The organism is Candidimonas sp. SYP-B2681 (genome assembly GCF_003971065.1).
GTDB lineage: Bacteria > Pseudomonadota > Gammaproteobacteria > Burkholderiales > Burkholderiaceae_B > Pollutimonas.
Map to the genome: position 1 here is coordinate 1 of NZ_RYDV01000008.1, position 57,671 is coordinate 57,671.

A 57,671-nucleotide genomic window follows, 5' to 3' on the forward strand; every position below is an offset into this window, starting at 1 on the left:
CGTCGATCACGTCAACAACCTGGGATGGACGGCCTTGCTCGAGGCCATTATCTTGGGTAACGGCGGCGCGCAACACCAGCAAATCGTCGCTCTTTTGCTGAAGGCCGGTGCGAATCCGAATCTGGCCGACCGGGAAGGCATCACGCCGCTGCGCCATGCAAGGTCACATGGCTATCGTGAGATCGAGGAAATGCTGGTCGCCACAGGCGGCTCGCACTGAAGCAGTCCTAATCTGAAGTAATGTGCCATATCTGATGAATAGACTGTCCGTCGAGCTTCTTCACTGAGCCACTGATTAAATCGTCGGATGGCGAGATTGTCACGATGTGCATCGCAATAAGTTCATCATAGCGAAGAGGGGGAAGCGCGCCCAACCGTGTAGAGGCCGCTAAAAGTTCGGTAGGATTTGACCCTACAGCTGCACTTCGGCTAGCCCGATACCATCGAAACTGACTATGACATGGTCGGTGCAGTTCGGTACAGGTAAGATCAGAGTTCCAAACCCGGAGGCAAAAGTTCCAGGCTCAATGGAAATCGCTAACCGTCTCCGTCAATCAATTCTGGAGGTGGACTAAGGATTCATGCAGAGACCCACGTAGTAGTTGTAGCCACATTTATGGCCCGATTGAGTTCCGATATGGTGCAGATAGCCGTTTCTATTCCCGCAGACGCTTTTTGCATAAGCTACCGGATCAGCGCCACAGTATTGGCGCGGCTGGAAAAGCTGCGTTGTCCCAATATCACGTTCGCCAACGCTAAGCTGAAAAATGCTGGGAGGTTTTGATGAGGGTTCGGCAGCGTCTGTCCCTTGAAGTGCGATTGGACCCGTGAAAAGCGTCGGAGTGCCTAAGCCCTGAACTTCGATTGGTTGCCCCGTGACGGGCTCTGCCGGGGCTGTACCCTGCGTCATTGGTGGACTGGTGACGGGCGTCGCTCGGGAGCCGCATCCCCCGAGAAATAACCCACTGAGAATACATAGTGAAACCGGAAGCCATACTGGACGTGTTTTCATTTCGTACTCCGTTTTTAGTGTTTTTTAAACGAAAGTCCATCCTTTTAGGCATGCGAAAGGCCAGATCACTATATCTACGAATACCGAACATTCTGGCCGGAACGCCGGGTATGCGTTGGGCACAGCTATTGAATTACCTTTAATATACCGGTCTCGATAACGCTTGGCTGTAAGCAAGTGATGCGTTTTAAAGTCGCTTTCAAGTAGTCTTCGAATCTACAAGCCTGAGCATCGATGGTTTAAAGTCAGTTTAAATTCGTTATTGCGACCTAGCCTCCCGCGGCCCCGCGTTCTCTAGAGTCGTTCTAAATTAACTTTGAGATGAATTCGAAGGTACATGGCGACTCATGTCGTCGAAAAGGCTTAAGCCCTCATGTTGATTATTAAGGGTTCGACGGCGTAAGAGTTAACGCCCTAATATCAATTGTTTAGGCTAACTATCCTCTAAACCTACAACCCCTCCGACACGCTTCGCTTAACAATCTTCTGATTTCAGTACTTACCAGAGGCGTTTGCCTTCCCATGGCGCTAAACCGTGGGCCGGCGGACTGGAGCAAGGCCGGAACCGGATGCAGTCCGGGCGCGGTGATGGGTTGGTCTACAAAGACATGTTCGAAAACAACGTGCCGTATTACTACGACTGTCCACCCATGAACTTCGCCTGGTACTCACCCGGGGTCCCCCCGGGTTCTCTTCGTTGTCCTGCGGGCTGCGGCTTTCGTTCCCGCCCCTTTCCGTTCGTCCTTCCTTAATCCAGCGCGGCAAGGCGACGAACTCACGGTAACGGTGGCACTCCGGGCCAGACGTAGTACTGCGGATACTGCAAAACCTACAGAAGGTTCGGGATCTTCGGCCCCGGTACCTGTCAGATTTGGTCCTGACTAGAGACTGCTGTGAAGGAACCGCGTTCGGCCAATACTGGCCTTTGGGAACTTACAAACACATTGATAGGGAATGTTACTATCGATACAGCAATTTTTCCCAACGTTGGCGCTGGTCCATAACTACTGATAAGTCTTTGAATGGGTAGTCTTTTCCTTCGAAATTTTTAAGCATGACATTGGACGATTTTTTGGTACTCGTTAAATCAGCCAACCCATTGGAGTTGGCTGAAGAGTCATTGCATCGCAATTTTGTCCATGCAATTCCTGAAGAGGCTACGTACAGCTCTTATTTAGATCAAGTGAGAGGAGACTATCCTTTGGCCGACTGTATAGCGATTATGGGCTCCGGCAATTGGAAATTTAGCTTAAACCCAAAGAATAATTTCAGTGAATACCATATTAAATCAGACATTGACATCGCTGTTGTATGCCGCACAAGCTTCGAACAGACCTGGGCCGAGTTGCGAATTTACCACCGGACAAAATTTTATTCCCTTTCTCATGAGAAAAGAAGCCAACTCAAAAGAAGTGGCGAGAACGTCTACGCTGGGTTCGTGTCTCCGAAATGGATTCCCGATAAACAATCGGGTACAAGATATAAATATATGATTAATACGAACAAATACTCGAACGCAGACGTAGGGTTCCGAGTTGTAAATTTGATGTATTTCAAGAATATCGAAGAGACTTTGGACTATTACGTCCGGGGCTTTCTACATGCACAACAAAGGTAATGAATCATGGAATACGACGTAAGTTTTCAAACGGTCTCTTGGTTCAATGAACGAAAAAATGATGGAACACTCGAGATTAGCCCCAAATTTCAGCGCCGAGCGGTTTGGCTAGAAAAGGAGCGGTCGCAGCTACTTGAGACCATGTTGAATCGGCTCCCATTCCCCGAGATCTATGTGCATGTCGAAACCGACACTAACAGCGGAAAACAAAATTATGCCGTAGTTGACGGGCAACAACGGATTACCTCCATCCTGAAATTTCTAGATAATGAATTTCCCCTTCCGGTGAGTGATTTTTGGGACGGAGAGTATTTTCGAGATTTAAGCGATGAAGTTAAACTAACATTTTGGGATTATAAAATAGTTGTGCGATTTCTTCGGAAAACTAACGATGAAGAAATACGCAGTCTGTTTACAAAGCTCAATACAAACAACATCGCGCTGAACGATCAAGAACTGAGAAACGCTCGCTTCGTTGGCAGATTCAAAGACTTAGCTGAGCGCCTGGCGGACAACCCGTTCTTTCAGGCCTTCGGTCTCTTTACGCCTCGAGATGTTAGGCGGATGCTCGATATTGAATATGTCAGTGAATTACTTACTCGTCAAATTGCTGGTATTAGCAACAAAAAAGATTTATTGGAAAGCCTTTATTATGAATTTGATGAAGAATTTCCGATGGAAGGAGACTATGAAGATGAGTTTAATGTATGCATTAATCTTGTAAGGTCGATAATATCTCCTGATAATCGGGCTATCTTTAAATCAAAAGGGAATTTTTACTCCTTGTTTGGTGTGTGTGTTGAATATTTTCGGGCTACAGCACGCAATCAGTTTTCTCAGAGTGTGAAGATTGAAGAGCAGATTTCAGATCTTGTTCTCCGGGCTAAATCAAATAACTTTGACGATAATATTCCCGACATCGAAGCCTATTCAAGTGTTTCCACGAGATCAACATCTGATAAGTCGCACAGAGCGGAGCGAGAACGAATTTTGCTAGCGATCGTCCGCCAAATTGAAAATTTCTGATAGACATGACGGGTCGCCGTATATTGAGATTCTTTGCTCTTGGGGAGTCGTCGGCTTTTTGGCTTTTTGTTTTGAGTATTCATAAAGGAGCCAGTCACCAACGGAAGCTTCTGGCCGCAAGAAGCGGCTGCAAGCTCAATCCTAACGCATCTGACAGTACATGTCAGATCAAGTCTGAGTTAATACAATTAATCCGTGGCAGTGGGTATTTGACCGATATCATCGGGGGCAGTCCAAGCGTTATGCGGAATAGATGAACGGTAATATGCACTCGGCAATCATATGGTCCCGTCACGCATATGCTTGGCGATTTCGTCGGCAGCCGCTTGGATCTCTTGTGTTTCTTTGAAGCGCCATTCTCGGATGACTTGTAGCGCAGCATTGCACTTCTCGAAGATCTCGATATTCGTCTCGGCCGAATTCAAAGAAAAGCCCGCTCGACCCTTTAATGAGCCTTTCATCCGAACCCAGCGTGTTACCTCCCCGCACTCGACAGCATAGAACGAGTGAACAACTCGATTCCGGAATTCCTCCGCCTTTTCAAGGGCATTGCGCACAACACGCACATTGACCTCTGATAGCTTCGGGGGTTGGGCTCCCCGCTTGGGGAAGAGATCTACGAACAAGTCCACTTTTTGCTTAAAGCTCATCGCGGCTGAAACGAGATACTGATCCTCCTTCTCCCGCATACGAAGCAGTAGAGCTAGTTCTTCTGCGAGCCATTGTTCGATTTGCTGGAACCGAACCACGGTTACGCCAATTGCTCGAAATAAAGCGTCGGTGTGGGCCACTAAGTCACTTTGTCTCATGTAACGCCGCCTCCTAGAGCGATCGATGTTTATTACATCCTGTCGTCTCGCCTGCCCGGGCTTTTTTGATCCAAAGACGGACTATTCTTTAGCCACCACCGTGTCATATAGGCCGTAGGTAACAAGATCCGGATGCGATTCGATACCTGTATAAACAAGCCCTGCATTCTCGTAACGTCGGAACGCAAATACCGCTTGGTTCATTTGCTCAGTGTTGAACACCTTGAGGCTAACCAAAAGATGGAAGTCCTGCACGGTTAGGCCGGTAACGGTGAGGAAAAGCTCTGGCTCCAGCTTGGTTATGACATCCCGTAGTGTGTTCTCTCGGAAGTCGGTCAGGTACATGAACGCAGGGATACGCGTGGCGAACTTGATTAGCTTTTCCTGCACCAGCTTTCGCTTGGATTTGTACTCCTTTTCCTCTTCCGAAAGCTCTATTTTCTCACGCCTCGACAATTCGCCATCCTTGGCCTTGGTTTTCAGGCCCTTGACCTTTTCGCTTTTGTTGATGATGGTTTCAATGATGTTGTCGCCCAGCGAGCGCCAGCCCTCAATGCGCTCCAATGCCGCCATCGCGTCGGAGTTATCGAGGATGCGGCGCAGCGTGCCGTTGTCCACATTCACCAGCAGGGCACTTTCCCACTTGCGGGCCAGCAGCGTGGCCGATGTGCCCGCCATCGCAATGTCCAGAATTCCGCCCGCGTCGATTTGCGTCATGTTGGCGCCGTCAAAAGCCAGCACCGGTAAAAAGGCCACCAAATCCCGCACCGCGTTTTCGGGGTTGGACTCGTTGGGTGACAGGCCAATCCCGTATTCAGATAGCTGCCGCAAGGCCCGCGTGGGCGCAAAGTCAAACACAAAGCACACCGGCTTCAGAATTTCCTCCTCGTTCGGATTGTCACCGTTGGGGTTTTTGATAGACCACGGCGACTGCACCCGAAACGCCGCCTGAAAGTAAGTCTCGGGCGACTTCAGATTGCGCAGCATCAGGATGGATGACCACTGCGCCACTGTCACGCCCGTAGTCAGCTTTCCGCACGACAGCGTGATGGTTTTGGTATCGAACCCGCTGCCAATGGCCCTGCGCACCGGCGGCAGCGCCTCCAAACCAATGCCTGCCGCAGCACCAGCGGCCACAATGACCTGGTAGCCGAGCCAAAAGGTGTTGTGCCGCTCGTTCAGCAAATTCGCCATGGCATGGCAAGCCGCCACATTGGGTAAGAACCAGAGCGAATGCTGTAAATAAGGCAGCAAGCGCACATCTGAATACGGAAATGGTGGTCGCGTGCCTGTTTTGAGCAACTCCGCCGACTGGGCCGCATACGCACCGCGAATGATGTCTAGCCACTTCTGCACGTCGCTCTTGTGCTTGAACTCTGGTTCGGCCCCTGTGCCGGTTGCCTCAAAAAAAGCATTCAGATCAAACTCGTCAAACTCCCCGCCGCTGGCAATCGCAAGTAACTCATCAGGCATTTGGTAGGTCAGCAGCCGCATCTGCGGCAAAGCGGCATAGGGGTTGCGTTGACCTGGTTGATTGGCGGCAAAAGCCTCCTTGGCGCGCTGTTCGTCGGTATAAGTCCAGTTAAAGATTTGCTCCTCAATGAACTCGCCCGTGGCCAGTGCCTTGAAAGGCGTACCTGACAGGTACAAATACGCCCGGGTGGTGATGGGCAAAAACTCGGCTTCCGTGTCCGAGAGCACGTTCAGGTCTTCGTTGATGGCTTCCAACTCGCCCGCATACTCCAGCTTGGCCTCTTTTTTGGCGACGGCGTCGTCTTCACCCTCAAACAACTCCTTGGCCGTGTCGCGCCAGGCACCAAAGTGGTATTCGTCAAACACCACCAAATCCCAATTCAAAGCGTGAAGCCACTCGTTTTTGGGCTTGATGTTGCCTGTTTCTCTTTCGCGCCCCAGTAGATCCTGAAATGAGGCGAAATACACCATTGGTCGGCTGTGATCTATCTGCGTTGGGTCGCTGCCTGCGCTGTGCGACAGGTACTGCCAACCGTTAAAGTCGATATGGTTTTCCAGGTCGGTCTGCCAGGCATCTTCCACTGCCGGTTTGAAGGTCAGCACCAGCACGCGCTTGGTCTGGAGCTTTTTTGCCAACTGGTAGGTGGTAAAGGTTTTGCCAAAGCGCATCTTGGCATTCCACAGAAAGCGCGGGGCAGCGTTGGCATCTTCGGCCCAGATTGATTGGTAGTAGTCTAGTGTTTTGTTGACCGCCTCCAGCTGTTCGTCGCGCAGGCTAAAGGTCTCGTGGTGTGTGCCGTTGAAACGCTGCCCTGTGCGTAATTCGGTCAACACGGTGGTCACATCGGCGAGGGTGCAGCGCACCCATTCCAGCGTGGTGTTCTCAAATCCTTTTTTTACCAGAGCTGAACGCACCTCGTGGTCGGTGAAGATGGAACCGTCGTCGCGCTCGGCGGGCTCGTCCAGCTCGATCGTGAAGTTCTGGATGGCTGCTGTCTTGAGCTGCTCGGCCACGCGCTGCTTCACGTTGCGAGTGGTCTGGCCCACTTTGAGCAGGCCTTGGTGCGCGGGATCGTCAATTGCGTAAGCATAGATGCGCGGGCGGGCGTCGGGTTTGGGAGTGAGGATTTCCTCAATGATGGGTTTATTCATCGTCACTTTCGCCGATGGTGACATCGCCTAACAGGTCCCTTGTCAGCTCCATCGGTCGAACCATCTTTTCGATAAATTCGATCTCACTTGCGGAAATTCCATACTTGGCGTATAGGTCTTCGTCCGTCCATCGCCTTGTCCAGTCTTGCGTAGGCACGAATGTGTAAACCTTGCGCGTGGTGTCCTGGGACGGCTTGTGCAAAAGGATCAGCAGGCGGGTAAAACAACAGGTCAAATAAGACAAGGCGTTTTCGGCTTCGACTTGACTGTTGAACGGACAGATGCAGAGATAGGTTTCGGAGCAGATGCTGCCCGGTTCGCCAATGAAGGGTGTACTGAGAATGCGGTGCGGATAAGTGTCGCGATTGCCGGTGCCCGGTGCGGCGCGGCCTACATAAATCTTCCATTTATCGATGAGTTCGGTGCCAGTGGTTATCGAGTCTTTAGCGATATATGCCGCACCTCCGTTCTGATAAACAACTACGTCACCATCACGTTTGTCAACATTGCCGCGGAAAAAGGTACGTAGCCCGAACGGCCTTAGAGAGCTAACAAGTTGGTCAAATCGCTTGCCTTCCGGCAATCTCAGTGCATTCTCTTGCTGGCCTGCTTGCTCACGCTCGATGGCCATCACTTTTTTCAGAATAGATAGACCTTCATTGAAGCGGATAAAAATGTCTGCCCCGTTTTCCGTAAGTGGACGGGTGGCGGTTGAAACTGGCCAATCCTTGAAATGGGTACTCACGTCGCACAAACCCGGATGGTCACGACTCCAGAGGAAATAGCACACGCCCCCCTTGAGGCCCACGCCAGGAAACACATCTGCCGCGCTGAGATAGTCGTCAATAGAGCGCAGGCGATTGTCGGCGAGCATAGCCTCTCTAAATTCATCCAATCCCTTGCCACCAGAGAACCAGCGCGCAGGAATAACCATCGACAGGTAGCGTGGCTCCAACGCCTTGGCCTGCTCCACGAACAACTGGTATATGGGTGCGCTGCTGGTGCCATAACCACCGTCGGTTAGCTGATACGGTGGGTTGCCAATGATGACGTCGAACTGCATATCGCCTCCAAACAACTCGGTCATACGAGTCTTGATATTATCTGTGTGAATAAATGCGTAAGCGTGAGTTTCTAGCGATTCGCCGCGGTCTAGCGCAGCTTGACTTGCTCCGCAAAAAGTGCATTTATCATTGCTCCAGCTGTGCTCGGTACGATCAAACCAAATGTTGCCCGCATCGCTGGCAAAGCCCTTGGCAATGGAATGCGCGCCATTGGCGTACTTGGAGCAATACACGCTGCGCCGCGCCAGCAAACTGGTCAGGCGTGTGATGCCAATGCCAAACACCTGTCGGCTGAGGATATGGTCTACACGCTCTTGTAGGTCGGGTATCTGCGGCGCTAAGCCTTTGGTGAGCCGACTGGTGATTTCGCGGAGAAAGACGCCTGATTTGGTGAACGGGTCCAGGAACCGCAAAGTTTTGTCCGCCCACGGGCTGGCACCACTGTGGTCTGCGGCCCAGGCATCGGCCAGCATGTCCAACATGCGGTTGGCCAGCTCGGGGGGGGTGAATACCTCATCGTTTGACAGATTGGCGATACAGGTCAGTACGTCAGGGTTGCGGCTGCGGAAGGCGATGGAGGCTTTGGGCTGGCTAGTATTCTGGTTCACTCGGCATCCTTCGGTAGTTGTGCCACATCCTTTTGCATAGATTCGGCGGCCAACTCCACTACCGTCGTTGGTGGGTAGGTCTTGGTCGGGGTGAAGATTTCATGTTTGCCCAAGTGGGCAAAGAGAGAGCCTTCCGTGCTGAAAGCTGACGAGCCCGTGAGAACGTCGAAGCGGAAGTCGCGGCGCTGGAATTTACCTTTGCCTAGATAGCCCCATTCGGCAAAGGTGATGGGCTGGCCGTCGCTGGCGCGCATGGTCAGGGCATCGCCATGGACAAGATTTTCTGTCAGTACGTAAGTGGCGGCGCGATACAGGTCGCTCGACTCACCCAGCTTCAGGTATTCGGCCAGAATATCCAGCATGTTCTTACGGCATTCGACGATATTGTCCGGCAATAGCTCAATGCCGTAGATGCACATTAGTCCTAGCAGTGAATAGTGGCGTTTCTCGAAGTCGGACTTGCCAAACTTCAGTTCGACAGCGGTGAGTTTGCGGCGTAGCACCTGCATGAGAAAGTAGCCGCTGCCGCAGGCTGGCTCCAGAAAACGCGAGTCGATACGCTCCGTCTCGTCCTTCACTAAGTTAAGCATCGCCTCAACCATCCAGGCTGGAGTAAAAACCTCCCCGTGGTCGGCGACGCGTTGTTTGGATTTGACTAGGTTCATATCTTTATGGCGAAAGGGTGCTGGTTTTGTCACACATTGTAGCGGCGAGGTGCGGATAGTAGGTAACCCGCACCAGGATCTCGCCGTAGGTTCCTAATATTTGCTAGAAATCACTCCAGCCGAGTGGTCCTTGGAAGTCACCGGCTGAGGACGACCACGGATGTGGTGAATTCCAGTTGGTGCCGTAGGGGCTGCCACCAATATCGACGCCACCGTAGTCGTCGCCGGTCATTGGCAAGCCTGTTGCAGGATTGATTGGATGCATGATGCTCTCCTTATTAGGGGTTACAAACCCCCGCCGGAAACCGGCGGGATGGGAAGTCAGTCTTCGTTCGGCAGCAGAATCGTGATGACGGGTTTCAAGCTTCGTTGAGAGACCGAGAACATGAGCAACTATTTCATCGGTCGGGAGTTCGGACCGAGGGTCCGTACCGAGCAGACGATGAGTCCGGTGGAGTGCGCCGGTACCGCGGTCTTGGTTGAGGCGGTGGCGAGTTCCGGCGCCTTCTGGGCAAAGTTTCCCCAAGAATGCCCCGATGGCCATGCGACCTGAGGCAACGACACGGACAAGCTTAAAAGAGCAATTGAAGCGGAGATTGAGGGACTGTCATGGCCGCTGCAACGTGGTGATGTCGCTGAAGATGATTTCTTCTGACGCGAAAGCCATCGCTATCTCGTCCAATCAGATTGCGACGTCATGATCGTCGGGCAATACAGTCTAGATTTCATCGGTGATGCCTTGAGGTATTTCATAGTAAGTGCCATGCTAAGGGTTGCTCAATAAAGGAACGGAAGTATGAGTACTTGCTTTGTTTGTAGTGACCCGGCGGATAGCGACGAACACATTATTCCAAAGTGGCTTCAAAGCGATATAACCTGTGGAACGAGCGTATCAAGTTGCCTAATGATTCGACCATGCCCCACCGGCAATTGAAGATCCATTGCTGCAAGCGTTGCAACAACGAAGTGCTCTCACAACTTGAATCCAAAGTTCAAACTGGCAAAGCCACTGATCAAGAGTTGTGGAAATGGGCTGCGAAGATCCACTATGGACTCACACGAAAAGACGACTTTCGTGCGTGGGATCGGCGCCACCCAGAATACACGATCGGCCAGGTACTGAGTCGAAACGATCCACTTGAACTAGACCGGCATTTCGTTCATAGTATTCACGGAGAATTTCGTACGCATCCTGATTCCTTCGGCTCAGTATTCCGCTTCGATTTTGACGAGGAAGTCCCGACTTCAATTTTGCTCATCTAATTGCCCCTGGGGGCATGGCAATTTGCTTTGGAAAGTTTGGCTATGTCGTTTTCATTAACGACACAGGAACTTTGCGTCGACAGCCCAGCGTTGAAAACTCATATCAACAACATCTCTCCAATACTCACTCTGGGAAGATGATGAATTTCTTTGCTAATGCGTGGGTACATCTATACAGGCACCGAACCAGTTTCCCCTTTTGATGGCGGCGAACTCAATTACACTTATTGCAGCTCCGAAGTTGATTGAGGAGCGTGAGTTCACGCACGAGCAGTACAAAGAACTCTGGTCTTATCTTACGGGAAATCCGGATGCCGGGATTGTGGGAAATTTGGAGTACCACGCTACCAACGGCAGGTGACCCGAGAAGACTCGCCGCGGGCCTAATCGTCGGTGCTCCTCGCAGACATGTAGCGCCTCCCCGCATCCCGATGTAGGATTCGTCAAAGTCGGGATGCAGGCAATGTGAAAGTCCGCTTGGGGTCGAGGCTGTGTGGAAACGTATTGGAATTCTGAGCATGTGCACCGTTCGGCAGTGAGCACGCCGTTGATCATACGCCGCGATCCAACTTACTTATGTGTTGAGCAGCCTTGTAAACGAGGGTTTGGCCCCTTTTCGCTAGCTTCAACAACGCATAAAAGGGCTCAAGCCCCTGCCAACCTGATCGCTTTCATCGTTCCAGCGATGCCCAACATGCTAATCAACCGCTTCAGGTTGTAGGCGAGCACATGCAAGCTCATCTCGGTACTCACATGTTCGAGCGTGCGCGTCAGGAAGTGCGTTGAACCCATCCAATGCTTGAGCGTCCCGAACACATGCTCGACCGTGCGCCGTCGAAGCGTCATGGCATCTGGCTTGCGATCCAGGCGTTGCTGAACTTGCTCCAGCACCTCTTCATGTTCCCAGCGGCGGATACGTCGATAGCTGCTGGTCGTGCACTGTTGTTTGATGGGGCATTGAGGACAAGCACTTGGCCAGTAGATATGCAGACCCAGGCCCTTCTCCACCGTAGTGAACCTGTGGATCGCCCGCTCTCCGGCAGGGCACTGGTACTCATCGTCCTGCGCGATGTAAATGAAGTCGGTCTTGTCGAAACGTCCTTCGGCTTTGGCGTTGGACGTCATGGGTTTGGGTACGAACACGGCAATGCCAGCGTCCTCGCAGGCCTTAATCTCCAAGCCGTTGAAGTAGCCACGGTCGGCGAACGCTTGCAGACTCTGGTGTCCGATAGCTTCACCGGCCACACGAGCCATCTTACTCAGTTGCGTCCGATCATTCCCTATATTCGTGACCTCATGAGCAACGATCAGATGATGCTCTGCATCGACGGCCGTCTGTACGTTGTAGCCCACCAAGCCCGATCCCTTGGCCTGGGAGATCATTGAGCGTGCGTCGGGATCCGTCAGCGATATTTGCCCGTCGGGGACGGTTTTTAACTGCTCCTTGATCCCGTTGAGTTGCCGCATTTGCTCGCGCAGCGTCCCAATCTTCTCTTGCGGCCGATCGGTCTTGGCCTCGGCCTCCACCGGCTGGGTTCTGTCGGCGGTCTCCAGAGCATCAAGATAGCGCTGGATACTCTGCTCGATTTGTTCCTGGCGCCTGTCGATCTTATTTGGTGTGACGTTGCGGTCGCGGCTGTTGACCGCCTTGAACTTGCTACCGTCGATGGCAACAATGGCTTGTGAGAAGATCCTTAACTGGCGACACATGGCGACGAAGCGCTTGCAGACATTGCGGATGCCAGGGCCGTTGTTGCGACGGAAGTCAGCAATGGTTTTGAAGTCTGGCGCCAATCGGCCCGTGAGCCACATCAGCTCGACATTGCGTTGTGCTTCTCGCTCAAGCCGACGGCTGGACTGGATACGGTTAAGGTACCCGTAGATGTAGAGCTTTAGCAGTACAGCGGGGTGATAGGCGGGGCGCCCCGTCGCCGCAGGATCGACACCACTGAAGCCAAGCGACTGTAGATCAATCTCATCGACGAAGATATCGACAACGCGCACCGGGTTGTCCTCGCCAATGAAATCGTCCAGGCACTCGGGCAGCAACGTAAACTGACTTCGGTCCTCGCCTTCGATAAATCGCTTCATCGGCCACCTCGCTTAAACGGGTTGGCTCATTTTAATTGGGATCAGGCGAGCAGCGAAGGGTTTTCACACAGCCTCGGTCGATAGCAGGCGTTTTTATGTATGCAGCCTATCTAGCTTCCCCACCAAATCCTCAGCCCTTAAATGCGTATACCGCTTCAGCATCTGCATAGACTTATGTCCGCTGATCGCTGCAACTTCCTGATCCGACAGCGCAGCCTCCACTAGCCGACTAACGGCCTGATGTCGCAAATCATGAAACCGAAAATCCACCACGCCAGCCGTTTTCTTTGCGTCATTCCAGGCTTTATCAAATAGATAAGGCCTTCGCATACCATCCTTGCCAGGTTCACCAAAGAACACCAGGTCGGTTTCCGGTGGACGTAACGGATTATCAAGCGCCGCCTGAAACGTGTTTGTCGCAGCCTTGGTTAGCGGCATGGTACGTGGCGACGAATTCTTGGTGTTTTCCAGCCGTACCACACGTTTTTGCATATCGACCTGGCCAACCCGCACCCCGGCAATCTCAGACAACCGCATCCCCGTTTCTAGCGCAATCCTCACAATCCAGCTAAACATTGGATTCGAATAGGCATCCACAGCAGCCAGTAGCCGTCTATTCTCGGCGGGCGTCAGGCGCCGATTACGTCCAGCACCCGGAGCCGGGCGGCGAATACTAGATACGGGATTGAACGGCAGCCCAATACCCCATTCCTTGATGGCTACGGTAAACAAATGGCCGAGCAAGGCTGGCTCTAGGCGTACCGTGTTATTCCTACGCGGAACGCGCTTGCCATTCTCGTCTTCATCGCCAGCCAGACGAGCATCCCGGTACTGGGCAACAATGTCAGCACTAAGCGCCGCCAACGAATATTTACCCAAATGCTTGATCAGCGCCTGGGCTTTCTTATGCTCACCGATTTGTGTAGATTGGCGTTTGGTAGGGGTCACTTCGCGCAAGTAACGCTTTAGCGCCGTCTTAACGGTCATTCCTTCGGCAGGAGCTCGCTGGATATACATTCCGCGTACCATTTCATCTTCAGTACGGCGCGCCCAATCTTCGGCATCTCTTTTAGTACGGAACGTTTTAGCGGTAGCAGGCCAGCCAGTTTTGCGGATTAATACCTTCCAGGCACCGAAGGTGTCTTGACGATAGCGGCCATAAAGGCTCCGAACGATGCTCAACGCCGCACCACTGCACCGAAACGGTACCTAACTATCAATCGTTGGAAATCCCCCAGTCTTGGGGTAGAAGCTGTGAATCGCGCTAGTGTTTTCTAAACACTAAGGATTTTAGATGATGGTGCCCGGGGCCGGAATCGAACCGGCACGCCTCGCGGCGGGGGATTTTGAGTCCCCTGCGTCTACCAATTTCACCACCCGGGCAGTTCAAGCAGATCGCTCTGTAAGACACAGAGCGTGGCAGAAAGGCGTAATTATACGCACACTTGAAAAATTTCGCATTGCCCCCACAGTATTTGAACGTCCAGCCTTGTGTCGGCCCCTCGGGCATGGCGGTATTTCTTGGTGAATTCGCTGTTGTTCGGGACAGGAAAACGCCGATAGTGCTGGTCAAATAAGCTGTGATCGCCCGTGCCGGGCCTGGTCCAGCTATTTGTTTTTATTGAATAATCAACTTTTTTGCGTGGTCCAACAATGAGTCAAACTGATACGCCCGTCTCCTCGTCAGAAACCTTGGGCTTTCAAGCCGAAGTGAAGCAGTTGCTGCATTTGATGATTCACTCGATGTATAGCAATAAAGATATTTTCCTGCGCGAACTGGTATCGAACGCGTCGGACGCCTGCGATAAATTACGTTTTGAAGCAATCGACCACCCCGAAATGCTCGAAGGCGATGGCGAGCTGCGTATCCGGGTCGAATACGATAAGGATCAGCGCACCATCACTATCTCCGATAACGGTATCGGCATGTCCCGCGAGGACGCGGTGTCGCATTTGGGTACCATCGCTCGTTCGGGCACCAAGGAATTTTTCTCGCACCTTACCGGCGACAATCAAAAAGACGCTCAGCTTATTGGTCAGTTCGGCGTGGGCTTTTATTCCGCCTTCATCGTGGCCAAGAAGGTGCAGGTGTTAAGCCGTCGTGCCGGTGTCGACGCGACGGAAGCGGTAATGTGGGAATCCGAAGGCGAGGGCGACTTCAGGGTTGCGCCGGTTGAAAAGGCCGATCGCGGTACTTCGGTCACCCTGTATCTGCGCGACGATGAAGACGAATACCTGAATGGCTGGAAGCTGCGCGAAATACTGCGCCATTATTCCGACCATATTTCCCTGCCTATCCAGATGCAAAAAGAGGAATGGGACAGCGAAAAAGCGGAACAGGTCAAGAAGAACGAATGGGAAACCGTGAACCAGGCCAGCGCGCTATGGACACGTTCCAAGTCTGACATCACCGACGAGCAGTACAAAGAGTTCTACAAGCATATTGCCCACGATTACGACGATCCCCTAGCGTGGACGCATAACCGGGTGGAAGGGCGCAGCGAATATACGCAGCTGTTGTTTATCCCCAAACATGCGCCGATGGATCTGTGGGATCGCGACGGTCGTCGTGGGGTCAAGCTGTATGTGAAGCGCGTGTTCATCATGGACGACGCTGAACAGTTGCTGCCAAATTACCTACGCTTCGTGCGCGGGGTCATCGATACGTCCGACCTGCCGTTGAACGTGTCGCGCGAAATCTTGCAGGAAAGCCGCGACGTGCGGGTGATTCGCGAAGGGTCGTCCAAACGCATCTTGTCCATGCTGGAAGACTTGGCTGAAAACCAACCCGAGCAGTATGCCGAGTTCTGGACGCAGTTTGGCCAGGTGCTGAAAGAAGGCGCGGGCGAAGACGCGGCCAACAAGGAACGCATTGCCAAGCTGCTGCGCTTTGCCTCCACCCATGGCGATAGTGCTGCGCAAACGGTGTCGTTTGCCGATTACGTGTCGCGCATGAAAGAAGGTCAGGACAAGATCTATTACGTCAGCGGCGAGTCCTACGGGGCCGCCAGCAACAGCCCGCATCTGGAAATCTTCCGCAAAAAGGGCCTGGAAGTCCTGATATTGTCCGACCGTGTCGATGAATGGATGTTGTCGTACCTGCGCGATTTCGACGGCAAGCACCTCACTTCTATCGCCAAGGGCGGCCTCGATCTTGATCAGTTGGCCGACGAAGAAGAAAAGAAACATCAGGCTGAAGTGGCCGAAACCTTCAAGCCGCTGGTCGAACGCCTGAAGACGGCCTTGGCCGACAAGGTCAAGGAGGTTCGCGTAACGGGTCGCTTGGTGGATTCACCCGCTTGCGTGGTGGTCGACGAAAACGAACTTAGCCCGCACCTGATGCGCATGCTGCAGGCGGCCGGTCAACCTGCGCCTGACGTCAAGCCGGTTCTGGAGATCAATCCGGAACACGCGCTGATCGCCCGCATGCAGAATGCAGGCGACGCTGACTTTGGTGAATGGGCGTCCTTGCTGTTGGATCAGGCCATGTTGGCCGAAGGCGGCAACTTGGCTGACCCCGCTGCGTTCGTGAAACGCATGAACCGTCTGCTGCTCAGTCCTGCAGCGTAAAGGCGTTTAGGGCTGGCGTTATACCGGCGGCAACTGCCGCCGCAGCCAGCCGTTCTCGCGTCCAAAGCGGTTCCAGTCGAATGCGGGGCCTGGGTCCGTCTTGCGGCCCGGGGCGATATGCTCGTGGCCCCTGACCGCCCTCAAGGGGTGCCGCCTGCGCAGGGCCGGCAGCAGCCGGTTTAGCGCGCGGTATTGTTCTGCAGCATAAGGCGTGGTGTCCGTGCCTTCCATTTCTATGCCTATCGAGAAATCGTTGCAGCGTTCGCGACCGCCAAACGACGATACGCCGGCGTGCCAGGCGCGCTTGTGGGTGGACACAAACTGCACGATTTCGCCATCCCTGCGCACCAGGAAATGGGCGGACACTTTCAGGCCGCGCAGTCTCGGCAGCCAGGGGTGAGAGGCGTAGTCCAGCCGATTCAAAAACAGGTCGATGACCTCCGTGCCGCCAAAGACGCCGGGCGGCAGGCTGATGTTATGCATGATCAGCAGGAAGGCGTCGTCGCCATTGGGGCGGGCGTCGTGGTTGGGCGATGGCAGGCGTTGAACACCCGCGTTGTCTTGCAACCAGCCGTGCCTGTCGAGCACGAGCCGGTTCATTGCCGTACGCCCAGCTTGGCGTGTTCAGTGCTGCACCAGATATGGCCGTCGCTAAGCACCGCTTCTGATCGCGGCATGTGAATGCCGCAGTGTTCGCACCTGACCATGGCTTCGGCGTGTTCCACCGGCGGGGCGCCGCGCTTCTTGGCTTGCTTGGGCCGGCTGTCGCTTTGCTCTCTTGCGTTATAACTGGCGACGATGCGAATTAACAGCAGGGCGCCGATAATGATGACGATCCAGAATAATACTTTTCCCACATTAGCCTCGTTGCAAAATAACGTCGAGCACAAAACGGCTGCCGGTATAAGACAGCAACAAGAAAGCGAAACCAGCCAGCGTCCAGCGCAGGGCGATGCGGCCGCGCCAGCCCCGTAGGTGCCGGCCTAGCAGCAAAATTCCGAAGGTAACCCAAGACAACAACGTGAAGACGGTTTTATGGTCCATGGGCAGCAGCTGATCGGTCAGCCGCATCGATACGACGGCGCCAGTAATCACGGTAAGCGTCAATATCGCAAAGCCGATCAAGATCAGTCGAAACAGCAGCACTTCCTGCAGCAGCAGGGGCGGCAGGGTGTCTAATGCCCGCCCTAAAACGCTGCGATTGGATTCTTGCTCGATGGGCCGGTGTAACTGGCGGTCAAGGGCAGTCATTAGCATCGCTTGCAGGGCGGCGACCGTGATCAGGGCATACGCCATCAATGCGATAATCAAATGGATGCGCAGCCACTCGCTGCCCGCGTGCGCCACAACGTGCCCGTTAGGCGACAGCGCCGCCAACACCGACGCCACGGTTGCGGCGGGGAGTAAAATGAGCAGCAAGCCGTCGATACGCATGACCAGGCTTTCCAGCCAGAATATGACCATGCCCATCCAGATGGCCGCCGATAGGGCAAGCGCCCAATTCAAGTGCAGGCTATGCTGTGGCAGTATGGCTTGGGCCAGGGCCGCTCCGTGCAGTACGATGGCTCCGGCCAGGCAAACCCGGCGTACTTTGCCGGTAGAAACCTGGGCTCCGCCCTTGCTTAGCGGCCGCCAAAGCGAAATGGCCAACACAGCGTATGCCAGTGTGGCCAGCAAGTGAAATACAATGCCTGCAGACATAGTCCCTTAATGTTCTGGTTATTACAGTACCGGGCAAGCCCTAAGCGGACCATTTTAGACCGTATACAGCAAGATCAACTAGTTTAAGCGAAACCATCGTTATGCTCGACAATCTGACCCAACGTCTTTCCCGCGTTGTTAAAACCATGCGAGGCGAGGCCCGCCTGACCGAGGCCAACACGCAAGACATGTTGCGTGAAGTGCGCATGGCCCTTCTGGAAGCCGACGTGGCGCTTCCTGTGGTGCGCGATTTCATCACGCGGGTCAAAGAAAAGGCCTTGGGGCAAGACGTCGCGGGCAGTTTGAACCCGGGCCAGGCGCTGGTCGGTATTGTCCATAAGGAACTCACGGCCCTGATGGGGGGCGACCTGGGCAGCGACGCCGGCGAATTGTCGCTGGCCACCCAGCCTCCGGCGGTCATCCTTATGGCAGGTTTGCAGGGGGCCGGTAAAACGACCACCACCGGCAAGCTGGCCAAATGGCTAAGCGAAGGCGGCCACGTCCAGAACGGTCGCAAAACCGGCAAGAAAAAAGTGCTGGTGGTCAGTGCCGACGTGTATCGCCCGGCCGCTATCGAGCAGCTGAAAACGGTGGCCGCGCAGGTCAAGGTCGATTTCCTGCCGTCCGACAATACCCAAAAGCCGGAAGACATTGCCTTCGGCGCCATCGATTACGCCAAGCGCCACCATTACGACGTGCTGATCGTCGACACGGCCGGCCGCCTGGGCATAGACGATGCCATGATGCGCGAAATTCGGGCGCTGCACGACCTCCTGAAGCCCATCGAGACCCTGTTCGTGGTCGACGCCATGCAAGGGCAAGATGCGGTCAATGTGGCCAAGGCCTTTGCCGATGCCTTGCCGCTGACTGGCGTTGTGCTGACCAAAATGGATGGCGATGCGCGCGGCGGCGCGGCCCTGTCGGTACGCCACGTTACCGGCAAGCCCTTGAAGTTCGTGGGTTTGTCTGAAAAGCTGGATGGTCTTGAGCCCTTTTACCCGGAACGCATGGCGCAACGCGTGCTGGGCATGGGCGATATCGTCTCGCTGGTCGAGCAGGCGCAAAAGAATATTGACATGGCCGATGCTGAAAAGCTGGCGGCCAAGATCAAGTCGGGAAACCGCTTCGACCTTAACGATTTCCGCGACCAATTGCAGCAGGTCAAGAAAATGGGCGACATGAGCTCACTGCTTGAAAAATTGCCGGCCCAATTCGCCCAGGCGGCGGGGCAACTGCAGGGCGGTCAGGCCGAAAAGCAATTGCGCCGTACTGAAGGTATTTTGAATTCCATGACACCGCAGGAACGCGCCAAGCCCGAGCTACTGAAAGCCTCGCGCAAGCGCCGCATTGCGGCAGGCGCTGGCGTGCCGGTTCAGGAAGTCAATCGTATGCTCTCGCAATACGATCAAATGCAGGGCATGATGAAACAGATGAAGAAGGGCGGCATGGCCAAAATGATGCGCGCCATGGGCGGCATCAAGGGCTTGACCAAAGGCGGCTTCGGCGGCTTGCGCTAGTCAGGCCTTATTCGGCTTCCAGATCAGACGCCAAGGCAACGCGCATACCTTACTGTCGTAAGGCAAGCGAAGCCCACACAGGGCACGGTTGATCCGGAAATGGAATTAGCCGCCGCCTACGGCGACGACGATCTCGATCTGGTCCCCGTCGGCCACGGCGGTGTTGCCATGCTGGCTTTTAGGGACGATGTCGCCATTGGCTTCCACGGCAATGCGTTTGCCCTGGTAGCCCAGAAACGCGATCAGCTCGGCAATGGTATTGACCTGATCAAGCTGCTGAGGCTTGCCATTGAGGGTGATGTTCATTTCTTGAGTCCAAATAAATCTAAATAGGTAAAGCAACCCAACGCCTGCCACGACAGCGGCATTGGGCGGTTTCGTTTAGGCGGGCAGGCCGCAGGGCACACTGAACTTGTCGGTTGCAGCAATCAGTTTAGCCAGTATGCCCGGTTCGTCGAAAGCATGGCCGGCGTCGTTGACCAGATGGAATTCGGCTTGCGGCCAGGCCTTGTGCAGTTCCCAGGCGGTTTTGACGGGTGTGCAGGCGTCGTAGCGGCCTTGAATGATGACACCCGGTATGGAGTGCAGCAAATGCGCGTTACGCAGCAGCTGGCCTTCTTCCATAAACCCCTTGTGAACGAAATAGTGGTTCTCGATCCGGGCGAAGGCCAGCGCTGACTCGTCGTCCGCATGCTCGGCCAGGTGCGCCGCATTCGGCAGCAGGGTAATGGTATGGCTTTCCCACTGCGTCCAGGCCTGCGCGGCTTCGACCTTTGCCTTGCGGTCGTCGCCGGTCAGACGTTTCCGGTAGGCGGTGATCAAGTCATGGCGTTCATTTTCCGGAATTGGCGCTAAGTAGTTTTCCCAATGATCGGGGAACAACCACGAGGCGCCTTCCTGATAAAACCACTGCAGTTCTTCGTGCCTGACGGTGAAAATGCCGCGCACGATAAGCTCGCTGACCCGATGCGGATGAGTCTGCGCATAGGCCAGGCCCAGCGTTGATCCCCACGATCCGCCAAACACCAACACCTTTTCTGTCTTGAGCACTTCGGTGCGCAGCCGTTCAATATCGGCGACCAAATCCCAGGTGGTGTTGTTTTCCAGGCTGGCATGGGGCACAGACCGGCCGCAGCCGCGCTGATCGAACAGCAAAACGTTATAGCGTTGCGGATTGAACAGCCGCCGGTGTGCGGGCGAGCAGCCTCCGCCGGGACCGCCGTGCAGGAAGATTGCCGGCTTCCCGTCGGGATTGCCGCAAAGCTCCCAGTACACCTGATGACCGTCTTTAGTATTTAAAAAGCCTTGGGAATAGGGTTGGATCTCGGGGTACACGTCAACATCCCTTTATTGTGATGCGCGGGCGGCGGCGAAACGGCCGCCATCCCTTACACCGTTACTTACGAGTGAAGATTAAATCCCAGACGCCATGACCGAGTCGCAAGCCGCGTGTCTCGAATTTGGTTTGTGGACGAAATTCAGGTCGCATTGCATATCCGCCCGGGGCGGTGTTGACCAGCCGGGGCTCGTCGCTTAATACCGCCAGCATTTGTTCGGCATAATTTTCCCAGTCGGTGGCGCAGTGTATATAGCCGCCCGGCGCGATACGGCTTGCCAGCAGCGATATAAACGCTGGCTGGATCAGACGGCGCTTGTGGTGACGTTTCTTCGGCCACGGGTCGGGAAAGTAAATATGCACGCCAGCCAAGGAATCGGGCGCGATCATGTCGCGGGCGACTTCGACGGCATCGTGTTGAATGATGCGAATATTGGTCTGACCTGATTCCTCGATGCGTTTCAGCAGGGCGCCTACGCCTGCATTGAAGACTTCAACGCCCAGAAAGTTGTCTTCGGGGCGGGCCGCCGCAATCTTTTGCGTGGTTTCGCCCATGCCAAAGCCAATTTCCAAAACGGTTGGCGCTGCCCTTGCGAACACCTTGGCAAAGTCCAGGGTGGCACGGCGGTAGGGAAGGGACCACTGCGGCAACAGGCGGTCCAGGGCTTCTTTTTGCCCGGGGGTGATATGCGCACGCCTGTGCACAAAACTGCGAATATGACTGGTGCCCGAAGGCGCTGTCGAGGTGGTGACAAGGTCGGAGGGTACTTCGGTTGTGGTTTCTGTCTGCAGGTCGGCGTGGGCTTCGGTCATCAAATTAGCGATAGGTAGAGAAGTCATATTAATAACTCGAATTGTAGTATTTTGCCGCGGGTGCCATCAGCTACCGGCGACGAAAGAGTATTTTGTTGGCGGCAGAGCTGCCCGGCTAGCGTTATAATTCGTCGCTCGCGTTTTCGGGTTGTCCCGAAAATGGAGCAGTAAACGGCTGTAGTTGCCGCCATAGACCGGAATTGGCGGGTGTATCTCAATGGTAGAGAAGATGCTTCCCAAGCATAAGACGAGGGTTCGATTCCCTTCACCCGCTCCAGCTTTTACTGAATTCCCCGGGGACTGTGGTCACCGGATCAAAATGGGTCATTACGTCCAGCACGGGTTCATGTTGCATGACCCGTTTGCGCGCCTCGGTTGCAATGGCGTGCCCCTGCGCAATAGTTAGCGTACCGTCCATTTCCAAATCCACCTCCACCCAGATCATGTCCCCCAGCTTGCGCGTTTTCATGCCATGTATGCCGTGCACGCCGGGCGTTGAAAGAAGGTGACCACGGATGCGCCCTTCGGTGTCTTCGTCGACCGCTTGATCCATAAGATCGTTGAACGACGAAAAGAAGAATTTCCAGCCCATCCGGATGATCATTAGTCCAACGATAAGCGCTGCGAGCGGATCCGCCAAGGGAAAGCCGCTGATGTTAGCCAAAATACCTATGGCTACAACGAGCGACGATGCGGCATCTGACCGAGCATGCCAGGCGTTCGCAGCCAGCATGGACGACCTGACATTCTTGGCCACGCCAAGCAAATAACGGAACAGCAGTTCCTTTGCCATCAGCGCCAGCAAGGCCACGCCCAGGGCCACAACATGCACCTGCGGAATGGCGCTGGGATTTTGCAGCTTGGTGAAACTGTTCCAAAGCATGCCTATGCCAACCGACAGCAGCAAGGCGCCGATAATCAGCGCCGCCGCCGTTTCGAAGCGGCGATGCCCGTACGGATGATCGGCGTCGGGCGCCTTCTGGCTATGCTTATTGGCGACCAGCACGACGCCGTCCGAGATGAGGTCGGAAAGCGAGTGAATGGCGTCAGCGACCAGCGCCGCCGAATGCGCAAACATTCCGACCAGCAACTGCACGATCGTCAGCACAACGTTCACCATGACACTGATCATGGTGCTGCGGTGGCCTGCCGCCTGGCGTGCTGGATCGAAATGAATGCTCATGTAGCGGCCTTTCCCCTAATTGATGCGCATGCCTGGCTGCGCGCCAGGCCAGGGTTCCAGTATGTAAAGGCCAGAATCGACCTTGTCGTCGCTATGGCTGGCGGCGAGCACCATGCCTTCAGAGATACCGAAACGCATTTTGCGTGGTGCCAGATTGGCCACCAGAACCGTCAGTTTGCCGACCAGATCGGCAGGGGCGTATGCAGCCTTTATACCCGAGAACACCTGGCGGTGGCGACCTTCGCCCACGTCCAGAGTCAGTCGCAGCAGTTTGTCGGAGCCGTCGACCTCTTCGCAGTTGATGATCTTCGCAATGCGCAGGTCGATCTTCCCGAAGTCCTTGATATCGATGGCGTCGGCAATCGCTTCGCCGCCCGGGGTAACGGCCGGAGCCGCTGGCGGTTCAAACAGGTCGTCGAGCATCTTGGGCTCGACGCGCTGCATCAAGTGCTTGAAGGGCGAGATTTGCCGGGGCAGTTGCGCAGCGTCGCTCCAGCGATAGCTGGCATTCGCGCCGAAAAGCTCGCGGGCAACCTTGTCGGCCAATACCGGCAAGACGGGGGTCAGCATGACGGAAAGGGCATTAAAGCCTGCCAGTGCGCGCGAACAGACGTCTTGTAGTGCCGCCTTTTGCGCGGCATCGGCGGTGCTGATGCCTTTGGCCATGATCCAGGGCTGTGCCGCATCGAAAGCCTGGTTGATATGGTCGGCATGGGCCATGATGTGGCGTATGGCGCGGCCATATTCACGAATTTCGAAATCCGCCCGTACCTGTTCCGTGACGTGCTTCAGTTCCGCCTGCAGGGTCTGCTCGTCGCCCAAATAGGCAAGTTTGCCTTCGAAGTGCTTGCTGAGGAAGTTTGCCGCACGGCTGGCGATGTTCACGTACTTGCCGATCAGGTCGCTGTTGACGCGGGCGATGAAATCGTCGGGATTGAAGTCCACATCTTCGACATGCGAATTCAGCTTGGCGGCGATGTAGTAACGCATCCACTCGGCATTCATGCCCAGTTCCAGGTAGCGCAGTGGCGAAATGCCCGTGCCGCGGCTTTTCGACATTTTCTCGCCGCTGACCGTAATGAATCCGTGCACGTGCAGACCGTCGGGTGTTTTACGCCCCGAGAACTTCAGCATGGCTGGCCAGAACAAGGCGTGGAAATAGACAATGTCTTTGCCGATGAAGTGCACCTGCTCTGTATCGCTTTCCGGATCCAGCAGGGCGTCGAAGTCGATGTTCTGTTTGTTGCAATACGCCTTTAGCGAGGCCAGGTATCCCACCGGCGCATCAAGCCAGACATAAAAGAACTTGCCCGGTTCATCGGGAATCGGAATGCCAAAATAGGGTTCATCGCGGGAAATATCCCAATCGGCCAGATTCGCTTCGCTGTCGGCGGTGCCGGTACCCAGCCACTCGCGGGTTTTGGCAAGAACTTCAGATTGCAGGCGCTTGTTACCGCTGGCATTGCTTCCTGTGGTCCAGGCCTGAAGAAACTCGACGCAGCGCGGATCGGACAGCTTGAAGAAAAAGTGTTCCGACGACTTCAGTATGGGCCGCGCTTTGGTCAACGTGGAAAAGGGCTCGATCAGGTCGGTCGCCGCGTATACCGCGCCGCACACTTCGCACGAATCGCCGTATTGCTCTTTGGCATGGCAAGTCGGGCATTCGCCCTTGATATAGCGATCAGGCAGGAACATGCCTTTCACCGGGTCGTAGAACTGTTCGATGGTTCGCGACGTGATGAAACCGGCGGCTTTCAGGCGCCGATAAATGTCCTGCGACAATTCCACGTTCTCGGCCGAGTCGGTGGAGTGCCAATGATCGAACTCAATATGAAAGCCGTTCAGGTATTGCGGACGTTCGGCCGCATACCGGGCCACCAGCGCCTGAGGCGTGATGCCTTCGCTTTCCGCTTTAAGCATGATGGGCGCGCCATGCGCGTCATCGGCGCCCACAAAGTGCACAGTATGCCCCGACATTCGCATCGACCTCACCCAGATATCAGCCTGAATGTATTCCATGATGTGGCCGATATGGAAAGAACCATTGGCGTAGGGCAAGGCAGTAGTTACGAATAGCGTGCGCGACATGTCTAAGCAAATAAAAAGAAAGAAGAGGGGATTTTAGGGCTTTCCGAGGCAAGTTGCTGGAGAGGGGGGATATCTCCAAGCATAGCAGCCCGAATCGCCGGCGCATAAACGCGGGCCATCGGGCTGTACGGAAGTTCAGTCGGTTACGTGTGATGAATCGTAAGAAATGGTGTGCGGATGCGCGCCAATCGCGCTGGCGTGCCCCATACTGGAACGGCCGTGCTGGCCGTTATGGAATCTCGCGCATCTCGATGTCGCTTATGTCTTTATTATTAAAGACATTTTTTCCTGGTCGAGGCTGCCCGCGTTCTGCCCAATAGGCCCTTACGCCAAATGGCCGTCCTTTGATTCGGGCCACTATATACAGTATCCCGATGGCAAGCGCGGTCGAAATCATGAAGATTAGCGCCATGGCCATGCCAAATAGGGCAAGGACAAAGAAAAGGATGCCGCGGATAATTTGATTAAATGTATTCATCGTAGGTATGTAGACCCCCCGTGGGGAAAATAATTCCCTCAATCCGCTATTCTTAAGGCTTCGGTGTAATTTTCCAAGCAAGGCCTATCGATATGAGCATAAATCCTGATCAAATACTCGCCGTTTTGTCCGAGGTTATCGACCCAAATACGAAAAAAAAGCTGGCGGTAACCGCGAAAAACTGCGAAATCAGGCTTGAGGGAGAGGATACAAATATTACTGTACCCCTCGGTTATCCATCGCACAATGGGCAGCCCGACCTGCAGAAACGCATTGAAACGGCTTTAGCCCCTTTAAACCTGAAATTGAAGAGCTTGCGATTCAAGATCGACATCGCCACGCACGCTGTGCAACCGGGGCTGAAGCCGCTGCCCAATGTGCGAAACATTATTGCCGTCGCCTCCGGTAAGGGTGGCGTCGGAAAAAGTACGACTGCCGTGAATATTGCACTGGCGCTGGCCAGCCAAGGCGCACGTGTCGGTTTGCTGGATGCCGACATCTACGGCCCCAGTGTGCCTATTATGCTGGGCCTGTCGGGCAAACCGAAAAGTCTGGATGGCAAGACCATGGAGCCCTTGCTCGGTCACGGCCTGCAGGCCAATTCAATCGGCTTCCTGATTGAAGAGGACTCGCCCGCAATCTGGCGCGGTCCGATGGTGACACAAGCGCTGACGCAGTTATTGACCCAAACCAATTGGAACGACCTGGACTACCTGATTGTCGATATGCCTCCGGGCACCGGCGACATTGCCCTGACGATGGCGCAGAAAGTGCCATTGACCGGGGCCATTATCGTAACGACCCCGCAGGATTTGGCCTTGGCCGACGCGCGGCGCGGCCTGCGCATGTTCCAGAAGGTCAACGTGCCAGTGCTGGGCGTGGTGGAAAACATGTCGGTACATATTTGTTCGCAGTGCGGCCATGCCGAACCGATTTTCGGCGAACACGGGGGGCGCGATATGGCTACAGAGTTTAATTTGCCCTGGCTGGGCGCGTTGCCTTTGCAGTTAAGCATTCGAACCCAGACGGATTCCGGCAACCCGACCGTGGTCGCCGACCCGGGTAGCGACGCCGCAAAAGCCTATCACGGCATCGCTTCCGCATTGGCGGCCAATGTGGCAGCGTTGCCCCGCGATATGGCGGCCAAAATGCCTGGCGTTGTCGCACGGAAGCCATAACTTAATGCGGCTTGGCGTTGCGTGTTTGATTGTGTTGATGGGTCTGGCGCATAACGCGCACGCAGCCCGGCCCGAGGTCATCGTCGACCCGGGCGGGGTTTCACCGATTGCTTTGCAGTCGATCAACAGTGCGATCGAGGCCATTACCCGGCTGGCTGAAGATCAGGACGGCGGCGAAGTCTCGCGACTGCGGCGGCGCGCTCGGGAAGCAACCCTTTCAGCCCTGGAAACGCAAGGGTATTATTCGCCGAACGTCACGCTCGAGGTGAGCGAGGGCGCGGCAGGAGAAATCTGGGACATCATTATTGAACCCGGCGACATCACGCATGTCGACAATGTCGAGCTGAACTTCAGCGGGCAGATTACCCGGCCCGAGTTTGCAACCCGGGTCCGGACGCTCAAGGAAGGCTGGCCGCTCGATAGAGGGATGCCCTTCATCAATGAGTCCTGGAGCAAGGCCAAGGCCGCTGTGCTCGACAACGTCAGTCGCAAGGACTTCTTCTTCGCGCGCTTGACTAAAACCCAGGCGACGGTTAACGCCGAAACGTCCAAGGCGGATCTTGCTGTCGACGTAGAAAGTGGTCCGCGTGTGCGGCTTGGCAAGATAACGGTGATCGGTTTGAAAAGGGTGCCGCCCCAACTTATCGACCGATATATTCAGTACAGCCCGGGCGATCCCTACGATCAGGACCAGTTGGATGACTGGCAGCAGTCTTTGCAGTTGACTACCTTCTTTCGGGGCGCCTTTGTCACGCTTGATCAAACCCCAGCCACGCAAACCGTGCTGCCCAATGGTGAAGTGGAGCTTCCTTTGCGAGTCCAGGTCTCGGAAGCGCCCGCTCGCCGGTTTACCACGTCTTTGGGGGTGGATAGCGATAACGGCGTAGGGGTCGAAGGCCTGTACCGGCAGAACGTGGTCTTCGGTCAGCCCGTCTGGATAGAAACCGGCTTGGGTATCGACCAGAATCGTCAGCGGGTATTTTATGATGTGAATCTGCCGCCTACCCGTAGCGGCTATATAGATAGTTTCGGCGTGCTGTATGAGCATTCCGACATCGAGGGGCTCGACACCAGGCGCTCTGGCGTGGGTTGGAAACGTAAGCAGGAACGTAAGGCGGCGGGCGATAGCCGGGTAGAATACGAGACCCAGTGGGGGCTGACCGCCTCGTATGACAAGACCAAGATCAGCGGTGCCGAGAGCTTCGAGGTGCCAACCTTGGTGGGTATCTGGCAGTGGTTGCGCCGCGACGTCGATAAGAAGTACGATCCGCGTGAAGGGAACTTGATCGACGTGGGCCTGGGCGCTGGCGTCACCCTGGACAAGGGCGAGCCCTTTTACCGGTCCAGTTTGCGCATGCAAAAGTGGTGGCCCATGGGCCGGCGCGATGTGCTGACCTTGCGCGGCGAGGTCGGCAAGGTATGGACAGATACCCCGCGACTGCCGCAAGACTTTGCCTTCCGTACTGGCGGGGCACGCTCGATCCGGGGTTATAAATATCAAAGTATCGGACTGGATCGCGGCGATGCCGTCATAGGGGCGCCGGCCCTGGCGGTCGCCAGTATCGAATACACCCATTACATTACCGAGCAGCTGGGCATGAACTTTTTTGTCGACGCAGGGGATGCTGCCGAGTCGTTCGGACAAATGCATTGGGCAGTAGGCTACGGCCTTGGTCTGGCAGTTCGAACGCCTGCAGGGCCGTTCTTTGTCGACGTTGCGTATGGCCAGCGAGATCGTCGGCTGCGTGTGCACTTCTCCCTGGGTATTGCATTTTGAGCATGCTGTTGCGCTGCTTGCGCTCCATCTTCATTTGGATCGGACCCATCATTTTCGTGCTGGTTCTGGTCGCCTGCAGCTTTTTGTATTGGGCATTGGGCACGCCGTCGGGCAGCCGCTGGGCCTTGATTACTGCGGCCCAACAGCTGGACGGCGAAGTAAGCGGGATATCCGGGACCATATGGGATGGCTTGCATGTTGATGCTTTTTCCCTTGCATTGCCCGATATAACGGTCAAGCTCGACAGTTTTAACGTGCAGGTGCGTTGGCCCGAGCTATTGCAACGGCGTTTGCATGTGCAAGACATCTCGGCGAATGTGGTCTCAGTGGATCTAGCCAGTTCACCCGATCAAGCGCCGGGCGAACCGTTCAAAATGCCGGTTATACCGCTACGTATTGCCATTGACCGGTTTGCGGTAGACGAACTGATTGTGCGGCAGGATGGCGAGCAGCTTCCAGTCAGTGTTCAGAATCTGGCCTCGTCGCTAGCGCTGAATGACGAGGGCGCGCAGCTGGTATTGCAAAGCCTGGAACTGGGGCACGAGCAGGTTCACGCCGTGTTTCAGGGCGAGGCAAAGGTATTGAGCCTGCAGGAACCTTGGCCGCTGCAAGCCCAGTTCAGTACTCAGGCCACGGGCCTTACCGCCGATTCGCCACTATGCGCGAGCCATTTCCTGCCGACCTTGCCCAATGCAAACAAGGTATCCGCGTCGACGGAACCTCAGCCATGTACGCTGGACATTGATACACGCATAGACGGCACGGTGGACGCGCTGAAAGTCGCGGTGAAAGGCGCGGGCCAGGGCATGAGCCTGGATGCCAACGCGTCGCTCGCTCCGCGGGCGGCTTTCCCGCTTAAGGATGCTGTCGTCGCCTTGCAATTGGCAGATGGTTCGTCGTTGCATGGCAATCTGGACTGGACGTCCACCATTAGCGATAAGGGGATTATGGATCGGATCGTCGGAGCCCTCCGTACCGAAAAGCTCGACATTGGCCACCTCGTGGGGCCCTCGATACCGCCGGCGCTCATCACGGCATCCGGGGACTTCAGTATTCAATTGCGCGATCATACGGATGTGCTGGACGCCGAGGTGGCTCTGGTTTTCGCCGACGGTTCGCGCTGGAACAAGCAGGCCTTATCAGGCCGGCTTAAGGGCAGGATTGTCAACGCGGCACCCGCTCCCGCAGCGGCGCAAACCACTGGCGCTCCGGTAAGCGCTAGTCCGTTTACTGCGTGGCAGGGCCTGCAACTGACCGCTTTGGATATGGACTTGCTATTGGGCAAAAATCATTTACAGGCGAGCGGGGCGCTGGGTGTTGCGGATCAGGGCCTTAAACTTAATCTAATGGCGCCCGATCTGGCCGCCTTCTGGCCGGATCTGCCGGGCGGCGCCCGCTTGCAGGGCAGTGTCGCCGGGTCGCTCTCCAGCCATAAAGCAAATCTGACCGGGCGGTACACGCCGTCCAAAAGTAAGCCGCAGATCGTGGGCAGCGCGCCGATAGATGTGGATGTGGTTCTGGAGGGAAAATGGGGCAAGGGCACCACGCAACAGGATAGCGCGGAGGGCTGGCGGGGGCGCATATCGACATTGAAAGTCGACCATGCAGGCCTGGGTGTGCGTACGGGCGCCGCGACCGATGTCAGTTTCCTGCCCGAGGTCGCAGCGCCTGCCTGGCAGTGGCAGGTAGGGCGCAGCGAGTTTCAGTTCCTGATGTCATCGCAGCCGCTTTTCAGTCTTAGTCACCAAGGCTCGCGCGGAGGCCCGGGGCGCTGGGAGACGCAGGGGGCCATAGCCAGGCTCGCGATTTCTCCGAAGCTGATTTCCGATCTGCGTAGAAGACTAAATCTTCAGGACAAAGAAGAGACTGACCGGGGCGGGGTAAAGATAAAAGCGAACCAGGGCGGTGGTAAGTCCCAAATCGTGCTGGGCATGAACTGGAATTGGAAGTTTGCCGGGGCTCTGGAAGGTCACGCGCATATTGAGCGCTTGTCCGGAGACATAATGGTTCCGGCCGAGCCGGCGTTCCCGTTGGGGCTGCAGCTATTCGAGCTGGATATCAACGCCAAGCGTAGCAATGCTTCCACCAGCCGTCTTACGGCCGATCTGCAGGTACGAACCGCAAAAATGGGCCGTGTTACTGCGAGCGCCAGCACGCTTCTTCATGCCACGCCGGGCGGTGCGCCGGTGCTTGAGCCGAAAGACACGAAGACGGTAAAGCTAGACGCCGATATCGATGACCTTGGCTGGACCAGCCTGTTTCTGGACGACGCCACCGAGCTTGGCGGTGCGGTCAGGGCAAACGTGCAGCTGCAAAGCCGTCCCGACGGCACATGGGAGAGCAGCGGCACTATTTCCGGCCAAAAGATTCGCTTTGTTCGCATTGACGATGGCATACGGTTGCTCGATGGTACGCTGTCGGCACGATTGCAGGGGAATCGACTCATCCTCGATAGCTTGAGCTTTCCTGCGACCTTGCGAGTCGTACCCAAAGAGTGGCGCACTGCGGAATGGCTGCGCACCAATTCCGAAGCCAAGGGTGGCAAGCTGACGATTACGGGCGACTGGAACCTGTTTGATTCCACTGGTACTGTGGACGTCGATCTATACCGTTACCCTATTCTGCAACGCTCTGACCGTTACGCCATGATTTCCGGAAAATTGCGCGTGGCGGCGGAGCTTCCCAGAATGGCGATTACAGGTTCGATAATTGCCGACGCGGGCTGGTTCGATCTGGATATGCTGGGCGGAGTTCCCACGGTAGACAACGATGTCGTGGTGCTTCGTAAAGGCGAGACGCAAAGAACCGTCAGCGCTCCGATGGATATTTCGATGGATCTCGACGTCGACCTGGGCCGCCGGGTTTACTTGACGGGATATGGCGTTAATTCAGGTCTCGTTGGCCAAATGCACGTGGCCATGCACAATGGCAAGCTGACCGGAATCGGGGCATTAAGAATCCGTGGCGGCGCCATCGAAATCTATGGGCAGCGCTTGCAGCTACGGCGTGGTACGGTGACTTTCCAGGGCGACATTACCAGCCCGGTCCTGGATATCGAGGCGTTGCGCACCGGTCTGCCGGTCGAGGCAGGGGTGCGGGTGGTAGGCACGGCCAAGCGGCCTCGTATCGACCTGGTATCGTACCCGGCTGTCAGCGAGATCGAAAAGCTCTCGTGGCTACTACTCGGGCACGGCGCCGACGAATCCGGCGGTGACATGGCCCTGTTGTTTTCAGTGGGCACTTCTTTCCTGGGTAGCGGCGAACCGTTTTATCGCAAGTTCGGCATCGACGAAGTCAGCGTCAAGTCGGGTGAACTGGGCAGTGTGGCCAGTATCCTGCCTGCGGAAAGCGTGGTCAGCGGGCTGGACAGCGGCACGAGCGACATCGAACAGAAATTTGTCTCGGTCAGCAAGAAGCTTTCCAACGGCATTACGTTAAGCGCTCAGCAGGCATTGTCTGATACCGGCACGGTCGGGCGCGCGAGCTACCAACTGGCGCGGGGGCTGACGGCCGAGCTAACCGCTGGAACCATCAACGGGCTGGCGCTGGTATATCGCTGGTTCTCGAGGGACTAATTTTTTGTTTTTTTCCACGCACGCAAATTCGACGCACAACAGCGATAAAATACGCGCCAATTTAAAAAGGTCAACGCAATGAGCATAAAACATGATGGCTGGATTCGGCGTGCTGCCGCAGCCGGTATGATAGAACCCTTCGAGCCGGGCCAAGTCCGTTCGGACGGCGGTAATCGTATTGTCAGCTACGGCACCAGCAGCTATGGCTACGATGTTCGCTGCGCCAGAGAATTCAAGATTTTCACCAATATCAATTCGACCATCGTCGATCCCAAGTCTTTCGATGAAAAATCTTTCGTCGATTTCGAGGGGGATGTGTGCATTATTCCGCCGAATTCATTCGCGCTGGCCCGCACTGTTGAATATTTCCGTATTCCCAGGAGTATTCTTACGATCTGCCTGGGAAAAAGCACATACGCCCGTTGCGGCATTATCGTTAACGTGACGCCTCTGGAACCCGAATGGGAAGGCCACGTTACCCTGGAATTTTCCAATACTACACCTTTGCCAGCCAAGATCTATGCAGGCGAAGGCTGCGCTCAAATGCTGTTTTTCGAAGGCGATGAGGTTTGTGAAACCTCGTACCGTGATCGTGGCGGCAAGTATCAGGGCCAACTTGGCGTGACCCTGCCTCGCACTTAGCAGGAGCTATTGCATGAAATTTCGTTTCCCCATCGTCATTATCGATGAAGACTATCGTTCCGAGAATGCTTCCGGTTTTGGCATCCGAGCCCTGGCTTCGGCCATTGAAACCGAAGGCGTCGAGGTTTTGGGCGTTACCAGTTATGGCGACCTTAGCTCGTTCGCGCAGCAGCAAAGCCGCGCCAGTGCATTCATATTGTCGATCGACGATGAGGAATTCGACGTCGATTCCCCAGAAGACGTGGCCAATGCGATCAAGAATCTGCGTTCCTTCATAGGCGAGCTGCGCTTTCGCAACGAAGACATACCTATTTACCTGTACGGCGAAACCCGCACCTCGCAGCACATCCCGAATGACATCCTGCGCGAACTGCATGGCTTCATCCACATGTTCGAGGACACCCCCGAATTCGTAGCGCGGCATATTATTCGGGAAGCTCGTTCCTACCTTGACGGCCTCGCTCCACCGTTTTTCCGTGAACTGGTCAAGTACGCGTCGGATGGTTCCTATTCCTGGCACTGCCCGGGCCATTCCGGCGGTGTGGCTTTCCTGAAGAGCCCTGTGGGACAGATGTTTCACCAGTTTTTCGGTGAAAACATGCTGCGCGCCGACGTCTGCAATGCCGTAGATGAACTCGGGCAGTTGCTGGACCATACGGGCCCGATTGCCGAATCTGAACTGAATGCAGCGCGTATTTTTCACGCGGACCACTGCTTTTTCGTGACCAACGGCACGTCCACGTCCAACAAGATTGTCTGGCATGCCAACGTGGCTTCCGACGACGTCGTGGTGATCGACCGCAATTGCCATAAGTCCATATTGCACGCCATCACCATGACAGGGGCCATTCCGGTGTTCTTGCGTCCGACGCGTAACCACCTGGGCATCATCGGGCCGATTCCGCTGGAAGAGTTCGAACCCGAAAACATTCGCAAGAAAATCGAAGCGAACCCATTTGCACGCAATGCCAAGAACAAGAAACCCCGTATTCTGACGCTGACACAAAGCACGTACGACGGGGTGATCTACAACGTCGAGATGATCAAAGAAAAGCTGGGGTCGGAAATCGACACCCTGCACTTCGACGAAGCCTGGCTGCCGCATGCGGCATTCCACGACTTTTATAAAGACATGCACGCCATCGGCGAAAATCGGCCGCGTAGCGCGGACGCGATGGTGTTCGCCACGCACTCCACGCACAAACTTCTGGCAGGCTTGTCTCAGGCGTCGCAGATTTTGGTGCAGGATTCGGCCAGCCGCAAGCTCGATCGCAACGTGTTCAACGAAGCGTATCTGATGCATACCTCCACCTCGCCGCAGTACGCCATTATTGCGTCGTGCGACGTGGCGGCTGCCATGATGGAGCCTCCGGGCGGAACCGCGTTAGTCGAAGAAAGCATCTCTGAAGCACTGGATTTCCGGCGCGCGATGCGCAAGGTCGAGTCCGAGTTTGGCAGGAACGATTGGTGGTTCAAGGTATGGGGGCCAAATCGTTTGGTGTCCGACGGCATCGGCAATCGCGACGACTGGCTTCTGGTGTCGGGCGACGAATGGCATGGTTTCGGCGACTTGGCTGAAGACTTCAATATGCTTGATCCGATCAAGGCAACGGTGGTCACCCCCGGCCTGGATATCTCCGGAACGTTTGCCGAAACTGGCGTCCCGGCTGCGCTGGTGTCCAAGTACCTGGCCGAGCACGGTATCGTGATCGAAAAGACGGGCCTGTATTCCTTCTTTATCCTATTCACGATAGGGATTACTAAGGGGCGCTGGAACACCTTGCTAACCGCGCTTCAGCAGTTCAAGGATGATTACGATCGCAATCAGCCTCTGTGGCGCATATTGCCTGACTTCTGCAAGCAACACCGCCAGTACGAAAAAATGGGTATGCGCGATCTTTGTCAGCAGATTCATGAAACCTATCGCAAATACGACCTGGCTCGCCTGACGACCGAGGTCTACACCAGCGACATGATCCCGGCGATGAAGCCTTCGGACGCTTATGCGAAAATGGCTCACCGTGAAACAGAACGGATTTCTATCGATAACCTGGAAGGCCGGGTCACGGGCGTGCTGCTTACGCCGTATCCTCCCGGTATTCCGTTGTTGATCCCCGGCGAGCGCTTCAATAACCGCATTGTTAATTACTTGCAGTTTGCGCGTGAATTCAATGCGAAGTTTCCTGGCTTTGAAACTTACGTTCACGGCTTGGCCCACGATACGGACGAGGAAGGCGCCGACCGCTATTACGTTGACTGCATCAAGGAAGAATAGCGCGCGTGGCAACCAGTTTTGATGTTGCAGTAATTGGGGCGGGGGCGGCTGGCATGATGGCCGCCGCTGTTGCCGGACAGCGGGGCCTGCGCGTGGTGCTTATCGATCACGCTCCGCGGTTGGCCGAAAAAATACGTATCTCGGGCGGGGGGCGCTGCAATTTCACCAATATTGGCACGACGCCCGCCAATTTCTTGTCGCAGAACCCGCATTTCTGCCGTTCGGCGCTGGCAGCCTATACCCCGCGCGACTTTATCGACCTGATCGAAAAGCACGGAATCCGTTGGCACGAAAAACATCGTGGCCAGCTTTTCTGCGACGAATCCAGCGAAGACGTCATCACCATGCTCAAGCGCGAGTGTGACGATGGGCGCGTAGCGTGGCGCATGCCTTGTTCGGTCACTGACATTAGCAGCGATCAAGATACCTTCTCGTTGCGCACGTCTCAGGGGGGTATCTCGGCGCGCCAGCTTGTTATGGCGACGGGCGGGATGGCCATCCCACAGTTGGGGGCGACCGATTTTGCGTTGGGCATAGCCCGGCAGTTTGGTTTGAAAGTCATCGAGCCGCGCCCGGCGTTGGTGCCCTTGACTTTCGATACCCACGCATGGGAACCTTTCTCGACACTAAGCGGTGTGGCCCTCGAAGTTAATGTAAAGAATGACCTGGCGACTGGCGCAGGTAGCGGCCATGCCCCCGCGCAAGAAGCCGCCGCGGGCAAGCGCAAGGCAACGAGCAAGGGGGCTCGACAGCAGACCGAGTTTCTGGAAGACCTGTTATTTACCCACCGGGGCTTATCCGGCCCGGCGATTCTGCAAATCTCCAGTTTCTGGAATCCTGGCGAACCCATTCATATCGATCTGGCTCCGCATCAGGATCTGGAACGCGATCTTCTCGCCGCTAAATCGGGTAGCCGCCAACAACTCAGCACGGTGCTGGCGGGCTTATGGCCCAAGCGTTTGGCCGACCAGTGGCTGGCCAACATTGAAGAGCTTGGTAAAGACGCCGGCTCGCTGCGCTTGGCCGACGTTCCCGACAAGTTGCTGAGGCAACTGGCGGGCCACATCCACCGCTGGTCTTTGATACCCAGCGGCACTGCGGGGTACAAAAAAGCCGAAGTGATGCGGGGTGGTGTGGATACCCGTGGCCTGAATCAAAAAACGATGGAAGCGAATACCGTTCCAGGTCTGTATTTCATTGGTGAGGCAGTAGATGTGACCGGTTGGCTGGGCGGCTATAACTTCCAATGGGCATGGGCTTCTGGCGTCGCCTGCGGAGAGGCGGTCTCGTAGGCTGCTTGCTTCTATGTCATCAAAACTGTCCATCGAAACGAAGTTTCAAACGCCGCTGGCCAGTTTTATAGACCTTATCGTGGATGCGGTGTTTGCGGTTGATGTTAACGCGAACGTGGTTTTTGCCAGTGCAGCGTGCGAGCGCATCTTCGGCTACACGCCGCAGGAAATGGTCGGCAGAAATATGTTCGACATGATGCTTCCGGAAGATCGCGACAAGACGCGACATTCGGTGGTCGACATCATGGCCGGCCAGCTTCAACTGAACTTCGAGAACCGTTATATCCGCAAGGATGGGCTAGTGGTCCACATCATGTGGTCAACGCAGTGGTCCCCGGCAGACCAATTGCGGATTGGGGTCGCGCGCGATGTCACCAACCGCAAACGCGCCGAATCGATGCAGGCCGCGCTTTATTCCATTTCCGAAGCCGCGTACGCCGCCGAGGATCTACTCACGCTATTTCAACGCATTCATCAGATTGTCGGCACCTTGCTGCGAGTCGATAACTTTTCCGTCACGCTCTACGACGCCGAAACAGGGACACTGAATTCCCCCTATCATGTGGACGAGTATTTGCAGGCGCCGGAAGTCTCACGGCCGGCGGCCGGGACGCTATGCGCGGAGATCATCCGTACCGGTCTGCCGCTTCTGCTGACCGCTGATGCGGTGCTGGCGCGGCTGGAAGAGACTCAAGTCTTGACGGGCCCTAATCCGCTCTGCTGGCTGGGCGTGCCGCTCAAATCGCATAAAGACACAATTGGTGTACTGACGGTCAAAAGCTATCCGGGTGGCATTTCTTACACCGAAGAAGACCAGGAATTGCTGCAGTTCGTATCGACCCAGATTGCTACCGTCATCGAGCGTCTGCAATGGCAGGTTCGATTACGAAACATGGCTCAGTATGACCAGCTGACAACGCTTCCCAACCGTGGATTCCTGTACGATCGCCTCAAGATGGCGTTGGCCAGCGCAAAACGAGATCAGGGCCGGTTATCGGTGCTGTATATTGATCTGGATAAATTTAAACAGGTCAACGACAGGCTGGGCCATGGCGTTGGGGACTTGCTGCTGCAAGAGGTCGCCAAGCGCTTGAAGCAGTGTGTGCGCGACTCGGATACGGTCGCTCGAGTCGGCGGCGACGAGTTTGTGGTGCTGCTGCAGTCTATCGCCATGCCGCAGCACGCCACCATGGTGGCAGAGAAAATCCGCAGGATTGTCAGCGCTCCCTTGCTCTTGGATGGCCACAAGCTGAATATCGTGCCGAGCGTCGGAATCGCACTCTACCCCGAAGATGGCAACACCGATGATCAACTTCTTCAACACGCCGACCGGGCCATGTATGTGAAGAAAAATACGGATCATGGCTAGTCCGAAACCTTTGCGGCGGCAAGCTGATGTGCCTGATACAAAAAGATAGACTCTCGCTCACCGCGTCAGGCCGATATAAAAGCAGCGCCTGCTAACTGAAATTCATTTGTCGAACCGGCACTTTCGAGTTATTCTTTGCCCCTGCTGTCTTTACACAGAGTGGGAGAGTGCCGTAATTTCCGGCCACCGAAGGCGCAATTCGCCCAGAATCGCTCAGGTACCCTGTACCGCTCTTGTATTGTCTGGTTCTTGTAAACACGCAAGGCAGCACTCTGGAGAGACTCGCGCAGCCCCGAAAGGCAAGGCAGCGGGCGCCGAAGGTGAATCCCCACTACATGGGCTAACTCTCAGGCAAAAGGACAGAAGGGCGATGATGGCCAACCGATCGGTGGCCTACGTCGTTTCTTTTCTGTTAACTGCACCCGGAGTCCCCATGTCGTCAGCCCTGAAACAAACCCCTTTGCACGCAGTACATATCGAATCCCGCGCCAAAATGGTCGATTTCGGGGGTTGGGACATGCCAGTTGCCTACGGGTCGCAACTTGAAGAACACCATGCGGTACGTCAGGACGCCGGCATGTTCGACGTGTCGCACATGCTCAATATCGACATCAGCGGCGCAGACGCAGAAGCCTTTTTGAAACGCTTGCTGGCCAACGACGTAAGCAAGCTCTCAATTCCCGGCAAAGCCCTTTATTCTTGCATGCTGAACCCCGAAGGCGGGGTTATCGACGATCTCATCGTCTACTTCTTCAGCTCTGACAGTTGGCGTGCCGTGGTCAATGCCGGAACGGCTGAAAAAGACCTGGCCTGGATGCAGCAGGTCGCTGAATCCGAAAAATTCGATGTCACGCTTGACGCACGCCGCGACCTGGCCATGGTGGCCGTGCAGGGCCCTAATGCCCGCGCGAAACTTTGGGCCACCCGTCCGGCATGGGAGTCCGCCACCGGCGCGCTGTCGCCTTTCACTGGCGCGGTAGTCGCAGACGACGTGCTGGTGGCGCGTACCGGCTATACCGGCGAAGATGGCTTCGAAATTGTGTTGCCTGTGGACCAGGTCGTCGCTCTGTGGCGCGATCTCGAGCAAAACGGTGTCAGGCCCTGTGGTCTTGGCGCGCGCGATACCCTCCGGCTGGAAGCCGGTATGAACCTGTACGGTCAAGAAATGGACGAACAGGTCAACCCTCTGATTTCTGCCCTGGCCTGGACAGTTTCCCTGAAAGACCCCGAACGCCGCTTTATCGGCCGCGATGCGCTTGAAGCGGCGGTGGTCGATCGTTGCCTGGTTGGTATCAAGCTGCTCGAGCGCGGCATGATGCGCGGCCACATGAAGGTGCAAACGTCATTAGGCGAAGGCGAACTCACCAGCGGCTCGATGTCGCCCACCATGGGCACGTCGATAGGAATGGCGCGGGTTCCGGTGGGTGTGCAGCCAGGCGATGCCGTTCAGGTGGAAGTTCGCGGCAAGTGGTTACCCGCCGAGGTGGTAAAAATGCCATTTGTACGTAACGGCAAAATTGTTGCTTAATACAGCTTCCTACAACGAACATTTATTTTTTATACGGGATTAATCATGAGTCTTCCAAACGACCGCAAATATACGTCGTCGCACGAGTGGGTAAAAGTCGAAGGCGACATTCTGGTAGTGGGCATTACCGACGCCGCTCAAGAGCAACTCGGCGATTTGGTGTTCGTGGGTGATGTCAATCCGGGCACCACTCTCGCCAAAGGCGAAACTGCCGGCGTGGTCGAATCTGTCAAGGCAGCCTCGGACATCTACGCACCCGTTAATGGCGAAATCGTCGCGTTCAACGAGGCCCTGGGCGACGAGCCCAACCTCATCAATGAATCGGCGTTCGACGCCTGGATCTTCAAAATCAAGCCCGAGAATATGTCTGACATCGAAGGCTTGCTGGATGCCGACGGCTACGCAGCCCTGGCTGACGCCAGCTGATTTTTTTATTCAAATGCTGCCATTTTGTTCTGTTTAGGTTGATTTATGTTGCGTGAACTAGACCCCCATTCCGATTTTATTCCCCGCCATATCGGTCCGTCTGCGGCCGATCAGGCCAAAATGCTGTCTGCAATCGGGGTCGACGATCTGCATTCCCTGATCCAGGAAGTGGTGCCGCCCAGCATCCTGAAGCGTGGCGCCCTGAACCTGCCTGCGTCGCGCAGCGAAGCCGATGCACTGGCCGAACTGAAGGAAATCGCGGGTCGTAATCAGGTGTTCCGCAACTATATCGGCCAGGGCTACTACGGCACCCAGGTGCCCAACGTCATCCTGCGCAATATTCTCGAGAATCCGGCTTGGTATACAGCATATACGCCATACCAGCCGGAAATTTCGCAGGGCAGGCTGGAAGCTCTGCTGAACTATCAAACCATGGTCGCCGATCTGACCGGGCTTGATATCGCCAACGCCTCACTGCTGGACGAAGGCACTGCCGCGGCTGAAGCCATGGGCCTGGCCCGGCGTAGCGCTAAATCCAAAAGCAATGTCTTTTTCGCATCAGTACATTGTCACCCTCAAACCATCGAGATCTTGCGCACACGGGCGATTGGCCTGGACATCGACGTGCTGGTCGGGGACGAAGCACAAGGCCTGCCCGAATGCTTCGGCGTCTTGCTGCAGTATCCCCATAGCCTCGGCGGCCTTGCCGACTATCGCGGCCTGACTGAAGCGGCCCATGCCCAGGGCGCAGTGGTGGCCGTGGCCACCGACCTGCTGGCATTGGCCTTGTTGACCCCCCCAGGTGAATGGGGCGCCGATATCGCCATTGGTTCGGCGCAGCGCTTTGGCGTGCCGCTGGGCTTTGGCGGGCCACACGCCGGTTTCATGTCCTGCAAAGACGCCTTCAAGCGCAATATGCCAGGACGCCTCGTCGGTGTCTCGAAAGACAGCCAGGGCGCGCCGGCATTGCGCCTCGCACTGCAAACCCGCGAACAGCATATACGCCGCGAAAAAGCGACGTCCAATATTTGTACGGCTCAGGTCCTGCTGGCCGTTATGGCAGGTATGTATGCCGTATGGCATGGCCCGGCCGGCTTGAAGCGTATCGCCGAACGCGTTGCCTACCTGACCGCCTTCCTGCGGAAATCCCTGACGGACTTGGGTATATCGGTGGTCAATCAGCAGTATTTCGATACGCTGTTGCTCGATACGGGCGCTCAAACGGCGGCCATTATCAAGTCTGCCCAAGACGCATCGATCAATCTACGCCAAGTAGGCAGCCATCAACTGGCGGTGTCGCTCGACGAAACGGTCACCGTGGCCGATCTTCACGCCTTGCTGCAGGTATTTGCCCAAGCCACCGGCAAGTCCTGGAATCCGGAAGATTCACATACCTTGCCTGCAAAGCACGGTATTTCTGCTGGATTGCTGCGCCAGTCAGCCATTCTGTCGCATCCCGTGTTTTCACAGATTCGGTCGGAAACCGATATGTTGCGCTACCTGCGCACACTCGCCGACAAAGATTTGGCGCTTGACCGCAGCATGATTCCGCTGGGTTCCTGCACCATGAAGCTCAATGCCACGGCCGAAATGATTCCTATCACATGGCCCGAATTCAGCAATATGCACCCCTTTGCCCCTGCTTCGCAAGCCCAGGGTTACAAAGAACTCATCGATCGACTGTCGGCAGCGCTGTGCGAAATTACCGGCTACGACTCCATTAGCCTGCAGCCGAATTCGGGCGCGCAGGGCGAATTTGCGGGTTTGCTGGCGATACGGGCGTATCACCAGGCCAATGGACAGCACCAACGGAATGTTTGCCTTATTCCTGCATCGGCCCATGGCACCAACCCCGCGTCGGCACAATTGGCCGGCATGGAGGTCGTGGTGGTCGCCTCCGACGACAACGGCAACGTCGATGTCAGCGACCTGAAAGCCAAGATTGCAAAAGTCGGCGACCGACTCGCCGCCTTGATGATTACTTATCCATCGACGCACGGTGTATTCGAGGTGGCAATCACCGAGATTTGCGCATTGATTCACGATGCAGGCGGTCAGGTATATCTGGATGGCGCCAACATGAACGCCATGGTTGGTTTGGCGCAGCCGGGTAAATTTGGGTCCGACGTCTCGCACCTTAATTTGCATAAAACGTTCTGCATTCCGCATGGCGGCGGCGGCCCCGGTGTTGGCCCGGTGGCGGTGCGGTCCCACCTGGCTCCCTATTTGCCAGGTATCTTGAATGAATCGGGCGAGCTTCCTGCCCATACTCCCGTTGGCCCCGTTTCTGCCGCACCTTACGGGTCGGCCAGTATCCTGCCTATTCCATATCTGTACATCACCCTGATGGGCGTTGAAGGCTTGCTGGCAGCCACCGAGGTGGCCATCTTGAATGCCAACTATATTGCGGCGCGTTTGCAAGGGCATTACCCCATTCTGTACGCTGGCCATCATGGTCGCGTGGCACATGAATGCATACTCGACGTCCGGCCGATCAAAGACAGTTGCGGCATCTCTGCCGAAGATATCGCCAAACGCCTGATCGACTACGGTTTCCATGCCCCCACCATGAGCTTTCCGGTGGCCGGCACGCTAATGGTGGAGCCTACCGAATCCGAGGGGCTGGCCGAGCTTGATCGGTTCATCGACGCCATGATCGCGATCCGCGCGGAAATCGCCGCCATTGAAAGCGGCGCCAAAGACGCACAAGACAACGTGCTGAAGAATGCTCCGCATACCGCGCAAATGTTGCTGGTTACCGAGTGGCATCACGATTACACCCGTGAAGAGGCCGCTTATCCGGTGGGTAGCCTGCGTTCCACTAAGTATTGGTCGCCCGTTGCCCGCGTGGACAACGCCTATGGCGATCGCAACCTTATTTGTTCTTGTCCTCCGCTTGAAGACTATGTAGACGAGTCCGACACGACAGCAGTTCAACCTGCAGCGTAAGGTTCTTTTTCGGTAGCAAAATCGCCCGCTCATGCGGGCGATTTTGTTTCTATTCCTAGCGTAAATCGGTGGTTGACACCTTTCATGACACACCATTAGAATGTTCTTCCAGAGAGAATGATCGTTCTCTTATGAAGAGCTGTAAAAGTTCACAAACATTATATTGAGAGCAATAAGCATGGGACGTGAACCTTCCGTAGGCTGCTACGTTCATTTGTTCAAAAAGCTTACCTAGGAGTATGAGCCCGTGTCCGAACCCCATCATTCAAGTTTGCCAGAATACGAAGTCTATGCACTGCGCTACGCCCATATGCAGCGCACTCGCCGCGATAATTTTATAGGCGGGGATCCGCACGACGGGCCCATGTCCATGGATTTTTTCGTATGGCTGATCCGTTCAGAGTCGCGTGCAGTATTGGTCGATACCGGGTTCAACGCCAGCACCGCTCAAAAGCGCCAGCGCGATATGCTGCGATGCCCCATCGACGCTGTGCGCTCCACGCTTGGCGTCTCGGCCGACGCCATCAGCGACGTCATTCTTACGCATTTGCATTATGACCACGCCGGCAACCTCGATAAACTGCCCAACGCGCGTTTTCACGTCCAGGACGCTGAAATGGACTATGCGACCGGCCGCTGCATGTGCTTCGAGCCGATGCGCCACGCCTATTCAGTGGACGATGTGGTGACCTTGGTACGTAACGTGTACGACGACCGGGTTGTGTTCCACGATGGCGATCAGGAGATCGCTCCGGGAATCAGTGTGCTGAAGATAGGCGGGCATACCAAGGGCCTGCAGGCAGTGCGCGTGCATACCAAACGCGGATGGGTGGTGCTGGCTTCCGATGCCTCGCACTACTATGAAAACATGGACAGGCGCAGGCCGTTTCCCATTGTGTATAACGTTGCCGACATGCTGTCGGGCTACGCCCGCCTGTCGGCTGCCGCAGATAGCCCGGAACACATCGTTCCGGGCCATGATCCGCAGGTGCTTCAGCAGTATCCCGCGTATCCGGGCGACCCTGACACCGTGATACTGCATACGGTGCCAGTGCCCTCTGTTTAATCTACCGTGGCGCCCGAGGCTTTGACAGCCTTGGTCCACTGGGCGGATTCGTCGTTGACATACTGCTGGAAGTCTTTGGGGCCGCTATTGACGACTTCGCCGCCCATGCCTTCTATACGCTCGATAAACGGTTTCGCAGATGCCACTTTCTGAGCCGATGTGTAGATGATTTGCTGGACGGATTCAGGCAGCTTGGCGGGACCAAACACGCCAAACCACGTGGCGGCATTGAAATCAGCTAAACCCGCTTCGTTCATGGTGGGAACGTCGGGAATGACATTGATACGTGTCGGATTCGCAACGGCGATCGCTTGCAGCTTGTTGGACTTTATATGGGGCAGCGCGGCCGACAACGTAATGAAGGCCGACTGTACCTGGCCTGCAATCAAATCGGTGATCAGCGGTGCATCACCCCGATAAGGAATGTGCAATAGGTTGGCTCCGGTGCGTTCCTGGAATAGCGCTTGGGTCAAGTGCTGGGGCGAACCGTTGCCGGGCGAACCAACCGAAATGCCTTCGCCGTTTTTCTTGGCATAAGCAATGTATTCCGGCAATGTTTTGATCTTGAGCGATGGCGTCGTGACCAGCACGATAGGAATTTTTGCGACCAAGGTGATCGGCGTGAAGTCGCCAATCGGGTCGTATTTTAGATTTTTGTACAGACTTGCGCTAATGGTATGCGCCGCAGTCGTCATGTAAAGGGTGTAGCCGTTTGGCTTGCTGCGCGCCAATTCCCAGGCCGCCAAAGTGGTGCCGGCACCGGGCTTGTTTACCACCACGACGGACTGGCCCAGGTCGCTGGACAGGTCGGTGGCTACCAGTCGGGCTATGACATCGGTGGCGCCGCCTGCGGCGTATGGCACGACCATGTTGATGGGTTGTTCGGGATACGTGTTCGCCATAGAGACACTGCCAAAAGTGGCGCAACCCATGCCGACAACACCCAGTAGTTTTTTAAGGTTCATCTCGTCTTCCTTGGGACTCCACCGAGAGTGAATATCCCGAATTATAGTAATTACCAAATGTTCTGTACAATAGAACATATATTCTATTATACATATTTTGAGTGTTTCGCAAGAACCTGTCAACGCGGAAGATGGCCGTAGATATTGGATTTCTCGCCTCCGCTTGGCACTGGGAGAATTCATAATGGATGGTTTCTCTTGACAATGATCCCGGCTGTGTCGATAATAAAACAGAACGACCGGTGCATCAGACAGAACAATCGCCCGGCACAGACAACTCACTGAATATCTGCCAACCGAACACGATCCTCGATTTTTACCGGAGTAATTCAACATGTCGCTGCAGTCGACCTCTAGTCCAAAACCTTTTCTCATCAACGGTGAATGGGTATCTAACGCAACCGATACATTCGATTCAGTCAATCCTGCAACGGGTGAGCTGAACTGTCCGGTTTCCATGGCGAACGCGCATCATGTCGATGCGGCAGTGGCATCGGCCAAGACGGCTGCCGCGTTGCCGTCGTGGAAGGGCATGCTGCCTCATGTACGGGCGCAGATACTGATGCACATGGCGGCGCTCATCGTTGAGCGCGGCGACGAGCTTGCTCGGCTGCAAATGATGGAAAACGGCAAAGTCTGGTCTGAATGCAAGGCGCAAGCCGGTAGCGCTGCAGCGACTTTCAGGTATTACGCAGCAGTATGCGAAACCTTGGGCGCCGAAATCACACCTTCGCGTGGCAATTACTTGTCTATGACGTCTTACGAGCCGTATGGCGTCGTCGCAGCGATTACGCCGTGGAACTCGCCGCTGACAATGGAGGCGCAAAAAATCGCTCCCGCGCTGGCAGCCGGCAATGCCGTTATCTTGAAGCCATCCGAGGTTACGCCATCAGCCGCGTTGTTGTTGGGCGAAATTGGGCTGCAAGCCGGCTTGCCACCGGGCATTTTGAACGTGTTGACCGGAAATGGAGCCATTACCGGTAAAGCGTTGGTTGAGCATCCGGGCGTGCGCATGGTCTCATTTACCGGCGGTACTGCCAGCGGTCGGGCAATCGGCATGAAAGCCGCCGAACGGATGATCCCGGTAGCGCTTGAATTGGGCGGAAAATCTCCTCACATCGTTTTCGAAGATGCGAATCTCGAGGCCGCTGTGAAAAGTATCATCGACGGCATTTTCGAGGGCAGCGGCCAGTCCTGCGTGGCAGGATCGCGCCTTTTCGTACAGCGTTCGGTGCACGACAAACTGCTTGATCTTCTGATTGCCCGCAGCAAAGCCATCAAGCTCGGGCAGCCGGATGTGGCCGGCTCGGAAATGGGCCCCGTATCAAGCTTTGCCCATCGTGCCCGTATCGAGCAGTTCATTGAATCGGCAATCGCCGAAGGCGGCAAGGTATTACTGGGCGGCAAGCGCCCCGAGGGTGCCGAGTTCGAGTGTGGCGCCTACTTTTTGCCAACCATCCTGGGTGGCCTCAGCAATCAGGCGACTGCCGTGCGCGAAGAGATCTTTGGTCCGGTGCTGTGCGTACTGCCCTTCGATGATGAGGCTGATCTTATTGCGCAGGCGAACGACAGCGTTTTCGGATTGGCTTCCGGTATCTGGACTGCCAATTACCAGCGCGCCTGGCGAGTCGCCCGGGCGCTGGAAACTGGCCTGGTATGGATCAATACCTATAAGCAGCTGTCGATTTCCACGCCCTTCGGTGGCTTCAAGGATAGCGGCATCGGCCGCGAGAAGGGCGTTACAGGTTTACGCCTTTATCAACAGAGCAAAGGCATTTACTGGAGCATGGACCCCGATAATTTCCCGCATGCAGAGACGCCCTTCGGCTCGGCCTAAGCGCTTGGCAGTAAAAAACACATAAACAATAATCGACTATCTAAGGACAGAATTCAGATGTCTACTTTCAATACTATTGGGTTTATTGGCGTCGGTGTAATGGGCGAACCCATATGCCGCCATCTGGCTACCAAAAGCGGTGCACGGGTCATTGCCCATGACCGCGACAATGCGCCCTTGCAGCGGTTGGCTGAACACAACGTAACGGCCGTATCGCTGGAAACTATCGCTGAGCAGGCGGACATCATTTTCATGTCGTTGCCGTCGGGCGAAATCGTGCGAAATGTCATCAGGGGCGATGGCGCCGAGAATAAAGGGTTGCTCGAGCTGTGCCGTTCAGGGCAGCTGATTGTCGACCTGAGCACGTCGCCGGTCGATCTTAGCCGCGAGCTATCTGCTGAGCTATCGAAAATCGGAGTCGAGTTTGCCGATTCACCCGTAATGCGCACGCGCGCTGCCGCAGAAGCCGGTACCTTGGCTGTTCCGGTCGGGGCTGACGACGCCATATTCGGCCGAATCGAGCCGCTGTTGAGCACCTTTGCATCAGACGTCGTGCATGCCGGGGGTGTAGGTGCAGGGCAGGTGGTAAAGATACTGAATAATATGGTTCTTTACGAAACTGTCCTGGCGTTGGCCGAGGCACGCGCCATCGGCATACGTGCCGGCGTGGATCCCGACAAGTTATTTTCCGCCCTGTCCGTCGGGTCGGCAGACAGTTTTGCGCTGCGCAACCACGGCATGAAAGCCATTGCTCCGCAGGTCTTCCCTGAAAAGGCGTTTCCGGTGGTGTATGCGAAGAAAGATCTGCAATACGCTGTAGGCCTGGCCGATCAAGTGGGCGTCGATGCGACGGGTGCGAAGAACCTGATCGCCTGTTTCGACAAGGCTATCGCGGCAGGCCATGGCGATAAATATGCGCCCGCCATCAGCTTGGTCTTTGAAGGAAAGTAAGCCTGTTATAGCGGCCCGCCGTTCAATCGGCGTGCCCTCGCTTTCAGCGCTGGCGCAACATGGCATAATCGGCCATTGCAATTCATCATTTCAGTGATAGTCCGCTATATGAGTCTTACTCCCGCTCAAGGCGACGACGGGGTCGCCGCTGTAGACCGTGCTTTGGCCATCGTCGATGTCATCGCGCACCGCAGTGATCCTATTACGCTGGCCGATTTGTCGCGCGCCACTGGATACTATAAAAGTACTCTGCTGCGCCTGATAGCTTCACTGGAAAAGGCCTCTTTGGTTGTCCGTCGCAGCGATGGGCGTTACGCCTTGGGGCGTTACGCGCACGAATTGGGTCGCTCATACGAGGCCGCCTATCGGCTGACTGAAGTGCTGCTCCCTATTTTGCAAGACCTTGTTAACCGCGGCACGGAAAGCGCATCGTTTCACGTGTACCACGATGCGCAGTCCCGGGTCTGCCTGCTTCGGGTGGACTCACACCATTCGACGCTGGACCGCATCCGCGTCGGCGAGATGTTACCGCTGGACCGCGGCGCGGCTGGCAAGCTTATCAAGGCCTATCACGGCACGGGCCTGGCTCCGTCGACAAAACATGTCATTGCTCTTTCCATGGGCGAACGCGATAAAAATTGCGCGGCCGTTGCGAGCCCCGTATTCGGGCTCGACAATGAATTCTGCGGCGCCATCTCGCTGTCAGGGCCCAAAGAACGTTTTACGCCCGAAGCAGTGGAAAAGATGTCAAAGATGGTGCAGTCTGCGGCAGCGCAAGCCAGCGAATCCCTGGGCGGACGGTGGCCGCAAGGTAGCCGGTAATCCTTATTGACTGCGTATTCGACCCGTGCGAACTGCAACGCCTGCCTCCCTAACGGAAAGCAGGCGTTTTTGATTTATTCCATTTCTGGATCAAACGTGGACTTTGTCGACTTCGCGTCCCTTACGCCGGCAATGTCTGCGCTTCGTCTTCGCGTTGACGGTTGGTCTTAAAACGGAATTAGTCCACGGTTTTCAGGATATCGCCGATCTTCTGGAAGATTTCGTGAATTTGGGTCTCTTCTATGATCAAGGGTGGCGAGACTGCCAGAATGTCTCCGGTGTAACGCACCATCAGACCCTGGTCAAAGCATTTTTTGAAGACTTCAGCAGCTCGCGCACCGGGCGCGTTGGGCCGCGGTGCGAGCTCTATGCCGGCAACCAGGCCAAGATTACGCACGTCTATGACGTGGCGGCCGCTTTCTAGCTGGTGAGCTGCCTCTTCGAAGCTTGGCGAAAGCGTCCTGGCGCGCTGGAACAATTGCTCGCGTTCATAGATCTCGAGCGTGGCCATAATAGCCGCGGTGGCCAACGGGTGGGCTGAATACGTGTAGCCGTGGAAAAACTCGATGCCGCTTGACGCCGCTTCCAGGATGGCGTCGTGAACCTGGCGTTTGACGGCGACCGCGCCAGCCGGAACGGCGGCGTTGCTGATCCCTTTGGCCAGGGCCATCAGGTCAGGCGTTACTCCAAAATATTCGCTGGCGGTCGCAGCACCCAGACGGCCAAAGCCAGTAATGACCTCGTCGAATATCAGTAGAATGCCGTGCTTTTCAGTAATGGCGCGCAACTTTTGTAGATAGCCTTTGGGAGGAACCAGCACGCCCGTGGAACCGGCCAGCGGTTCTACGATAACGGCCGCAATGGTGGACGCGTCATGCAGGGCGATGATGCGTTCGAGTTCGTCGGCAAAGTGCTCTCCCCAGGCGGGTTGACCGCGCGTATTGGCATTTTTCGATAAATCATGGGTGTGCGGCAGGTGGTCGACGTTGGGCAGGAGCGCACCAGAGAACGTTTTGCGGTTGGGCGATATGCCACCCACCGAGATCCCGCCGAAGCCTACGCCATGGTAGCCGCGTTCCCGCCCAATAAGTCGGGTGCGCTGGCCTTCGCCGCGTGCCCGATGGTAGGCGATGGCGATTTTCAGCGCCGTGTCGACCGATTCGGATCCTGAATTCGTGAAAAAAATGCGGTCCATTCCCGCCGGCATCATTTTGGCGACAGCAGTCGCAGCACGAAAGGAGTCGCTGTGACCCAATTGGAAGCTAGGCGCGTAGTCGAGCTCTGCGGCCTGGCGGGAAATGGCCTCGATGATTTCCTTGCGCCCGTGCCCGGCATTCACGCACCACAGTCCGGCGGTGCCATCCAGCACTTGTTCTCCGGCAACCGTGGTGTAGTACATGCCTTTGGCCTTGGCAAGAAGGCGCGGCTGTTCTTTGAATTGGCGATTCGCCGTGAAAGGCATCCACAGATTGGACAGGTCGGGAATGCTGGCTTGACTGGACATGATTACCTCGATGAGCAAATAACGGAAATAAAGCCGATCAGCTATTCTCGTCGTGCCAGGCGGCTTATCAAATATACAGTTAATCAAAAAATTTATAACCGTATTGGAGGTATAAACCTAACTGTAAAGAAAAGGAGGCCCGAGGGTGAAATTTTTCGAACCTGTACGAGACCGAACCAATGCGAGTCCGTTGGTAGAGCAGACCGTCGCCGCAGTCGAACATGCGATCAGGCAACAAGCCTTGCGGCCGGGAATGGCTGTGCCCTCGGTCCGGCAGTTCGCGAAAACACACGGCTTGAGCACGTTCACGGTATCGGCCGCTTATAACAGGCTGGTCGCTCAGGGCTGGCTCACCGCGCGCCCGGGATCCGGCTATCGAGTGGCGGTGCCGATCAGGCCCGAGCCAATGGCGTCGACGCCGCCAAGCTGGAAGCCGCCCCAATTGGGCGCGGCCTGGCTGCTATCCGACGTGTTCGCGGACCATTCGATTCCTATCAAGTCCGGCTGCGGCTGGTTACCATCCGAATGGCTTCATGAAACAGGTTTGGAACAGGCTCTGCGGCACGCGGCAAAAGCCGCCGCCAGCCAGGTAGCAGGCTATGGGCACCCCTATGGCTATTTTCCTTTACGTGAGCATCTGGTTCACGATCTTGAACGCCACGGCTTGGCCCTCGACGTCGATCAAGTGCTGCTGACGCAGGGAGCCACACAAGGCCTGGACATCGTGGTGCGCACTTTGCTCCGCCCCGGCGATGTGGTCGTCGTTGAACTGCCTTGCTATGCCAATCTTTTGCAAACCTTGCGCTTGGCCGGTCTTACGGTGGTGGGCGTACCGCGCAATGAAGAAGGCTTATGCCTGCCTACATTGCAACGCGTCGCCCAAACCCATTCGGTGAAAGCCCTATTTCTGAATACCGTGTTGCACAACCCTACCGGCACAAGCCTTAGCATGGCAAACGCATTTCGCGTTCTGCAGCTTGCTGAAGAGCACGATTTCTGGGTGATCGAGGACGATGTGTCGCGCGATCTGCTGCCCGGTATAGGCCCCATGTTGGTTGCGCTGGCAGGTACCGATCGGGTGGTTTACGTGTCCGGGTTCTCTAAGAGCATCGCGCCCTCTATGCGGGTCGGCTACATCGTGTCGTCACCAGAAATGCTCAAGGCGTTTGCCCACACCAAAATGACCATAGGGCTTACTACTCCTGAAATCATGGAGCGAACGGTCTATCAGATTCTGCGTCTGGGACGACACCGTACACATCTGCAACGAGTACAAGACCGTCTACGCCAAGCCCACGACGAGGTCACCGACCTGTTGGACCACCACGGTTTCGAAGTGCTTTGCCGGCCGCGCGCTGGATTGTTTTTATGGGCTCGCCCAAGGCATGTTTGGAGCGAAATAGGCACTGTGCGGCTGGCCGAAAACGCGTTGCAACACGGTATCTGGCTGGCTCCCGGATCGTACTTTTATCCGGAGCAGACAGAACAAGGGTGGCTCAGGTTCAACGTGGCGTACTCCTTGCATCCCGGCCTGTGGAGGTTCATGCGAAAAATGGGCAGTGAGTGAGCTATTTGGGTAAACCCTCTAGGTATTTTCCCTAAGTCATTGAAATGGAACAGTAATATTCCATCACAGTTAGTCCGATACGGCTCTGTACAGTTGTAATATTTCGCATAACTGTATATTTGCGTGCGTTGTCGCATCGTTCAGAATTGCGTGACCTCCTTTTCTTACACTGAGAAAAGAGCATATGGCCGGACAACCGGACACACTCAAAAAGCTTGAATGGAGCCTCACAAATGAACAGACGCGACGCATTGAAAATGGGCGTTTTGGCCTCGATAGCTACTCCGCTCTTTACCCGGCCGGCCTTCGCCGCCGATAGCAGTCCCATTCTGTTTGGTTGTCCGAATCCTATGTCCGGGCCGTTTGCTGCCAATGGCAAGTATGCAGCCATGGGAATGCAGCTGATTATTGAACAGACCAAAACGGCTATTGGACGACCTCTTGCGTACAAGGTGCTCGATTCTCAGGGCAAGCCCGCCACTGCCATACGTCAGGTGCAGGATTTATTCCAGCAGGAAAAAGCCAGGTTCTTTGCTGGCGGCATTCTTTCGTCGGAAGCCCTAGCCATGGGCAAGACTATAGATAAGCTCGGCGGCGTATTTGTGACGACGGCGGGCGCCGACGAGATTACTGGCAAGGATTGCAACCGCGGCACGTTTCGGTGGACTACGCCGACCTACGGTGCCGTTCGGGAGACTGTTGGGCCGATCATCAAGGCACATCCTAAGGCCAAACGTTGGTACACGATTACACCGCAGTATGTCTTCGGCGAGGGCCTGCTCGACGCGACCAAAAATATATTGAAGGAAAACAATCTTGAGCATGTCGGCAATAGCTACCATTCCCTTGACGAACGCGAATTCAGCGGTTACCTGACTAACGCCATGGCAGCCAAGCCTGACGTGCTGGTATTGCTGAACTTCGGCTCGCAAAGCTCTGAAACCTTACGCCAGGCAGTCAGCTTCGGCATGAAAACCAACACCATAATTTTATTGGCGTGGGCATCTGGCCTAGAGCAGTTCGAGTCACTTGGCGCCGACTTATGTGAAGGCATTTACTTTGGAGTCCAGTACTGGCACAGCATTGATTCTCCGTTGAACCGTATTCTGGTCGAACAGACTCGCGCGAAGTTCAATTCGAATCCCAATTACAGCCTGGCAGGCGCTTACATCATCACCAAGATGATGCTCGACGGTATCGCGAAGGCGAATACCACCGATACTGCAAAAGTCATTGCCGCGATGGAAGGGACTCAGTTCGATGGGCTTACTGGTTCAGAGCTGGTGCGTAAAGACGACCATCAAGTCATCAAGAATTATTACCTGCTGAAAGGGAAAGCCAAAGCCAGCATGAAAGACAAGGACGACTACTGCGACATCGTGCACGGGGGGTCAATCTTATCTTTCCGCGGCAGATGCTGGGTGCAAGATGAACACATAAGCACCTGTTTTTGCAGGTCGGCCTTGCGGCGGATCTGCGTTGCCCCTATCACCTTGACGATCATGACCGGCTTCAACTATGAATCTTTATGTTTTGCAGGTGATCAACGGCATAGGCATAGGAATGCTTTATTTCCTGCTTGCCGTAGGTCTTTCCATTGTGTTCGGCTTGCTCCGCTTCGTTAACTTTGCGCACGGTGCCTTCTATCTGTTTGGTGCCTATACCTGCTATCAGGCAATACAGTGGGGACTGAATTTTTGGGTGGTCTTGGCAATTGGGCCGGTGTTGGTCGGATTCACAGCGTGGTTAATTGAACGGACGGTTCTGCGTAAGGTCTACAACTTACCGCACGAATATCACATTTTGTTCACGCTAGGCCTGGCTATGGTTATTCAAGAGCTGGTGATTCTGGTGTGGGGTCCTGTGGGCGTAAACGTAGCGCCTCCCAACGTACTGAACGGCGTCGTTATTTGGGGCGATTTCATCTACCCGAAGTATCGTTTGTTTCTTATAAGCCTGACGTCATTCATCGCACTGCTTATCTGGCTCTTGTTGGAAAAAACCCGTTTGGGCAGCATTGTGCGTGCCGGTAGCGAATCGCCGGAGATGGTCACTCTGCTTAGCATCAATGTGTATAAGATTTTTGGTCTTACTTTTGCTCTGGGGGCGGCAACGGCGGGCCTGGCCGGGGTATTGGCAGCTCCGCTGCGCGGGGTTGAACCTTTCATGGGTATTGAAGCTCTTGCTATCGCGTTTGTCGTCGTAGTCATCGGTGGGATGGGCAGCTTTTCCGGCGCCTTGCTTGGGGGACTTTTGGTGGGAGTCGTGCAAAGCGTCATGAGCACCATGTGGCCACAGGGTGCAAGTCTGATGATCTACGTATCAATGGCTCTGGTTCTTCTTATAAGGCCCAATGGCTTGATGGGGAGAGCGCAATGAAGCGAATTCATACACATCGATACCTGCTTCTTTCTTTACTCCTTATTCTGGTTATACCCGTCTTTGTCGATTCTGGTTCTTTGGCCTCCGAAGTGCTTATCTTCGGTCTGGCCGCGCTTGGCTGCAATTTGCTGCTGGGCTATACGGGCCTGCTCTCCTTTGGCCAGGGTATATTTTTTGGTAGTGGCAGCTATATGTTGGGCATCTTGCTTACGCGCAGTGATTTGCCCATGCCGCTAGTTCTCCTGATCAGCCTTATTGTCGGGGCAGCAGTAGCGGGTATGGTGGGCTGGCTGGCAATTCGGCAAAAAGGGGTTTACTTCGTGATGCTGACGCTGGCGCTGGCCCAGATGTTTTACTTCCTTGCCTATACAACGCCGGAATGGACCGGCGGCGATAATGGTTTGCTTGATATCCCCACCATGCCGTTGTCGATACTCGGGTACGTGATTTTTCCTAACGATACGCCCTGGCAGTACTACCTTTTCGTTGCCCTTATTTTCCTGCTGGTCTTCTGGGCGATGCAGCGCGTGGTCGATTCCGTTTTTGGTCGGACCTTATTGGCAATACGCGACAACCCGTCTAGGGCCACAGCGCTGGGTTACGACATTGTGCATTTCAAGCTGCTTGCCTTCATGATCTCGGGCGCGGTAACGGCGCTGGCTGGTGCGCTTTACGCCATGATGACAGGCATAGCGCCATTGACCAGCATCAATTACCACATGAGTGAAATCATCCTGATGATTACTGTTATCGGGGGCACGGGTAACCTGTTTGCATCGCTGCTCGGTGCTGCGTTCTACGTCATTGTTTCTGATTGGTTGTCGGATCTCTGGCCTCGCTGGCTGCTGCTTTTTGGATTCTTGCTGATGGGTGTCAGCCTGTATATGCAGGGCGGTATATGGGGGGCGTGCAAATTGTTGGCCGGTAGGTTGATCCGCAAGGAGTCTCCCGTTGCTCCGCAAGAGGAGCGCCCATGACGACTCCTATCCTGAACGCGAAAAATATTGTGAAGCGCTATGGGAAATTTCAGGCCTTGTCTGGCGTAGACCTATGCGTACAAGCTAAAACAGTGCACTCGGTGATCGGGCCCAATGGTGCCGGGAAAACCACTCTTTTTCATACGCTGACCGGTACGGTGCCGATCACTGCCGGGTCCATTGTCTTTAACGGGCTGGACGTCTGCCACATGCCCGACCACAAACGGGTGCAGTTGGGCATGGCGCGGTCTTTTCAAGTGACTTCCCTGTTTCCCAGCCTTACGGTGGGGGAAAACTTGCGACTGGCTGCTCAGGGTATACAGCCGCGGCATGCTCTGCGTTTTTGGGCCTTGCCTCGACCGCAGGCATCACAGCTGGAGATCATCGAATCGATTCTTGCCAGATTGGGTCTGACGCACTGCATCGACAAGTTAAGCAGCGAGCTGTCTCATGGACAGCAACGCCGGCTCGAAGTCGGCATGGCGTTGGCTGCGAAGCCGAAAATCATTTTTCTCGACGAACCGACATCAGGCATGGGTATCGATGATATCGATGCGATGAAGGCCATCATTCACGGTTTGCGCCAAGATCTCACGGTGGTACTTATCGAACACAATATGGGGATTGTCATGGATATCTCCGACACTATCACGGTGATGCAATTGGGCACTGTGCTGGTCGAAGGGCCGCCTGCGGCGGTGAAAGCCGACGCACGCGTCAAGCAGGCTTACCTCGGCAATATGATCACAGGCGGTGCTTGATGCTCGAAGTCAGGAATATCCACGTTTATTATGGGTTAAGCCATGTCATTCAAGACGTTTCCCTACATGTCGAGCGCGGTGAGCTCGTTTGCTTGCTAGGGCGTAATGGCGCTGGCAAATCCACTACGCTCAAGAGCATTCTTGGCCTTGCGCCAGCGAGGCAAGGCCATATCGTCTTCGAAGGGGAAGATATCACTGCCGAGCCTACTTACTGTATTGCCGACAAAGGTATTTGCCTCGTTCCGGAGCAGCGCGGTATTTTTCGGCTGCTTACCGTCGAAGAGAACCTCAAGCTGGGTCAGAAGAAGCAATCGCGCTGGTCCTTGGAGGATATTTATGCGATTTTTCCGCGACTTTACGAGCGCCGCCGCAATGGGGGCGGGCAATTGTCCGGAGGCGAGCAGCAGATGCTGGCCATTGGCCGCGCTTTACTTAACTCTCCAAAGCTTCTGATACTTGATGAACCGGTAGAAGGTTTGGCTCCTGTCATTGTCGAAGAAATCGTCGCGCAATTGAAATTGATTCGGCAATTCGGCATTGCCATTTTGCTGGTCGAACAGAATCTCGAGGTCTGCATGCAATTGGCAGATCGCCATTACATATTGGAAAGCGGGCGTGTGGTTTACCAAAATGATAACGCGGCATTCTCCATTGATACGTATGCCAAGGATCAGTATCTTGGTGTTGGCGCCGCGACCTGAACGTTCTTCACAACTTGTGAGCTTAGCTATGAATACTTCTTCAGCAGTTCTCTCTCGCCCAACCACTGCTTGTTCCGCTCGTATAAATGGGCGGCGCTTGTGGGACGCACTGATGTCGCTGGCCGGTATTGGGGCAACGCCAAAAGGTGGGGTCTGCCGGCTGGCGCTTTCCGACCTCGATAAGCAGGGCCGTGATCTTGTCGTGCAGTGGGCTGAAGACGCTAATTGCACGGTGCGAATTGATACGGTCGGCAATATATTTATGCGGCGTGCAGGACACGATAATAATCTGCCACCCGTGATGACCGGCAGTCATATCGATACGCAACCGACCGGCGGAAAATTCGACGGCAATTATGGCGTTTTAGCTGGCCTGGAAGTGATCCGTACTCTTAACGATCACAATATCCAGACCATAGCTCCGATTGAGGTCGTGGTCTGGACGAACGAAGAGGGGTCTCGTTTTGTCCCGGTCATGATGGGTTCCGGCGTGTTCGCAGGTGCATTTTCCCTTGAGCATGTATTGGCCCAGACGGACCGTGAAGGATATTCGGTCGGAAGCGAGTTGCAGCGAATCGGGTATGCCGGATCGGCGCCATGTGCGCAGTTTCCAATCAATACCTATTTCGAAGCCCATATAGAACAAGGTCCCATCCTCGAAGCCACTGACACCACGATAGGCGTTGTCACTGCTGCTTTGGGCCAGCGATGGTATGACGTGATCGTGACGGGCATGGAAGCCCATGCTGGGCCGACCCCGATGGAATTACGCAAAGATGCCTTGCTGGCTGCGTCAAGGCTGATTGAAACGGTGAATCGGATTGCGCTTGGTCATGCACCTCATGCGCGTGGAACGGTGGGCTGGATCGATGCGTTCCCGAATTCTCGCAATGTCATCCCCGGTACGGTCAAATTAAGCGTCGACTTGCGGGCAGCCAACGACGATGTGCTTAGCCTTATGGATGACGAGTTGAAAGCCGCCTGCGGCGCGTTGAATGACGCTGGCCAGGTAAGCGTTGCGCTTGAGCAAGTCGTGTACTTTCCACCGCAGCCTTTTCACAACGAACAAGTCGCTGCTGTGCGGGATGCGGCTGATCAGCTTGGGCTTTCTGGTATGGATATCGTGAGCGGGGCGGGTCACGACGCGGTATATCTGGCCCGAGTGGCTCCGACCGCCATGATCTTCATTCCATGCAAAGATGGCATCAGCCACAATGAGATCGAGGATGCAGCTCCAGAGCATATTGAAGCAGGGTGTAATGTGCTTTTGCTTGCCATGTTGACCCGGGCTGGAATCGCCCAAAGTTGAGCAGAGTCCAGTAATGAAAATACTCATCGCACGTCTCAACCATGAAACTAATACGTTTTCACCTGTACCAACGCCCCTTTCGGCCTTTGGCATAGCAGGTCCTGATTACGGGTCTGCCGCCTATGATGCCAACGTGGGCGGCCGTACCGCCATGAGCGCATTCATTGATCTTGCAAAGGCAGCCCAGGCCGAAATCGTCACACCCTTGTCGGCGACCGCCAATCCCAGCGGACCGGTAGAAACCGCCGCTTACGACCAAATGTGCAGGCAGATTATCTCGGCCGCGCCGGGGTGCGACGCGCTCATGCTTGACCTGCATGGCGCCATGGTGACGGAGACTTCCGACGACGG

General features: G+C 55.4%; 42 protein-coding genes, 2 tRNA genes, 2 pseudogenes and 2 riboswitches (1 of these 48 running past the window's edge). Of the genes and pseudogenes, 27 read left to right on the forward strand and 19 right to left on the reverse strand.

Annotation, left to right across the window (positions count from 1 at the left end; genetic code table 11):
• Together EKL30_RS15855 and EKL30_RS15860 are read left to right on the forward strand one after the other, a co-directional pair.
• The coding region (locus EKL30_RS15855) for an ankyrin repeat domain-containing protein (RefSeq protein ID WP_199748590.1) at nt 1-220 on the forward strand (220 nt) is incomplete at its 5' end.
• A gap of 2,416 nt (nt 221-2,636) precedes the next feature.
• A complete protein-coding gene (locus tag EKL30_RS15860) occupies nt 2,637-3,656 on the forward strand; it encodes a DUF262 domain-containing protein (RefSeq protein WP_126708227.1) in 1,020 nt (339 codons plus the stop codon).
• 278 nt (nt 3,657-3,934) lie between these two features.
• Here EKL30_RS15860 and EKL30_RS15865 read toward each other — a convergent pair whose 3' ends face one another.
• From EKL30_RS15865 to EKL30_RS15900, 8 genes and pseudogenes are all read right to left on the reverse strand, one after another.
• On the reverse strand, nt 3,935-4,465 hold the full coding sequence (locus tag EKL30_RS15865; protein ID WP_126708228.1) for a hypothetical protein: 531 nt from the start codon (nt 4,463-4,465) through the stop codon (nt 3,935-3,937).
• 81 nt (nt 4,466-4,546) lie between these two features.
• Entirely contained in the window at nt 4,547-7,090 is a 2,544-nt protein-coding gene (locus EKL30_RS15870; RefSeq protein ID WP_126708229.1) for a DEAD/DEAH box helicase family protein, read from the reverse strand.
• Nucleotides 7,083-8,762, reverse strand: coding sequence for an Eco57I restriction-modification methylase domain-containing protein (locus EKL30_RS15875; protein WP_233583181.1), 1,680 nt, complete (start codon nt 8,760-8,762; stop codon nt 7,083-7,085). The genes EKL30_RS15870 and EKL30_RS15875 overlap by 8 nt, the downstream gene beginning before the upstream one ends.
• Nucleotides 8,759-9,460, reverse strand: a complete 702-nt coding sequence (locus EKL30_RS15880) for an N-6 DNA methylase (protein WP_233583183.1) — start codon at nt 9,458-9,460, stop codon at nt 8,759-8,761. The genes EKL30_RS15875 and EKL30_RS15880 overlap by 4 nt, the downstream gene beginning before the upstream one ends.
• 70 nt (nt 9,461-9,530) lie before the next feature.
• Nucleotides 9,531-9,692, reverse strand: coding sequence for a peptidase (locus EKL30_RS15885; RefSeq protein ID WP_233583185.1), 162 nt, complete (start codon nt 9,690-9,692; stop codon nt 9,531-9,533).
• A gap of 1,643 nt (nt 9,693-11,335) precedes the next feature.
• Nucleotides 11,336-12,781 carry an IS1182 family transposase gene (locus tag EKL30_RS15890; protein ID WP_126708230.1) on the reverse strand — a complete coding sequence of 482 codons (1,446 nt, stop codon included), beginning with the start codon at nt 12,779-12,781 and terminating at the stop codon, nt 11,336-11,338.
• 93 nt (nt 12,782-12,874) lie between these two features.
• Nucleotides 12,875-13,941: pseudogene (locus EKL30_RS15895) on the reverse strand (site-specific integrase).
• Nucleotides 13,942-14,079: 138 nt separating this feature from the next.
• A tRNA-Leu gene (locus EKL30_RS15900) sits at nt 14,080-14,164 on the reverse strand.
• A gap of 270 nt (nt 14,165-14,434) precedes the next feature.
• Between EKL30_RS15900 and htpG the strand changes: the two genes are divergently transcribed.
• A complete protein-coding gene (htpG, locus tag EKL30_RS15905; protein WP_126708231.1) occupies nt 14,435-16,351 on the forward strand; it encodes a molecular chaperone HtpG in 1,917 nt (638 codons plus the stop codon).
• Between the two features lie 18 nt (nt 16,352-16,369).
• Here htpG and ampD read toward each other — a convergent pair whose 3' ends face one another.
• The 3 genes from ampD to EKL30_RS15920 are packed head-to-tail and all read right to left on the reverse strand — an operon-like array spanning nt 16,370 to nt 18,052.
• Entirely contained in the window at nt 16,370-16,951 is a 582-nt protein-coding gene (gene ampD / locus EKL30_RS15910; RefSeq protein WP_126708232.1) for a 1,6-anhydro-N-acetylmuramyl-L-alanine amidase AmpD, read from the reverse strand.
• Nucleotides 16,948-17,208, reverse strand: a complete 261-nt coding sequence (locus tag EKL30_RS15915; RefSeq protein WP_126708233.1) for a PP0621 family protein — start codon at nt 17,206-17,208, stop codon at nt 16,948-16,950. The genes ampD and EKL30_RS15915 overlap by 4 nt, the downstream gene beginning before the upstream one ends.
• A 1-nt stretch (nt 17,209) precedes the next feature.
• The gene (locus EKL30_RS15920; RefSeq protein ID WP_126708234.1) at nt 17,210-18,052 is read right to left on the reverse strand and encodes an inner membrane protein YpjD; all 843 of its coding nucleotides are present in this window, start codon (nt 18,050-18,052) and stop codon (nt 17,210-17,212) included.
• Nucleotides 18,053-18,153: 101 nt separating this feature from the next.
• Here EKL30_RS15920 and ffh point away from each other — a divergent pair, with 101 nt between their 5' ends.
• Nucleotides 18,154-19,569 carry a signal recognition particle protein gene (ffh, locus tag EKL30_RS15925; protein WP_126708235.1) on the forward strand — a complete coding sequence of 472 codons (1,416 nt, stop codon included), beginning with the start codon at nt 18,154-18,156 and terminating at the stop codon, nt 19,567-19,569.
• A gap of 105 nt (nt 19,570-19,674) precedes the next feature.
• On the opposite strand, the gene thiS is transcribed toward ffh, so the two are convergent.
• From thiS to trmB, 3 genes are all read right to left on the reverse strand, one after another.
• Nucleotides 19,675-19,875, reverse strand: coding sequence for a sulfur carrier protein ThiS (gene thiS, locus EKL30_RS15930; protein WP_126708236.1), 201 nt, complete (start codon nt 19,873-19,875; stop codon nt 19,675-19,677).
• Between the two features lie 75 nt (nt 19,876-19,950).
• The gene (gene pip / locus EKL30_RS15935; protein ID WP_126708237.1) at nt 19,951-20,904 is read right to left on the reverse strand and encodes a prolyl aminopeptidase; all 954 of its coding nucleotides are present in this window, start codon (nt 20,902-20,904) and stop codon (nt 19,951-19,953) included.
• 61 nt (nt 20,905-20,965) lie between these two features.
• Nucleotides 20,966-21,745: a tRNA (guanosine(46)-N7)-methyltransferase TrmB gene (gene trmB / locus EKL30_RS15940; protein ID WP_370246277.1), complete on the reverse strand. Its 780-nt coding sequence runs from the start codon at nt 21,743-21,745 to the stop codon at nt 20,966-20,968.
• A 176-nt stretch (nt 21,746-21,921) separates the two neighbouring features.
• On the opposite strand from trmB, the gene EKL30_RS15945 reads away from it, so the two are divergent.
• Nucleotides 21,922-21,995 (forward strand) — tRNA-Gly (locus EKL30_RS15945).
• Here EKL30_RS15945 and EKL30_RS15950 read toward each other — a convergent pair.
• The 3 genes from EKL30_RS15950 to EKL30_RS15960 all read right to left on the reverse strand — a co-directional run bounded on the left by EKL30_RS15950 (nt 21,984) and on the right by EKL30_RS15960 (nt 25,467).
• Nucleotides 21,984-22,901, reverse strand: a complete 918-nt coding sequence (locus EKL30_RS15950; protein WP_126708238.1) for a cation diffusion facilitator family transporter — start codon at nt 22,899-22,901, stop codon at nt 21,984-21,986. The two genes, EKL30_RS15945 and EKL30_RS15950, sit on opposite strands and share 12 nt — an antisense overlap.
• Nucleotides 22,902-22,916: 15 nt before the next feature.
• The gene (gene metG / locus EKL30_RS15955; RefSeq protein ID WP_126708239.1) at nt 22,917-24,989 is read right to left on the reverse strand and encodes a methionine--tRNA ligase; all 2,073 of its coding nucleotides are present in this window, start codon (nt 24,987-24,989) and stop codon (nt 22,917-22,919) included.
• 229 nt (nt 24,990-25,218) lie between these two features.
• On the reverse strand, nt 25,219-25,467 hold the full coding sequence (locus EKL30_RS15960) for a hypothetical protein (protein WP_126708240.1): 249 nt from the start codon (nt 25,465-25,467) through the stop codon (nt 25,219-25,221).
• A gap of 92 nt (nt 25,468-25,559) precedes the next feature.
• On the opposite strand from EKL30_RS15960, the gene apbC reads away from it, so the two are divergent.
• The 11 genes from apbC (at nt 25,560) to EKL30_RS16015 (ending at nt 43,544) form a co-directional block, all read left to right on the forward strand.
• Nucleotides 25,560-26,645, forward strand: coding sequence for an iron-sulfur cluster carrier protein ApbC (gene apbC, locus EKL30_RS15965; RefSeq protein WP_126708241.1), 1,086 nt, complete (start codon nt 25,560-25,562; stop codon nt 26,643-26,645).
• Nucleotides 26,646-26,649: 4 nt separating this feature from the next.
• Entirely contained in the window at nt 26,650-28,422 is a 1,773-nt protein-coding gene (locus EKL30_RS15970; RefSeq protein ID WP_126708242.1) for an autotransporter assembly complex family protein, read from the forward strand.
• A gap of 2 nt (nt 28,423-28,424) precedes the next feature.
• The gene (locus tag EKL30_RS15975; RefSeq protein ID WP_233583187.1) at nt 28,425-31,997 is read left to right on the forward strand and encodes a translocation/assembly module TamB domain-containing protein; all 3,573 of its coding nucleotides are present in this window, start codon (nt 28,425-28,427) and stop codon (nt 31,995-31,997) included.
• A gap of 78 nt (nt 31,998-32,075) precedes the next feature.
• Entirely contained in the window at nt 32,076-32,639 is a 564-nt protein-coding gene (gene dcd / locus EKL30_RS15980; protein WP_126708243.1) for a dCTP deaminase, read from the forward strand.
• 13 nt (nt 32,640-32,652) lie between these two features.
• Entirely contained in the window at nt 32,653-34,914 is a 2,262-nt protein-coding gene (locus EKL30_RS15985) for an arginine/lysine/ornithine decarboxylase (protein WP_126708244.1), read from the forward strand.
• Nucleotides 34,915-34,967: 53 nt separating this feature from the next.
• The gene (locus EKL30_RS15990; protein ID WP_126708373.1) at nt 34,968-36,206 is read left to right on the forward strand and encodes an NAD(P)/FAD-dependent oxidoreductase; all 1,239 of its coding nucleotides are present in this window, start codon (nt 34,968-34,970) and stop codon (nt 36,204-36,206) included.
• A 13-nt stretch (nt 36,207-36,219) separates the two neighbouring features.
• Complete coding sequence (locus EKL30_RS15995; RefSeq protein WP_126708245.1) at nt 36,220-37,575, forward strand: bifunctional diguanylate cyclase/phosphodiesterase; 1,356 nt, start codon at nt 36,220-36,222, stop codon at nt 37,573-37,575.
• Nucleotides 37,576-37,725: 150 nt separating this feature from the next.
• Nucleotides 37,726-37,815: riboswitch (glycine riboswitch) on the forward strand.
• Nucleotides 37,816-37,837: 22 nt separating this feature from the next.
• Nucleotides 37,838-37,948: riboswitch (glycine riboswitch) on the forward strand.
• 60 nt (nt 37,949-38,008) lie between these two features.
• On the forward strand, nt 38,009-39,103 hold the full coding sequence (gcvT, locus tag EKL30_RS16000) for a glycine cleavage system aminomethyltransferase GcvT (RefSeq protein WP_126708246.1): 1,095 nt from the start codon (nt 38,009-38,011) through the stop codon (nt 39,101-39,103).
• 45 nt (nt 39,104-39,148) lie between these two features.
• A complete protein-coding gene (gene gcvH, locus EKL30_RS16005; protein WP_126708247.1) occupies nt 39,149-39,529 on the forward strand; it encodes a glycine cleavage system protein GcvH in 381 nt (126 codons plus the stop codon).
• A gap of 45 nt (nt 39,530-39,574) precedes the next feature.
• Nucleotides 39,575-42,478, forward strand: coding sequence for an aminomethyl-transferring glycine dehydrogenase (gene gcvP, locus EKL30_RS16010; RefSeq protein ID WP_126708248.1), 2,904 nt, complete (start codon nt 39,575-39,577; stop codon nt 42,476-42,478).
• Between the two features lie 310 nt (nt 42,479-42,788).
• Entirely contained in the window at nt 42,789-43,544 is a 756-nt protein-coding gene (locus EKL30_RS16015; RefSeq protein WP_126708374.1) for an N-acyl homoserine lactonase family protein, read from the forward strand.
• Here EKL30_RS16015 and EKL30_RS16020 read toward each other — a convergent pair.
• Complete coding sequence (locus EKL30_RS16020; protein ID WP_126708249.1) at nt 43,541-44,509, reverse strand: tripartite tricarboxylate transporter substrate binding protein; 969 nt, start codon at nt 44,507-44,509, stop codon at nt 43,541-43,543. The genes EKL30_RS16015 and EKL30_RS16020 overlap by 4 nt on opposite strands.
• 334 nt (nt 44,510-44,843) lie before the next feature.
• Here EKL30_RS16020 and EKL30_RS16025 point away from each other — a divergent pair, with 334 nt between their 5' ends.
• From EKL30_RS16025 to EKL30_RS16035, 3 genes are all read left to right on the forward strand, one after another.
• Nucleotides 44,844-46,346 carry an aldehyde dehydrogenase gene (locus tag EKL30_RS16025; RefSeq protein ID WP_126708250.1) on the forward strand — a complete coding sequence of 501 codons (1,503 nt, stop codon included), beginning with the start codon at nt 44,844-44,846 and terminating at the stop codon, nt 46,344-46,346.
• A 21-nt stretch (nt 46,347-46,367) separates the two neighbouring features.
• Complete coding sequence (locus EKL30_RS16030; protein WP_370246279.1) at nt 46,368-47,297, forward strand: NAD(P)-dependent oxidoreductase; 930 nt, start codon at nt 46,368-46,370, stop codon at nt 47,295-47,297.
• Nucleotides 47,298-47,405: 108 nt separating this feature from the next.
• Nucleotides 47,406-48,119, forward strand: coding sequence for an IclR family transcriptional regulator (locus EKL30_RS16035; RefSeq protein WP_126708252.1), 714 nt, complete (start codon nt 47,406-47,408; stop codon nt 48,117-48,119).
• 178 nt (nt 48,120-48,297) lie between these two features.
• Here EKL30_RS16035 and EKL30_RS16040 read toward each other — a convergent pair whose 3' ends face one another.
• A complete protein-coding gene (locus EKL30_RS16040) occupies nt 48,298-49,581 on the reverse strand; it encodes an aspartate aminotransferase family protein (protein WP_126708375.1) in 1,284 nt (427 codons plus the stop codon).
• Nucleotides 49,582-49,768: 187 nt separating this feature from the next.
• Here EKL30_RS16040 and EKL30_RS16045 point away from each other — a divergent pair, with 187 nt between their 5' ends.
• The 8 genes and pseudogenes from EKL30_RS16045 to EKL30_RS16080 form a co-directional block, all read left to right on the forward strand.
• Nucleotides 49,769-51,190 (forward strand): PLP-dependent aminotransferase family protein, encoded by a 1,422-nt coding sequence (locus tag EKL30_RS16045; protein WP_126708253.1) that lies wholly within the window; start codon nt 49,769-49,771, stop codon nt 51,188-51,190.
• Nucleotides 51,191-51,423: 233 nt separating this feature from the next.
• A pseudogene (locus tag EKL30_RS16050) lies at nt 51,424-52,630 on the forward strand (ABC transporter substrate-binding protein).
• A gap of 78 nt (nt 52,631-52,708) precedes the next feature.
• Nucleotides 52,709-53,569 carry a branched-chain amino acid ABC transporter permease gene (locus EKL30_RS16055; RefSeq protein WP_126708254.1) on the forward strand — a complete coding sequence of 287 codons (861 nt, stop codon included), beginning with the start codon at nt 52,709-52,711 and terminating at the stop codon, nt 53,567-53,569.
• A complete protein-coding gene (locus EKL30_RS16060) occupies nt 53,566-54,549 on the forward strand; it encodes a branched-chain amino acid ABC transporter permease (protein ID WP_126708255.1) in 984 nt (327 codons plus the stop codon). Before EKL30_RS16055 ends, EKL30_RS16060 begins: the two co-directional genes overlap by 4 nt.
• Complete coding sequence (locus EKL30_RS16065) at nt 54,546-55,310, forward strand: ABC transporter ATP-binding protein (RefSeq protein ID WP_126708256.1); 765 nt, start codon at nt 54,546-54,548, stop codon at nt 55,308-55,310. The genes EKL30_RS16060 and EKL30_RS16065 overlap by 4 nt, the downstream gene beginning before the upstream one ends.
• Nucleotides 55,307-56,011: an ABC transporter ATP-binding protein gene (locus EKL30_RS16070; RefSeq protein WP_126708257.1), complete on the forward strand. Its 705-nt coding sequence runs from the start codon at nt 55,307-55,309 to the stop codon at nt 56,009-56,011. The genes EKL30_RS16065 and EKL30_RS16070 overlap by 4 nt, the downstream gene beginning before the upstream one ends.
• A 28-nt stretch (nt 56,012-56,039) precedes the next feature.
• Entirely contained in the window at nt 56,040-57,320 is a 1,281-nt protein-coding gene (locus EKL30_RS16075) for a Zn-dependent hydrolase (protein WP_126708258.1), read from the forward strand.
• Between the two features lie 13 nt (nt 57,321-57,333).
• Nucleotides 57,334-57,671, forward strand: partial view of a M81 family metallopeptidase gene (locus tag EKL30_RS16080; RefSeq protein ID WP_126708259.1) — the start only. Its footprint extends 1,183 nt past the window's final position; the window shows 338 of its 1,521 coding nt (coding positions 1-338); the start codon lies at nt 57,334-57,336; the stop codon falls past the right edge of the window.

Coding starts and splice junctions, on each gene's coding strand:
- EKL30_RS15890 (WP_126708230.1), bottom strand. CDS start 12,781: ATGAAGCGATTTATCGAAGGCGAGGACCGAAGTCAGTTTACGTTGCTG.
- EKL30_RS16035 (WP_126708252.1), top strand. CDS start 47,406: ATGAGTCTTACTCCCGCTCAAGGCGACGACGGGGTCGCCGCTGTAGAC.
- EKL30_RS16025 (WP_126708250.1), top strand. CDS start 44,844: ATGTCGCTGCAGTCGACCTCTAGTCCAAAACCTTTTCTCATCAACGGT.
- EKL30_RS15975 (WP_233583187.1), top strand. CDS start 28,425: ATGCTGTTGCGCTGCTTGCGCTCCATCTTCATTTGGATCGGACCCATC.
- trmB (WP_370246277.1), bottom strand. CDS start 21,745: ATGACTTCTCTACCTATCGCTAATTTGATGACCGAAGCCCACGCCGAC.
- thiS (WP_126708236.1), bottom strand. CDS start 19,875: ATGAACATCACCCTCAATGGCAAGCCTCAGCAGCTTGATCAGGTCAAT.
- gcvT (WP_126708246.1), top strand. CDS start 38,009: ATGTCGTCAGCCCTGAAACAAACCCCTTTGCACGCAGTACATATCGAA.
- EKL30_RS15985 (WP_126708244.1), top strand. CDS start 32,653: ATGAAATTTCGTTTCCCCATCGTCATTATCGATGAAGACTATCGTTCC.
- EKL30_RS16060 (WP_126708255.1), top strand. CDS start 53,566: ATGAAGCGAATTCATACACATCGATACCTGCTTCTTTCTTTACTCCTT.
- EKL30_RS15960 (WP_126708240.1), bottom strand. CDS start 25,467: ATGAATACATTTAATCAAATTATCCGCGGCATCCTTTTCTTTGTCCTT.
- htpG (WP_126708231.1), top strand. CDS start 14,435: ATGAGTCAAACTGATACGCCCGTCTCCTCGTCAGAAACCTTGGGCTTT.
- EKL30_RS16040 (WP_126708375.1), bottom strand. CDS start 49,581: ATGCCTTTCACGGCGAATCGCCAATTCAAAGAACAGCCGCGCCTTCTT.
- EKL30_RS16015 (WP_126708374.1), top strand. CDS start 42,789: ATGCAGCGCACTCGCCGCGATAATTTTATAGGCGGGGATCCGCACGAC.
- metG (WP_126708239.1), bottom strand. CDS start 24,989: ATGTCGCGCACGCTATTCGTAACTACTGCCTTGCCCTACGCCAATGGT.
- EKL30_RS15970 (WP_126708242.1), top strand. CDS start 26,650: ATGCGGCTTGGCGTTGCGTGTTTGATTGTGTTGATGGGTCTGGCGCAT.
- EKL30_RS15870 (WP_126708229.1), bottom strand. CDS start 7,090: ATGAATAAACCCATCATTGAGGAAATCCTCACTCCCAAACCCGACGCC.
- gcvH (WP_126708247.1), top strand. CDS start 39,149: ATGAGTCTTCCAAACGACCGCAAATATACGTCGTCGCACGAGTGGGTA.
- EKL30_RS15860 (WP_126708227.1), top strand. CDS start 2,637: ATGGAATACGACGTAAGTTTTCAAACGGTCTCTTGGTTCAATGAACGA.
- EKL30_RS15995 (WP_126708245.1), top strand. CDS start 36,220: ATGTCATCAAAACTGTCCATCGAAACGAAGTTTCAAACGCCGCTGGCC.
- EKL30_RS15865 (WP_126708228.1), bottom strand. CDS start 4,465: ATGAGACAAAGTGACTTAGTGGCCCACACCGACGCTTTATTTCGAGCA.
- ffh (WP_126708235.1), top strand. CDS start 18,154: ATGCTCGACAATCTGACCCAACGTCTTTCCCGCGTTGTTAAAACCATG.
- EKL30_RS16065 (WP_126708256.1), top strand. CDS start 54,546: ATGACGACTCCTATCCTGAACGCGAAAAATATTGTGAAGCGCTATGGG.
- ampD (WP_126708232.1), bottom strand. CDS start 16,951: ATGAACCGGCTCGTGCTCGACAGGCACGGCTGGTTGCAAGACAACGCG.
- EKL30_RS15990 (WP_126708373.1), top strand. CDS start 34,968: ATGATGGCCGCCGCTGTTGCCGGACAGCGGGGCCTGCGCGTGGTGCTT.
- apbC (WP_126708241.1), top strand. CDS start 25,560: ATGAGCATAAATCCTGATCAAATACTCGCCGTTTTGTCCGAGGTTATC.
- EKL30_RS16075 (WP_126708258.1), top strand. CDS start 56,040: ATGAATACTTCTTCAGCAGTTCTCTCTCGCCCAACCACTGCTTGTTCC.
- EKL30_RS15950 (WP_126708238.1), bottom strand. CDS start 22,901: ATGAGCATTCATTTCGATCCAGCACGCCAGGCGGCAGGCCACCGCAGC.
- gcvP (WP_126708248.1), top strand. CDS start 39,575: ATGTTGCGTGAACTAGACCCCCATTCCGATTTTATTCCCCGCCATATC.
- EKL30_RS16020 (WP_126708249.1), bottom strand. CDS start 44,509: ATGAACCTTAAAAAACTACTGGGTGTTGTCGGCATGGGTTGCGCCACT.
- EKL30_RS16055 (WP_126708254.1), top strand. CDS start 52,709: ATGAATCTTTATGTTTTGCAGGTGATCAACGGCATAGGCATAGGAATG.
- EKL30_RS15885 (WP_233583185.1), bottom strand. CDS start 9,692: ATGCATCCAATCAATCCTGCAACAGGCTTGCCAATGACCGGCGACGAC.
- EKL30_RS15920 (WP_126708234.1), bottom strand. CDS start 18,052: ATGTCTGCAGGCATTGTATTTCACTTGCTGGCCACACTGGCATACGCT.
- dcd (WP_126708243.1), top strand. CDS start 32,076: ATGAGCATAAAACATGATGGCTGGATTCGGCGTGCTGCCGCAGCCGGT.